The 57671-nt window shown below is 43.4% G+C and carries 52 protein-coding genes and 4 pseudogenes (1 of these 56 only partly in view); 37 read left to right on the top strand and 19 right to left on the bottom strand.

From position 1 onward, the window contains the following. The first annotated feature begins 49 nt into the window (after positions 1-49). The 12 genes and pseudogenes from cgtA to ssb form a co-directional block, all read left to right on the top strand. The gene (cgtA, locus tag FTU90_RS07385; RefSeq protein ID WP_005096448.1) at positions 50-1267 is read left to right on the top strand and encodes an Obg family GTPase CgtA; all 1218 of its coding nucleotides are present in this window, start codon (positions 50-52) and stop codon (positions 1265-1267) included. Between the two features lie 27 nt (positions 1268-1294). Next, complete coding sequence (gene proB, locus FTU90_RS07380; protein ID WP_005096449.1) at positions 1295-2428, top strand: glutamate 5-kinase; 1134 nt, start codon at positions 1295-1297, stop codon at positions 2426-2428. 192 nt (positions 2429-2620) lie between these two features. Further along, positions 2621-3811, top strand: a complete 1191-nt coding sequence (locus tag FTU90_RS07375) for a site-specific integrase (protein ID WP_180072145.1) — start codon at positions 2621-2623, stop codon at positions 3809-3811. Between the two features lie 143 nt (positions 3812-3954). Then, positions 3955-5025 carry a hypothetical protein gene (locus FTU90_RS07370; RefSeq protein ID WP_180072144.1) on the top strand — a complete coding sequence of 357 codons (1071 nt, stop codon included), beginning with the start codon at positions 3955-3957 and terminating at the stop codon, positions 5023-5025. Between the two features lie 102 nt (positions 5026-5127). After that, a complete protein-coding gene (locus FTU90_RS07365) occupies positions 5128-5421 on the top strand; it encodes an AlpA family transcriptional regulator (RefSeq protein ID WP_180072142.1) in 294 nt (97 codons plus the stop codon). Then, complete coding sequence (locus FTU90_RS07360; protein ID WP_180072140.1) at positions 5418-5789, top strand: hypothetical protein; 372 nt, start codon at positions 5418-5420, stop codon at positions 5787-5789. Before FTU90_RS07365 ends, FTU90_RS07360 begins: the two co-directional genes overlap by 4 nt. Positions 5790-5935: 146 nt before the next feature. After that, positions 5936-6154 carry a helix-turn-helix domain-containing protein gene (locus tag FTU90_RS07355; protein ID WP_180072138.1) on the top strand — a complete coding sequence of 73 codons (219 nt, stop codon included), beginning with the start codon at positions 5936-5938 and terminating at the stop codon, positions 6152-6154. Beyond that, the gene (locus FTU90_RS07350; protein ID WP_180072136.1) at positions 6151-6390 is read left to right on the top strand and encodes a hypothetical protein; all 240 of its coding nucleotides are present in this window, start codon (positions 6151-6153) and stop codon (positions 6388-6390) included. Before FTU90_RS07355 ends, FTU90_RS07350 begins: the two co-directional genes overlap by 4 nt. Next, a complete protein-coding gene (locus FTU90_RS07345) occupies positions 6387-6773 on the top strand; it encodes a hypothetical protein (RefSeq protein WP_257222389.1) in 387 nt (128 codons plus the stop codon). The genes FTU90_RS07350 and FTU90_RS07345 overlap by 4 nt, the downstream gene beginning before the upstream one ends. After that, a complete protein-coding gene (locus tag FTU90_RS07340) occupies positions 6766-7071 on the top strand; it encodes a hypothetical protein (protein ID WP_180072134.1) in 306 nt (101 codons plus the stop codon). The genes FTU90_RS07345 and FTU90_RS07340 overlap by 8 nt, the downstream gene beginning before the upstream one ends. Next, positions 7068-9737 (top strand): DUF3987 domain-containing protein, encoded by a 2670-nt coding sequence (locus FTU90_RS07335; protein ID WP_180072132.1) that lies wholly within the window; start codon positions 7068-7070, stop codon positions 9735-9737. Before FTU90_RS07340 ends, FTU90_RS07335 begins: the two co-directional genes overlap by 4 nt. Before the next feature lie 159 nt (positions 9738-9896). Then, a pseudogene (ssb, locus tag FTU90_RS07330) lies at positions 9897-10220 on the top strand (single-stranded DNA-binding protein); the annotation flags it as partial. Between the two features lie 130 nt (positions 10221-10350). Here the strand turns inward: ssb and FTU90_RS07325 are convergent. Beyond that, positions 10351-10788 (bottom strand): hypothetical protein, encoded by a 438-nt coding sequence (locus FTU90_RS07325; RefSeq protein WP_179990930.1) that lies wholly within the window; start codon positions 10786-10788, stop codon positions 10351-10353. A 453-nt stretch (positions 10789-11241) separates the two neighbouring features. On the opposite strand from FTU90_RS07325, the gene FTU90_RS07320 reads away from it, so the two are divergent. After that, complete coding sequence (locus tag FTU90_RS07320; protein ID WP_180072129.1) at positions 11242-11841, top strand: hypothetical protein; 600 nt, start codon at positions 11242-11244, stop codon at positions 11839-11841. 539 nt (positions 11842-12380) lie between these two features. Here the strand turns inward: FTU90_RS07320 and FTU90_RS07315 are convergent. Continuing rightward, positions 12381-12976, bottom strand: a pseudogene (locus FTU90_RS07315) (phosphatase PAP2 family protein). 164 nt (positions 12977-13140) lie between these two features. Further along, on the bottom strand, positions 13141-13845 hold the full coding sequence (locus FTU90_RS07310; RefSeq protein ID WP_005096452.1) for an SIMPL domain-containing protein: 705 nt from the start codon (positions 13843-13845) through the stop codon (positions 13141-13143). Positions 13846-14321: 476 nt separating this feature from the next. Here FTU90_RS07310 and FTU90_RS07305 point away from each other — a divergent pair, with 476 nt between their 5' ends. The 10 genes from FTU90_RS07305 (at position 14322) to FTU90_RS07260 (ending at position 25104) form a co-directional block, all read left to right on the top strand. Then, the gene (locus FTU90_RS07305; RefSeq protein WP_005096454.1) at positions 14322-15695 is read left to right on the top strand and encodes a diaminobutyrate--2-oxoglutarate transaminase; all 1374 of its coding nucleotides are present in this window, start codon (positions 14322-14324) and stop codon (positions 15693-15695) included. Positions 15696-15698: 3 nt separating this feature from the next. Further along, entirely contained in the window at positions 15699-17231 is a 1533-nt protein-coding gene (locus FTU90_RS07300; protein ID WP_180072127.1) for an aspartate aminotransferase family protein, read from the top strand. A 429-nt stretch (positions 17232-17660) separates the two neighbouring features. Then, positions 17661-18692, top strand: coding sequence for a substrate-binding domain-containing protein (locus tag FTU90_RS07295; protein WP_005171700.1), 1032 nt, complete (start codon positions 17661-17663; stop codon positions 18690-18692). Between the two features lie 104 nt (positions 18693-18796). Further along, the gene (gene pstC, locus FTU90_RS07290; protein ID WP_180072126.1) at positions 18797-20176 is read left to right on the top strand and encodes a phosphate ABC transporter permease subunit PstC; all 1380 of its coding nucleotides are present in this window, start codon (positions 18797-18799) and stop codon (positions 20174-20176) included. Beyond that, positions 20176-21567, top strand: coding sequence for a phosphate ABC transporter permease PstA (gene pstA / locus FTU90_RS07285; protein ID WP_005096458.1), 1392 nt, complete (start codon positions 20176-20178; stop codon positions 21565-21567). Before pstC ends, pstA begins: the two co-directional genes overlap by 1 nt. Before the next feature lie 13 nt (positions 21568-21580). Next, positions 21581-22495 (top strand): phosphate ABC transporter ATP-binding protein PstB, encoded by a 915-nt coding sequence (pstB, locus tag FTU90_RS07280; RefSeq protein ID WP_005171697.1) that lies wholly within the window; start codon positions 21581-21583, stop codon positions 22493-22495. 89 nt (positions 22496-22584) lie between these two features. Then, complete coding sequence (locus FTU90_RS07275; protein WP_074382999.1) at positions 22585-23184, top strand: hypothetical protein; 600 nt, start codon at positions 22585-22587, stop codon at positions 23182-23184. Positions 23185-23303: 119 nt separating this feature from the next. After that, positions 23304-24266 (top strand): protease SohB, encoded by a 963-nt coding sequence (sohB, locus tag FTU90_RS07270; RefSeq protein WP_180072125.1) that lies wholly within the window; start codon positions 23304-23306, stop codon positions 24264-24266. Positions 24267-24375: 109 nt separating this feature from the next. Further along, positions 24376-24807 (top strand): hypothetical protein, encoded by a 432-nt coding sequence (locus FTU90_RS07265; RefSeq protein ID WP_180072124.1) that lies wholly within the window; start codon positions 24376-24378, stop codon positions 24805-24807. A gap of 57 nt (positions 24808-24864) precedes the next feature. After that, on the top strand, positions 24865-25104 hold the full coding sequence (locus FTU90_RS07260) for a hypothetical protein (protein WP_180072123.1): 240 nt from the start codon (positions 24865-24867) through the stop codon (positions 25102-25104). 65 nt (positions 25105-25169) lie between these two features. Here the strand turns inward: FTU90_RS07260 and FTU90_RS07255 are convergent, their stop codons facing one another. The 11 genes and pseudogenes from FTU90_RS07255 to FTU90_RS07205 form a co-directional block, all read right to left on the bottom strand. Next, positions 25170-25817, bottom strand: coding sequence for a DUF2238 domain-containing protein (locus FTU90_RS07255; protein ID WP_180072122.1), 648 nt, complete (start codon positions 25815-25817; stop codon positions 25170-25172). An 89-nt stretch (positions 25818-25906) separates the two neighbouring features. Then, entirely contained in the window at positions 25907-27295 is a 1389-nt protein-coding gene (purB, locus tag FTU90_RS07250; protein ID WP_180072121.1) for an adenylosuccinate lyase, read from the bottom strand. A gap of 54 nt (positions 27296-27349) precedes the next feature. Beyond that, a complete protein-coding gene (gene hflD, locus FTU90_RS07245) occupies positions 27350-28081 on the bottom strand; it encodes a high frequency lysogenization protein HflD (RefSeq protein ID WP_005096468.1) in 732 nt (243 codons plus the stop codon). A 7-nt stretch (positions 28082-28088) separates the two neighbouring features. Further along, positions 28089-29228 (bottom strand): tRNA 2-thiouridine(34) synthase MnmA, encoded by a 1140-nt coding sequence (gene mnmA / locus FTU90_RS07240; protein WP_005096469.1) that lies wholly within the window; start codon positions 29226-29228, stop codon positions 28089-28091. A 4-nt stretch (positions 29229-29232) separates the two neighbouring features. Further along, positions 29233-29718, bottom strand: a complete 486-nt coding sequence (locus FTU90_RS07235; protein ID WP_180072119.1) for an NUDIX hydrolase — start codon at positions 29716-29718, stop codon at positions 29233-29235. Positions 29719-30025: 307 nt separating this feature from the next. Further along, positions 30026-30315, bottom strand: a pseudogene (locus tag FTU90_RS07230) (transposase); the annotation flags it as partial. 109 nt (positions 30316-30424) lie between these two features. Further along, positions 30425-30856 (bottom strand): annotated as a pseudogene (locus FTU90_RS07225) (transposase); the annotation flags it as partial. Positions 30857-31443: 587 nt separating this feature from the next. Beyond that, the gene (locus FTU90_RS07220) at positions 31444-31974 is read right to left on the bottom strand and encodes a gamma carbonic anhydrase family protein (RefSeq protein ID WP_180072117.1); all 531 of its coding nucleotides are present in this window, start codon (positions 31972-31974) and stop codon (positions 31444-31446) included. A 114-nt stretch (positions 31975-32088) separates the two neighbouring features. Next, positions 32089-33237, bottom strand: coding sequence for a D-alanyl-D-alanine carboxypeptidase PBP5/6 (gene dacC / locus FTU90_RS07215; RefSeq protein ID WP_005096478.1), 1149 nt, complete (start codon positions 33235-33237; stop codon positions 32089-32091). 128 nt (positions 33238-33365) lie between these two features. Further along, complete coding sequence (locus FTU90_RS07210) at positions 33366-33746, bottom strand: MCR_0457 family protein (RefSeq protein ID WP_005096480.1); 381 nt, start codon at positions 33744-33746, stop codon at positions 33366-33368. A 162-nt stretch (positions 33747-33908) separates the two neighbouring features. Next, entirely contained in the window at positions 33909-34280 is a 372-nt protein-coding gene (locus FTU90_RS07205) for an MCR_0457 family protein (protein WP_005096482.1), read from the bottom strand. Positions 34281-34391: 111 nt separating this feature from the next. On the opposite strand from FTU90_RS07205, the gene surE reads away from it, so the two are divergent. From surE to FTU90_RS07190, 3 genes are all read left to right on the top strand, one after another. After that, complete coding sequence (gene surE / locus FTU90_RS07200) at positions 34392-35180, top strand: 5'/3'-nucleotidase SurE (protein WP_005171674.1); 789 nt, start codon at positions 34392-34394, stop codon at positions 35178-35180. A 95-nt stretch (positions 35181-35275) separates the two neighbouring features. Continuing rightward, positions 35276-36106: a peptidoglycan DD-metalloendopeptidase family protein gene (locus tag FTU90_RS07195; RefSeq protein ID WP_005096485.1), complete on the top strand. Its 831-nt coding sequence runs from the start codon at positions 35276-35278 to the stop codon at positions 36104-36106. A gap of 91 nt (positions 36107-36197) precedes the next feature. Beyond that, on the top strand, positions 36198-37127 hold the full coding sequence (locus FTU90_RS07190; RefSeq protein WP_005096486.1) for a LysR family transcriptional regulator: 930 nt from the start codon (positions 36198-36200) through the stop codon (positions 37125-37127). A 57-nt stretch (positions 37128-37184) separates the two neighbouring features. On the opposite strand, the gene FTU90_RS07185 is transcribed toward FTU90_RS07190, so the two are convergent. Continuing rightward, positions 37185-38396 carry an aspartate aminotransferase family protein gene (locus tag FTU90_RS07185; RefSeq protein ID WP_005096487.1) on the bottom strand — a complete coding sequence of 404 codons (1212 nt, stop codon included), beginning with the start codon at positions 38394-38396 and terminating at the stop codon, positions 37185-37187. Between the two features lie 160 nt (positions 38397-38556). On the opposite strand from FTU90_RS07185, the gene grxD reads away from it, so the two are divergent. Further along, positions 38557-38898, top strand: coding sequence for a Grx4 family monothiol glutaredoxin (gene grxD, locus FTU90_RS07180; RefSeq protein WP_004279738.1), 342 nt, complete (start codon positions 38557-38559; stop codon positions 38896-38898). A 94-nt stretch (positions 38899-38992) separates the two neighbouring features. Here the strand turns inward: grxD and FTU90_RS07175 are convergent, their stop codons facing one another. Next, positions 38993-41620 (bottom strand): ATP-binding protein, encoded by a 2628-nt coding sequence (locus tag FTU90_RS07175; RefSeq protein WP_180072115.1) that lies wholly within the window; start codon positions 41618-41620, stop codon positions 38993-38995. Between the two features lie 198 nt (positions 41621-41818). On the opposite strand from FTU90_RS07175, the gene FTU90_RS07170 reads away from it, so the two are divergent. From FTU90_RS07170 to rpmE, 4 genes are all read left to right on the top strand, one after another. Then, the gene (locus FTU90_RS07170) at positions 41819-43984 is read left to right on the top strand and encodes an MFS transporter (protein WP_180072113.1); all 2166 of its coding nucleotides are present in this window, start codon (positions 41819-41821) and stop codon (positions 43982-43984) included. A gap of 1 nt (position 43985) precedes the next feature. Continuing rightward, a complete protein-coding gene (gene gloA / locus FTU90_RS07165; protein ID WP_005096493.1) occupies positions 43986-44387 on the top strand; it encodes a lactoylglutathione lyase in 402 nt (133 codons plus the stop codon). Positions 44388-44532: 145 nt separating this feature from the next. Continuing rightward, positions 44533-45513, top strand: coding sequence for a bile acid:sodium symporter family protein (locus tag FTU90_RS07160; RefSeq protein ID WP_005171651.1), 981 nt, complete (start codon positions 44533-44535; stop codon positions 45511-45513). 195 nt (positions 45514-45708) lie between these two features. After that, a complete protein-coding gene (gene rpmE, locus FTU90_RS07155; protein WP_005096496.1) occupies positions 45709-45933 on the top strand; it encodes a 50S ribosomal protein L31 in 225 nt (74 codons plus the stop codon). 84 nt (positions 45934-46017) lie between these two features. On the opposite strand, the gene FTU90_RS07150 is transcribed toward rpmE, so the two are convergent. From FTU90_RS07150 to epmB, 3 genes are read right to left on the bottom strand one after another with little or no spacing between them, the layout of a single operon-like run. Then, positions 46018-48183, bottom strand: coding sequence for an EAL domain-containing protein (locus FTU90_RS07150; protein WP_180072111.1), 2166 nt, complete (start codon positions 48181-48183; stop codon positions 46018-46020). Further along, positions 48165-49910 carry a GTPase gene (locus FTU90_RS07145; RefSeq protein WP_180000251.1) on the bottom strand — a complete coding sequence of 582 codons (1746 nt, stop codon included), beginning with the start codon at positions 49908-49910 and terminating at the stop codon, positions 48165-48167. Before FTU90_RS07145 ends, FTU90_RS07150 begins: the two co-directional genes overlap by 19 nt. Positions 49911-49919: 9 nt before the next feature. Further along, a complete protein-coding gene (epmB, locus tag FTU90_RS07140; RefSeq protein ID WP_180072109.1) occupies positions 49920-50942 on the bottom strand; it encodes an EF-P beta-lysylation protein EpmB in 1023 nt (340 codons plus the stop codon). 385 nt (positions 50943-51327) lie between these two features. Between epmB and efp the strand changes: the two genes are divergently transcribed. The 6 genes from efp to FTU90_RS07110 all read left to right on the top strand — a co-directional run. Next, positions 51328-51897, top strand: coding sequence for an elongation factor P (efp, locus tag FTU90_RS07135; RefSeq protein WP_180072108.1), 570 nt, complete (start codon positions 51328-51330; stop codon positions 51895-51897). Between the two features lie 171 nt (positions 51898-52068). Beyond that, on the top strand, positions 52069-54168 hold the full coding sequence (locus FTU90_RS07130) for a carbon starvation CstA family protein (RefSeq protein ID WP_005171642.1): 2100 nt from the start codon (positions 52069-52071) through the stop codon (positions 54166-54168). Positions 54169-54178: 10 nt separating this feature from the next. Continuing rightward, entirely contained in the window at positions 54179-54481 is a 303-nt protein-coding gene (locus FTU90_RS07125; RefSeq protein ID WP_005096505.1) for a YbdD/YjiX family protein, read from the top strand. Positions 54482-54912: 431 nt separating this feature from the next. Further along, on the top strand, positions 54913-55875 hold the full coding sequence (locus FTU90_RS07120) for a MoxR family ATPase (RefSeq protein WP_005096506.1): 963 nt from the start codon (positions 54913-54915) through the stop codon (positions 55873-55875). 12 nt (positions 55876-55887) lie between these two features. Then, entirely contained in the window at positions 55888-56793 is a 906-nt protein-coding gene (locus FTU90_RS07115; protein WP_180072107.1) for a DUF58 domain-containing protein, read from the top strand. Between the two features lie 13 nt (positions 56794-56806). Beyond that, positions 56807-57671 carry the 5' end (the start) of a DUF3488 and transglutaminase-like domain-containing protein gene (locus FTU90_RS07110; RefSeq protein ID WP_180072106.1) on the top strand. The gene runs 1127 nt beyond the window's last position, so only the first 865 of its 1992 coding nucleotides appear in the window; its start codon is at positions 56807-56809; the stop codon falls past the right edge of the window.

Genomic DNA, 57671 nt, shown 5'->3' with positions numbered 1-57671 from the left:
TAAAATATGGCAGAATATGGGGTTTTAAAGTTTTTAGAGGATTGGCAATATGCGCTTTGTTGATGAAGCAGTCATTACCGTAGAGGCTGGCGACGGTGGCAATGGCGTAGCCAGTTTTCGCCGTGAAAAATTCGTGCCATTTGGTGGTCCAGATGGTGGTGATGGTGGTCGTGGTGGCAGTATTTATATACAGGCTGACGACAACACCAGTACGCTAGTTGATTATCGTTATACACGTAAATTCCGTGCAGAACGAGCAAAAAATGGCCGTGGGGCGAACTGTGCTGGTCGTGGCGGTGAAGACACCGTATTAAAAGTTCCAGTCGGAACAACAATTGTAGATGTTGAGTCTGGCGACATTATTGGCGATTTGATCGAAGATGGTCAACGCGTGAAAGTGGCAGCAGGCGGTGACGGTGGTTTAGGAAATACGCACTTTAAATCATCGACCAACCGTTCACCACGTAAGTGTACGCATGGTCAAAAAGGCGAATTCCGTGAAATCCGTCTGGAGCTTAAAGTTCTGGCAGATGTGGGCTTGCTGGGTATGCCAAATGCGGGTAAATCAACCTTCATTCGTGCAGTATCGGCGGCAAAACCAAAAGTGGCAGATTATCCATTTACCACCATGGTGCCAAACCTGGGTGTGGTCGATGCCGATAGTCACCGTTCATTCGTGATGGCCGATATTCCGGGTCTGATTGAAGGCGCATCTGAAGGTGCAGGTCTGGGGATTCGCTTCCTGAAGCATCTGGCACGTACCCGTATCTTGTTACACATCGTTGATGTACAACCGATTGATGGCTCAGATCCGGCACATAATGCCAAAGCAATTATGAAAGAGTTAGAAAATTTCTCCCCAACACTTTCAAAACTGCCGATCGTATTGGTGCTGAATAAAGTCGACCAATTGGCTGAAGAAACACGTGAAGAATGGTGTACTCATATTCTTGAAGAATTGCAGTGGGAAGGCCCGGTTTTTGAAACTTCTGGCTTAACCGCTGAAGGTACCAAAGACGTGGTTTACTACCTGATGGATCAGATCGAAGAGCAGCGTGAACGCGAAGCTGAAGATCAAGAATATGCAGCAGAAATGAAAGCATTCCGTGATCAGCTTGAAGCTGAAACACGTGAACAAACCATCGCTGCAAAAGAAGCGTATCGTGAGATGCGTCGTCAGCAACGTCTTGCCGGTATTCTGGGCGACGATGAAGATGATGAAGATGGCGATGATGATAGTGATGTGGAAGTGTACTACGTACGCTAATCTCTGAGAGAAGAGTCTGAGGACAAGATGATAGAAGTGGTAGATGGGCAGCGTCAGCTCAAGGGTTGTAAACGAATCGTTGTTAAAATCGGATCATCTTTACTCACAGCAAACGGACAAGGTTTAGATTTAGATGCCATCTCGCACTGGGCGGGACAAATCGCAGATCTACACAATGCAGGACACGAGATTATTCTGGTGTCTTCCGGTGCTGTGGCTGAAGGTATGGTGCGAATGAAACTTGAGAATCGACCCACCGATCTACCCAGTCTTCAGGCTTGTGCTGCCATTGGTCAGATGGGCCTGATTCATACCTGGTCAAGCGTACTGGAGAAACACCAGATTCGAACGGCGCAGGTATTATTGACCCATGATGATCTGGCAGATCGTCGCCGCTATCTCAATTCATGTGATGCTTTGCAGAACCTGATTGACTGGCGCGTGATTCCGGTGATTAATGAAAATGATACCGTTTCTACCGATGAAATCCGCTTTGGTGATAACGACACGCTGGCTGCCATGGTGGCAGGTCAGGTGCATGCCGATCTTCTGATTATCTTAACCGATCAGGAAGGTATGTTTGACTCAGATCCACGCTCGAATCCAGATGCCAAACTGTTCCATACGGTACGTGCGATGGATGAGAGCCTGTTTGAGATGGCCGGTGGTGGTGGTAAATTTGGTCGCGGCGGCATGCTGACCAAAGTTCGTGCTGCACGACTGGCGGCAAAGTCCGGTTGTCCGACCTTAATTGCAAGCGGTGATAGTGATGCTGTGCTATCTCGTCTGATGTCTGGTGAATTGTTAGGAACCTTGTTTGTGACTGACAAAGATCGGATGACCGCGCATCAGCAATGGTTGGCAGCACACCTGCAAACGGCAGGTCGTTTGGTAATTGATGATGGTGCGGTAAAGGCCATTAAAGACAATCATCGTAGCTTGTTGCCTGTCGGCGTCAAAGCGGTTGAAGGACATTTTGAGCGCGGTGATGTGGTGGAATGTGTGGATACACAAGGTCACCGAATTGCAGTCGGTCGTGTTAACTTTAGTTCGCGTTCGGCAGATATTGTACGTGGTCTGGCTTCTGATAAAGTGCATCAGGTTCTAGGTGAAGCACGTTCACTCGAGATGATTCACCGCAATCATATGGCAATATACTAGCAAAAACTCACCATAACCAAACATAACGCTAAGGCTTGATTCTGTAAGGGATTGAGCCTTTTTCTTGTGTGATGCAATAACATGCAATAAACTGCGGTGAGAGGTTAAACGGAGGTTAAATGGGAGGTTAAAAAAATTAATCGCCATAAATTCTAAAGCCTCTTAATTGTATGAATTATTGAGGAAATAATAATGCTGTCTAAATTGCAAATTGATGCTATTAAGCCAACCTCCAAGCTACAGAAAATTAATGATAGTGAGATGCTGTACTTGTTTGTTTCCCCAACAGGTCGCAAAACTTGGAAAGTGCTATATACGCTCGATGGAAAGAAAAACACAATCACACTGGGCGAATATCCAACGGTGCTGAATGCTAAAGATGCACGTTTAAGACGTGATGAGATAAAAAAACAAATATCAGAGGGCATTAACCCGACTGAGCAAAAACGACAAGAAAAGATTAAAGATTTATCAGAGATGAGTTTTGCAGACTTGATAAGGCTTTACATGGAAAAGGTCACACCACACAAAAGAGGTGGACGTGTGGAAACCATTATCTTGAGTAACTATATAAAATCATTTCCCCGATTGATGAAAAAACCAGTAAACCAACTGGGGCAGCTAGACATGATTCAATTTAGGGATGAACGGCTAAAAAAGGTTAAGAGTGCAACAGTAGCTAGGGATTTAGGCTTATTGAGTGCTGTATTCAAGTATGCACGACAAGAACTAAGAATTATGACCAACTCCCCACTGGACGACATAGCCAAGCCGAAGCAGTCACCTAGTAGAAATAGACGTATCTCTCAGGATGAAATAGACCAAATTTTGCAGGCATTCAAATATGATGGATGTTCTCAACCAGTCACTAAAAAACAGCAGACCGCTTGGGCATTTCTATTTGCAATTGAAACGGCGATGCGAGCAGGCGAGATAACAGGCTTAAAGTGGGCAGACGTTTACGACAAGCATGTTGAGCTTGAACTCACAAAGAACGGCACAGCTAGAAAAGTCCCTTTATCTAAGCGAGCCATTGAGCTTCTAAGTTATATGCGAGGTATAGATGAAACTGATGTGTGTACCGTTAAAAGCAAGGTTGGGGATGGTGAAGTGGGCAGAGGTGCATTGTCAGCATATTTTAATCAAGTGGTGAAAGGTAAATTAAAAATTAATGACTTAACTTTCCATGACACCCGACATGAAGCTATTTCACGGATGGTTAAAAATGCAAAACTCTCAGTAGAGGTACTGGCAAAAATCACAGGTCATAAAACCATAAATATTTTAATTAATACCTATTACAACCCTGATATTGAAGAACTAGCCGACCACCTACACAAAGAGGATGACCCCGACATTATTCCATTTAAAAAGACAGTGTAAGCGACAAGCTAGGACGTTCAATAACTTTCTATTACATGATTATTTGATATATTCAGATTGCTAAGTCTAGGTTAGCTCCCGAAAGTCGGACACCCAATCCGATTGGCTTAGCAGCTTTTTTGAGGGATGCTGTGGGAGGCATAATGAACACAATCATTGCTGAATTACAATCCGAATCAAGAAATTATATTAATTCATTGGAAGCTATAGACTTAATCGCCAAGCACACAAACAATAATCACATGGATGTATGCCGATACTTGGTTAAAAAGGATTTTGCTTACTTTGTTGCAAGCTATTCTAGAAATGATTTATACGTTTATGAATCTGATACTGATTATCTAAGCACAGAAGAAGGCATTATTTTTGAAAAAACACATCAAATATTATGGGCTGTCATCAAGTTATTTGATTTAGAGTATGATAAAGAATCAACCTTAAATTCGTTTAACTATCCTCCTTTAAGGGAGTTTGACACCTTTTTTTGGAATGCAGACGACTTCTTTAATAAATCCATTGTAAAGAGCCTAAATATAACAATTGAAACTTGGGAAACGTATCGTCTACAACATCCAAAAGCTGATGGTTTTGATATAGCAAAATTTTTTAGACGTTTAGACGACTCACATATTAAAAGTTTACCTGAGTTGCCAAGTCATTTAAAAAAAATAATTTTCAATAAAAATAATATCTCAATTGAAGATTCGAGTTTGTTTTGCTATTCCATGAATGATGAGAAAAAATTTAAATTTTCAACTTTGGCAGATGAACACGCTATCAGCATGATATGGGATGCAATCGAAAGCGATGAATTGCAGTTAGATGAAGAAGAAAAAATACAAATAAGCGAACTTAAATTATTCCTTTATAAAAGGGAGTATGTAATCAGAGGGTTTAATGACGACCTAAGATATTTGCCTATTCAAAATCATGAAGTTAAAGACGAAGTCCAACAACTAAAAGACCAACTAGCCCAAGCACGGCAACGCATTCAAGAATTGGAAGCAAACCAAAGTATAGACAATCAACCGTTGCATCCTCGCACTCGAAATGGAGCATATAAGATTATTGCCGTGTTAGCTAATATGGCAGAGCTACCTGACGAACCTTTTACGGCTTTTAACATGATACAGGCACACGCTAATTCAATAGGCTTGGAAGTACCCGAGAAAGATACTACTGCTGGCTGGCTTAAAGATTCTAAAAATACTTAGATTCTAATTAGAACGAAAGTGATTCTAATTAGAACAAAACAATAAAAAACAAAAACATACTGCACCTAAGCAATAACGCTTTCCAACTTGCAAGGGTGCAACATGTCAGCACATGAAAAATACGCTCGTATTAAACAATTAGCGAGCGCACCATCTACCCCCGAAAAAATCTACACCATCAAGACAGGCGAGAACGCAGGCATGAAACGCAAAGTTAATGCCAAGCCTGAGCGCATCGGACTGCTACCAGTGACCGAAAAAACAATATGGACTTGGGTGCGTGATGGGAAATTTCCGAAGCCTTTAAAACTCTCAAGCAACGTCACTGTATGGCGCATGTCAGAGGTTGAGGCGTGGATTGAAGAACAAGCCGACCTTGCAACGATGGAGGCTTGAGCATGACTTATCCTGATTTTTCCAAAGCATTGAACCATTACAAAGCATTGAACCATTACAAAGCAATGGTGAAGCAGTACGGCGAAGAACATCCGATTGCAATACAGGCTTTTATGCTGGCGTTTGAACTCTCTCCACAGCAATTGAAAGATGAAGCGTACAAGATGGCCGAGCAGCACCTCCCGAAGCCAAGCGGATGCCTAGACAACGGCCAGCTAGTCTATAGCTCTAAAGACCTTGCAGATCACTACGACATTTCATTTAAGGAAGCAGAAACCAGCCTCTTAAACATGATGCAGCAGCGCAAAGAACACGGATTATCTACCGATGACGTTCTGAGCTTTGCCCTTGCGACCATGATCCGATGAGGGGGTGAAAAAGTGAAATATTTTCCAAAACAGCCAAAAACAGCACTGACAAAACTGACAAAACCTAAGAAATCGCATTTTTTTTCTGGAAAACAGCCAGAAACCACACTGACAAAACTGACAAAACCTAAAAGTGAGGGCCGAAAATGAATATTACTCAAGAGCAAAAGATTCTAAATCACCTCAAGCAAGGCCGAACAATCACGCCAATGGATGCGGTGAAGTATTACGACATTTATCGACTGAGCGCGGTTGTCCTAAAGTTACGCAGAGCTGGGCATCACATTATTCGGTATGACGAGCGCAACAGCTCAGGCAGAGGAACTCATGCACGGTATGAACTTATTAGTGAGGTGAAATCATGAAAGACTTTGTACTGGCTTCATATCGACCAATGAAAGACGCAGAAACCGAGGCGCATTTATTCGTGAATGATGATGCGATGGTATTTGTTGAACTTGATGCGGTGGACGGTGCAGAGCTGGAGATTTTAGCAACGCATGAAAAGTTGATGAAGAACCCCGATGCGGTGGACGTTGTGATTTTTCACTATGGCAGCTTAAAGACCTTGTTTGACAAGTTGGTAGAGGTGGTGAGATGAAAGAATTATTTTTAGACCTTGTTACTGGTGTATTGATGGGCATGTGCTTTGTCATATTTTGCTTTTTTATTGCAAGTTTAAGTAGTTCCGTTTACTCTAAAGACCTCTCAAAATCTAATAGCGTCACCCCACAGCGTCATTGTGGTTTTATTGTGCCTAAGTTTTGCCTAGCCTCTCAAGCTGTGCAAGAAACAAGCGCAAGCATCTCAGCCATGCAAACAAGGCTGTACTCCCTCTATGAGGGGATGACACGACAAAATAAGTCAGCAATGGCGAATATGTCGGGCGGTACTATTAGACCGAGAGTGAATCCCCTCACCATAATTTCTCAAGTTATGGCGAATCTCAAAAACTCAAAACTAATAGGAGGCAATCATGCCTAATCAAATCAATTCTACAAATACACCTAAAAAATACGATGCTGGCGACATGCACGACATTCAGTCGTTGGCTGCGTATGACATGAACTGGATGCAAAGCGCACTAAATCGAGTACGCCGTGACTTCATCAAGTTAAGTGCAGACTTACAGCAGCAAGGCATACATTCATGCCATTTCGATGAACTAAAAACCGCACTGGAGATGTACAGCTACCTAGCAGAGGAACGTCATAGCTTCCATGTGGAAATGTCAGAACAATATGAAAAAGAGTGGCAGAACACCAAAGGGGGTGCGAAATGAATGCAAAACCCCAACTAAATACACTTGCGCCAAGTATGAAAGAAGCGGAGCGCATGTTAGATATGCTGGATGCTGGCGGTGAATTTACCTTTCAAACCTTTGCTGATGCAGACAAAAACAAAAACCTTGTTCATATCTATCACGGCTCACTAGAGGCTCATTTTGACACCTTAGCGCGGCTGAATGGTCAAGGTGCAGGCGTATTCGTTACGGTCAATCAAACCGACTTACAAGGGCGTACAAGCGACAATGTAACGCGTGTGCGTGCGCTATGGGTGGATTTTGACACAGTAGACCATGCGCGATTAGATCGGCTGATGAATATGGATGGCATTCCACCCAACTTGATTATTGAGAGTTCCGCAGGCAAGCATCACGCTTACTGGATTATTGCCGAAAATGACGAGATTCCACTTAATCAATTTACTGAACTACAAAAGCGATTGATTCATCACTTTGCTGATGATGGTGCAGATAAAGCTATTCACGATTTACCGCGAGTTATGCGGCTAACTGGCTTCTATCACCGCAAGGGTGAGGCATTTATGACGCGTGTGGTGCATTCTGACGCGTGGTGTGATGCTGATGAATTAATTAGATGGGTGCAATCTCTACCCATGCCTGAGGTGGCAAAACCAAAGGCACAGGCAGAAAAACCACAAGCAAGACAAACACAACAAACACAACAAACACAACAAACACAACAAACACATTATAGCCTAGATTTTAAACAGGCTAAATTATTAGCGCGTGGTCGTTGGGAGGAGATTCTAAACCGTATTGGCTATCCAGTTACTACAACAGCACCTAAAGAGCATGGCGCATGTCCCGCGTGTGGCGGATCGGATCGGTTTAGATTCGACAACGAAAACGGCGATGGGTCGTTTATCTGCTCACAAGGCACAGGAGAGCCGATGGCAGGCGATGGATTCACACTACTGGAGCATAGTGGGAAATCAGCAGCAGAGGCATTGCAGGCAGTCAATCATGCGCTATCTGTAATGGGCTTGATTAGTGAGTATGACAGCAGCAAAACGGATCGTGAATGGAAAGAGCCAGTAAGCCAAAGGAGCGAATTACTACCAGTCCAGAAACTTACGCCAGAAATGCTACCGCTAGACATTGCTAAATACGTGTTTGATGAAGCAGAGCGCGCGGACAAGATGCCAGTGGATTTTGTTGCTGCATCGCTCTTGTCGTCACTTGGCTCGGTACTTGGGACAAAGGTAGCCATTAAGCCAAAACCTTTTGATGATTGGGTCGTGGTCGCGAACCTATGGAGTGCGATAGTCGGAACGCCAAGCATGAAAAAAACACCAGCTTACAATGCAGGGCTTCGACCAATTTCGAGGCTGATAGCAAAAGCCAAAGAAGAAGCTAGGCCCAAAGGCTCAGGCGTTATGACTGCAATCGTACCTCTAACTGATGAAGAAAAAGAAAAGGCAGAAAAGCAGCTTATTCAGGATCGGGCCGAGCAACTGGCAGCAGAGCAAGAACTCAAGGAGCTTAAAAAAGAGCTGGCAAAGGTAAAGGACGAAGTGGAGCGTAAAGCTATCATTTTGAAAATTGCCGAGCATCAAATTAAAGCCGAAGCCGAAGAAATCAGCAGTATGGCGAATGATGAAGAAGTCCCCGAAAAGCGATATAAAACAGACGATTCAAGTCCAGAGGCGTTATCTGACTTGGAGGCAAACAACCCTAATGGAATATTGGTATTCCGTGATGAGTTGGTCGGGCTACTGGCCTCACTGGATAAAGATGGCGGAACAGGTCGCGCATTTTATCTTGAGGGCTGGAACGGAACAAGCTCATATCAGTTAGATCGAATCATGAGGGGCGCGCAATATATCCCGAACCACTGCCTGACCATTATGGGAGGAATCCAGCCAGATAAACTAATCGCATATCTTGAGCCAGCAATTAAAGGCTTAGGCAATGATGGGCTTATGCAGCGTTTCCAATTGCTTGTATATCCAGATTCAGAAAAATGGAGCTACGTGGATCGCATACCAGACAAGGACGCTAGAAACGCCGTTTACTCGATGTTTGAAAGCATAGATAAACTAAATGAAAGCAGCCTTTGCAGTATGGGAGCTAAAGGCTCAGATGATTACAACAAGCGGCCATATTTTGTATTTTCGGATCAGGCTCAAGAGGTATTTATTGACTGGATGACCCGACTGCATGAAAAGAAGATACCAAATGAGGAGCATCCGATAATTCAAGAGCATTTATCCAAATATCCAAAACTCATGACAGGACTAGCTTTGCTATTTCATGTAATTGATGGGGTCAATTTTGGCAATGTTGGGCCAGTAAGCAAGCGAGCCACTGAAATGGCTATCGAATGGTGCAACTATCTGGAAACCCATGCGAGGCGCATTTATGGGCTTGTACTACATTCATCTGGTTTTAGAGCGAGCATCTTAGAGAAGAAGCTACAGCAACTAGATGAAAGCGATAAGTGGCGCGTGGAGGGATTCAGTGCGCGAGATATTCACCGCAAAAACTGGAAATCATTAACTGATATTCAGAACGTATACGATGCCCTTGATATTTTATGTGGCAACAATTGGTTGGTGATGGAAGAAATCGAGCCGACTGTTAAGGGTGGCAGACCATCAAAACGCTATTGGATTAATCCTAGAATCTACGAAATGTCATAAAAATCGCACTGGCAAGGCTGGCAGAAAATAGGTTTTGTCAGTTTTGTCACTTCAATTATTGGCATATTTTTAAAAATTAATTAATGAAAAATAGGTTTTGTCAGTTTTGTCACTTCACTTTTTAGGCTTTTTTAAAAAAATATATTGAGATTTAGACCAATGCCAAACGTAAACAAAGTAACTGTGATGGGTGTACTAGGCCGTGACCCTGAAACTAAACAATTTCCCAACGGTGGCAGCGTTACGACATTCAGCGTTGCAACATCCGAGTTTTGGAAAGACAAGACCACAGGCGAGCGCAAAAGTGCTACAGAATGGCACAGAATCACCACTAACAACCGTTTAGCCGAGATTGCGAGTAAGTACCTCAAGAAAGGTGGGAAGGTGTATATCGAAGGCTCACTACGCACAAGGAAGTGGAAAGACAATAAAGGAGCGGATCGGGAAGTAACCGAGATTCGAGCAGATGAACTGCAATTGCTTTAATCGAAGCTCCCTAAATATGGGGAGCTTTTTTTATGCCTTAGATTCGATTAGATCGGCAAAGTCTAATTAGACAAATTGCACTAGATCAGGTTTGAACTATTAGAAATAAAAGAGCACCCAGAGCATTTCACTTTAATAACTCACAGTTACTTTCGCGTATTAACGACTGGGCTTTTATCTTTCTCAATTCTTCGTCATATATAAAATCAAGTTTTGAATCTTTGAAAATTTTATCAAATGCTGCTTGGGCTACAGTGGCAAAAACCTGACCTGCAATAAAATCAGCATTTGGCCCGCTAGTCATGAGGTAGATTGATGGAACATGCTCATATGCTAACTTTTCATTAATACGATTTGTTCTCAAGTATGAGATAAAATCAATACTAGATTTATAGCCAAGCCCAAACATTTCTTGAGCTTCTTTTTCTTTGTTTAGGTAATTATAGAATGCATAACAATTGTATGATGCTATGCTCAGTTTTGCTTTATTGATAGCTTCGGCATCATTGGTTGAAGCAAAAACACTACTCCCAACAAAGAGCATAATTAATATTAATTTTTTCATAAAAATCCCCCATCGAAACGAGGATTTTATAGCACATATATTAATATGCCGCCTAGACTTCGGGTTTTGACAGGTTTAAAGCGTTTGGGCATTCGCACTTGAGCATCTTTGAATATTAGGTTTTATAAGGTTTTGTATTTTTAAAACTGAAGTTTTCTGAAGTAGGACGACGCAAAATTGCGTTGGCTAACCTGAGTTTTCCGTAGTAGTGATGAACTACGAAACTTTCGTACAGTCATACAGTGTGAGTATGGTCAAGATGACCACCCCTAAAAGCCTAGACCGATAGTGAAATTCCGCTATCGCTATACCATGATTCAAACCTAGACCTTGATTGCCAACCTAAATCATTAGTGAAATCTCTTATTGAGAAACACTGTAAAATGACTGAAACACAGAGTACATAAGGCATTGAGCCTGATTTAATACCTATCAGTTAAAGCGAGGTTATCAATGGAAAAAACACACGGTCAAATTGAAGATTGTTTGAGCCTGGACAGCCGAGTCATGGCTCGATACAAGGTATTTGATGGTGGAGGAAGTAACTCATGGGCATGGCGAAAAGGTGACTCTCAAGAAGTATTTTCATCTATAACATATCACTACGATAACGGCGGTTTAACATTAAGCTACACATGCAACGAGCAGCAGCACCGCTATTTAGTGGATGTTGTCACCACACCATGCAACTACGGTGGAAAGCGATATTGGTTTAATTGCCCAAAGTGTTCTAAGCGAGTTGCAAAGCTATACCTACGCAATTCAATGTTTTTCTGTAGAACTTGCCACAAACTGAACTACAGCACACAGCAGAGTTGCAAACTAGAAAGCACCCGAGTCGGCATGTATAAAATCAGGAATAAACTCAACTGGCAGTATGACACCGCATTTATGAAGTCGTGGCATAAGTTGAAGCCTAAAGGGATGCACTATTCAACCTATAACAGATTGGTACAGAGGCATGACGAGCTAGAGCGAAAGTCAGAGCAATATTGCATTGCAAACTTTCATGCCTTTATGAATAGACATGGTTTAAAACCATCATGGGATTAAACAGGACTTGCACAGTAGTCCAAGCCTTATCATTTATTAACAGCATGACAGCGCAATTTTGCATTTCGGAACAACTACGCGCGCGCACGCGAGGGAGGGAGTAAAACGTGGTTTTAAGGCTTAAAATCCCAATAGAACTACAATGCGATTATTTGGGCGGTTTACTGCTACAAATAGCCTGAACATTGGACTACCCCCCCACTGGGGGGATATGGTCAATCTTGCTCACATTTTAAAACTGACCAAGTGAGTACCTGAGCCACTAAATAGAGGAGCAGCTTAAATACTCTATTTCGCTTCAATCAAATGATGGGAGCGAAAAAATAATTTATTGCTCAAAATAGGGGGGTACAGAACTCATGCAGAGGTTAAATGAGAGGTTAAATATTTTGACCCTATAAAATAATATAATTAAAACAGTAGCTTATAAGTTTTATATATCGCTATCATATGGCGATTTACTAAGTCATTCAGATTTAAATTTCAATCATAAAAAATCCCGCTTTCGAGCGGGATTTTTTATGACATCTTAATGCGATTTATTTAATCCAGCCCATCCGGATTAATGGCGCAAACAGTGACTGATGAATAGTTAAAATAAACTGCATGAGTTTATCCTGATATTTCCACCACAATGGTAATCCAGCTAAATTTACTGTTATTGCAATCAGGAATGCACCCAGCATATCCATCGGAAAATGCACACCGACATAAACACGTGACCAAGCTACTAGCCAAGCTGTCCAGATTAGAATTCTTCCCAAATCACGTTGTGATGAAAAATAACAAGATAGGGAATCCCACTAAAAATACTCATATGATTGCTGGGAAAAGAACCTGTAGGTGCATGTTCGATCAGGGTGCGACCAATATCTATTACAAACGGACGTGGGGTATTCAGGATCGCGGACAATACCTCGCTGATCGACAAGGTAATTGCTGTAAAAATAAATGCCTTGATAATGCCAGTTTTTACTTCATAACTGCCACGGAACCAGGCAATAGCAAAAATCAGCAGAAAGAGATAAACCAGATCATGCGCAATCAGGGAGGCATATTGGATCATCCAGATCGAGGCGTGTTCAGGTACATTTAGGATATGAAACAGGTAAAGATTCAGTTGGTCAAGAGACATGAGCAGAGAGGATTGGTACAAATGTCCGTTACTCTAAACCGGTCAAACCTCAATTCCTACCTGAGTTTGTATGAATTTGTAGCCTTGATTATTAAAGAATATTCAAATGATAGAAAACCACCCAAAAGGGTGGTTCTTAAAAATCCGAATAATATGATGAAATCTTATTTAAACTGAATCGCACCATTGGCACTCACCGTCATTTGCGATTCACCCGCAGCAACTTCCTGCTCTGGAACAGCCATATCCGCCGATGCAGCTTTCATCATGGCCATACGCGGTACAGGTTGTGGTGAATAGTTATTGGTATTCAGATTTAAGTTTACCAGTTGATAACTCGGTTTGTTCCAGGCTTGAGTCAGTGCCTGTGCGCGTTGCTGGAAGTTTTTAGAGGCTTCAATCATCAGCTCATTTTCGACTTTTTTGCGCTTTTCGTCTGAAACTTTGAAGTTAATCGACTGGGTCTGGAAGTGCTGTTGTAATTCAGCAATCAGTTGAGACGCTGCTTTAAAATCTTTCGATTCCAGACGAATCTGGGCACGTCCACGCCATTCTTTCAATTTGCGGTTATCATTGTCATAAATAGGGTAAGTGCTTTGTGCGCCCGTCTCGATTTTCACAGTTGGATATTTGCGCGCTGTGGTAATGGCCTGATTCATTAGCTGGTTAATTTGTGTAGCCAATTCAGCTGGCTGTTTGTTGGATTTTTCAATATAAAGCACGGCATGCATTTCATCATTTGAGATTTCACGACTGGCCTCTGCTGAAAGATTCACAACATTGTAATTCAGCGATTCAGCCGGAGCTGCAAATGCGCCTGTGGCCAAGGTAGATGCAAGGATAAAACTGGTAAGTGCTAAGAGACGCATGAAATTGTCCTGTTTTTCTTAAAATTGGCCATCTAAGCCGTTGTTAAAATATTAAATCTCAATTGTGATCTTTTTACGAAATATTTGTGGTAAGAGTGTTAAATTTTCTTTCATTTTACACTCTTACTTGATTTATGTTTATCGTTAATAATTAAGTGCTTAATGGTGGATTTTAAGCTTTTTTGCCTGAATGTTAGCTGTGCTACAAAAAAGCATAAAAGAACCCGCTTTTCTTTCTGCTGTCACACTGTAAGATGATCATTCAGGTTATAGGTTGGTGTGATGTTTTTTTTCGATAAAGATTAGGACAAAATGCAACTGAAAGTTGTTTATTTTCCTGAAAAATTCGGTATCATCCGCCTCCTAGTTATTTAAATACAAACTGCTAGCTAGAACCTCTTTATAAAGCGCCGAGTCAAAGGACCAAACGTCACCAGACTTATTTCTTTCACCCATATCAGAGATGGTAATTCGATATGAGCGTTACTTCTGTAAACCCTGCCACCAATTCCACAAACGAATACTACTTGACTCGCCAAAGTCAGATGGAATCGAATGTGCGTAGTTATCCACGTAAATTACCGTTAGCGATAGCGAAAGCACAAGGTTGCTGGGTTACCGATGTTGAAGGTACTGAGTACCTTGATTGTTTAGCTGGGGCAGGGACGTTGGCATTGGGCCATAATCATCCTGCAGTCATTCAAAGTATCCAGGATACAATTGCAAGCGGCTTGCCATTGCATACACTGGATTTAACTACGCCTTTAAAAGATGCTTTTACTGAAGCACTTCTTTCTTATCTTCCAGGTGGTCAAGAAGAATACTGCTTGCAGTTCTGTGGCCCATCCGGTGCAGATGCAACAGAAGCAGCCATCAAACTTGCGAAAACCTTTACCGGTCGTAGCTCGGTGATCAGCTTCTCTGGTGGCTATCACGGTATGACGCATGGTGCATTGGCCATGACCGGTAACCTGTCTGCGAAAAACGCAGTTAACGGTTTGATGCCAGGCGTTCAATTCATGCCGTATCCGCATGAATACCGTTGCCCATTGGGTCTTGGTGGTGAAGCGGGTGTTGACGCTTTAACGTATTTCTTTGAAAACTTCATTGAAGATGTAGAAAGCGGCGTGACTAAACCGGCAGCTGTGATTCTTGAAGCAATTCAAGGGGAAGGCGGTGTGGTAACTGCACCTGTGAAATGGTTGAAGAAAATCCGTGAAGTGACTGAAAAGCACAACATCGTGTTGATTCTTGATGAAGTTCAAGCGGGCTTTGCACGTTCAGGTAAAATGTTTGCCTTTGAACATGCGGGCATCGAACCTGATGTGGTGGTGATGTCTAAAGCTGTTGGTGGTAGCTTGCCGCTCGCAGTACTCGGTATTAAACGTAAGTTTGATGCTTGGCAGCCAGCAGGTCATACCGGTACGTTCCGTGGTAACCAGTTGGCAATGGGTACAGGTCTTGCAACGATCAATACCATTAAAGAACAAAACCTGGCGCAAAATGCCCAAGAACGCGGTGATTTCCTGCAAGCTGAGATTAAAAAATTAGCTGCCGAATTCCCATGTATTGGTAACGTGCGCGGTCGCGGTTTGATGATTGGTGTTGAAATTGTGGACGAGCGCCAAAAGGCAGATCACATGGGTTCTTTACCTGCTGATGGTCAATTGGCAGCAGCGATCCAGACGGCGTGTTTCAACAATAAATTATTGCTTGAGAAAGGTGGTCGTAACGGTACGGTAATTCGTTTACTTTGCCCATTGATCATCACGCATGACGAATGTGTTGAAGTGATTGCTCGCTTTAAGAAAGCAGTTGCTGAAGCTCTTGTTGCAGTTCGAGGCGCATAATTCATGGTAGATTTTGCAGAACATCGTAAAGCTTTACTTTGTAATGATGCTGCATCCATCGCTGACTACCAGTCAGCCATGGATCAAGCGACCAAAGCGGTTGCAGCATGGTTGCAAAATGACAAAATGTACACGGGTGGCAGCATTAACGAGCTGCGCAGCGCGATTACGTTTAATCCTTCTAAACAGGGGTTGGGTGTAGAGAAATCTTTAGAGCGTATGGTTGAGTTATTCCTCAACAAGAGCTTAAAAGTACATCATCCGCATTCACTTGCGCATCTTCACTGCCCAACCATGGTGACCAGTCAGATTGCGGAAGTGCTGATTAACGCAACCAACCAGTCAATGGACTCATGGGATCAAAGCCCGGCCGGTTCACTGATGGAAGTTCAGTTAATCGACTGGTTACGTCAAAAAGTAGGTTATGGTGCAGGTCAGGCAGGCGTATTCACCTCTGGTGGTACACAGTCTAACCTGATGGGCGTACTGCTGGCACGTGATGCTTGCATCGCGAAAAACTGGAAAGACGAAAACGGTAAGCCGTGGTCGGTTCAGCGTGATGGTATTCCTGCGGATGCGATGCGTAATGTCAAAGTCATCTGTTCTGAAAATGCACATTTCTCTGTGCAAAAGAACATGGCGATGATGGGCATGGGTTTCCAGTCAGTGGTGACTGTTCCTGTGGACGAAAATGCGCGCATGGACATGGACGCACTGGAAAAAACCATGGCGCACCTTCAAAACGAAGGCAAAATCGTGGCATGTGTGGTGGCAACTGCGGGTACAACCGATGCAGGTGCAATCGATCCACTGAAGAAAGTCCGTGAAATCACCAACCAATATGGCGCGTGGATGCACATCGATGCAGCTTGGGGTGGTGCTTTAATTCTGTCTAACGATCATCGCGATATGTTAGATGGTATCGAGCTGTCTGATTCGATTACGCTCGATTTCCATAAGCATTATTTCCAGACCATTTCGTGTGGCGCGTTCTTGCTGAAAGACGAAGCAAACTATCGTTTCATGCATTATGAAGCGGAGTACTTGAACTCTGCCTATGATGAAGAACATGGTGTGCCGAACCTGGTATCGAAGTCACTACAAACCACGCGTCGTTTTGATGCCTTGAAATTGTGGATGACGGTGGAAGCATTAGGTGAAGAGCTTTATGGTTCGATGATCGATCATGGGGTTGGCTTAACGCGTGATGTAGCAGACTACATTAAAGCGACTGACGGTCTGGAGCTTTTGCTTGAACCTCAGTTTGCCTCGGTACTGTTCCGTGTGGTTCCAGCGGGCTATCCAGTTGAACTTTTAGATACACTGAACCAGAACGTGGCAGATGAGCTGTTTGCACGTGGTGAAGCGAATATTGGTGTGACGAAAGTCGCTCAGGTTCAATCCTTGAAAATGACGACTTTAAGCCCGGTTGCAACGCTGGATAACGTGAAGAACTTGCTGGCGCTGGTGCTGGCAGAAGCGGATCGTATCAAAGATTCAATCGCTGATGGTACTTATACGCCACCCATTGCATAAGTAATGGTGGTGTGAAAAAGGAGATCGAAATGATCTCCTTTTTTTATTTTTGAGTCATAGAATGATCAATTCTATAGGTAGATTCATCAGAAAAATACCGAGTATATGTACTTATTTTAAGCTGTTATAAAATCGTCATCTAATTATGTAACGCTAGGGAGCAGGATTTATCCTGAGTTCAGGTTTATAAAAATTGTTACATGTCATTGGTCTGAAATTTTTTATTGAAGTGAATGACAAAAAGAACTTAATCATTGAAATCCATAAAAATTTAATCAAGAAAAAACTGCTAGATTAAAAATCACTAAATCGTAATAAAGCTGTAACTTATCTGTCATATTCTAAAATCAAAATGCAGGTATCGAAAGAAGTACAAAACTGAATAAAAAGTGGTGTACTCCAAATTGTATAAATGAGAGAGATACTAGAATGCGCTTTACAAATATAGCTTTAGCATTGGCATTAACAGGGGCAGCTGCTGTAACGACTGCACATGCAGCTCGTGACACGATTCAAATTGCAGGTTCTTCAACTGTACTTCCATATGCCAGTATCGTGGCGGAAGAATTCGGTAATACTTTTCCACAGTTTAAAACACCAGTTGTCGGTTCTGGCGGTTCGTCAGGCGGTTTGAAGCAGTTCTGTAATGGCGTGGGTGATAACACCATTGATATCGCGAATTCTTCGCGTCAAATCAAATCTACCGAGCTGGCTGAATGTAAAAAGAACGGCGTTAACCAGGTATTAGAAATCAAAATCGGTTATGACGGTATCGTATTTGCTTCAAATGCCAATAAAGCGGCTTATAAGTTGCGTCCACAGCATGTCTTCGCTGCACTTGCTGCACAACTTCCATCAAATGGGAAAATGGTCGCCAATCCGTATACACGCTGGAACCAAATTGACAAAGCACTTCCGAATGAGCCGATCACGCTGGTGATTCCTGCTTCGAATCATGGCACGCGCGAAGTGTTCCAGGAGAAAATGGTGGATGCAGGTTGTGAATCGTATGCTGCAATTAAGTCTCTAGACAAAGATGCCAAGAAAAAAGCCTGTACCACATTCCGTAAAGATGGCCGTGTAGTTGAAATTGCAGGCGACTATACCGAAACACTGGCACGTTTGAAAACTTCTCCAAGTGCAGTCGGGGTGTTTGGTCTGGGCTTCTATGACCAGAACCGTGACCGCTTACGTGTTGCAACTGTGAACAATGTAGCACCTTCTGAAAAAACGATTTTGAATGGTGCTTATCCGGTATCACGTCCATTGTTCTTCTACGTGAAAGGCGAACACTTGAAATCGATCAAAGGCTTACCACAGTTCACTGAATACTTCCTGAACAAGAAGGTATCAGGTAAGGGCTCTAAGCTGGAAAAAGCAGGTCTGATTTCAATGTCTGATAAAGAACGCGCAGCAGTCCTTGCAAATTTCAAGGCTGGTAAAGCGGTCATTGTAAAATAATCGATGATTTTGAAATCGCTGGTGGTAGGGTCAACCTACCATCGGCTTTTTGCGATAAACAAGTTTTTTCAAACCATGAAAATTGAGAAAACAGTGGAGAATACATGAATCTGCTACTTATAGGTGTGTTATTGGCGATTATGGCCATAGCCTATCAAATCGGATTAAGTAAAAGCCGTAACTTAGCAGGTAAGGGAAGCAATTCTGCAAACTTACACTCGCGTCCCGGATATTATGGTGCACTGGTTGCACTGTGGTGTGGTATCCCTGCGTTTTTAATTTTGATTGTTTGGAATATGGTTGAGCCAAGTTTTCTGGAGCAAGTGGTACTCAACCATTTGCCGCAGGATATTTCGGCCAGTCTGGATCCGGCAAGTCTGGGCGTTGTTGTTGATCGCGTTCAGGCACTTGCCTCAGGTTTCGGTGTCAGTGATACACCTGCAGCCTATGAACTGGCCGCAGCAGAACAGTTAGCTAAATTTTCGACCATTGGGACTTTTGCCAAATTGGCAGTGGTGATTTCGGCTGCACTGGCAGGTCTGGTCTGGGCCAAAAAACGTATTAGCCAGGAATTCCGCGCACGTAACCAAGTCGAGAAAATGATTAATATCGGCTTGGCATTGTGTTCGGGTGTGGCAATTCTGACCACGCTCGGGATTGTCATGTCGATGTTTGGTGAAGCGATGCGCTTCTTCAGCTTCGTCAGTCCACTGGATTTCTTCTTTGGGACTGAATGGAACCCGGGGTTTAGCACCTCTGGCAGTGCTGAAGGCAGTTATGGTTTATTGCCTCTGCTATGGGGTACGCTCATGGTCAGCGGGATCGCACTTCTGGTGGCGGTTCCAGTAGGTCTGATGATTGCGATCTATCTGGCAGAATATGCTTCCCCGCGATTCCGCTCTTGGGTAAAACCTACGATTGAAGTGTTGGCGGGTATTCCTACGATTGTCTATGGTGTCTTTGCCTTGATGATCATCGGTCCATTTCTTAAAGCCATGGGTGCCATGGTCGGACTCGAAATTAATGCCACCAGTGCGCTGACCGCGGGTCTGGTGATGGGCATCATGATTATTCCATTCGTATCTTCTCTATCCGATGACATTATTACCCAGGTGCCACGTGCCTTACGTGATGGTTCTCTGGGGCTAGGTGCAACCAAATCTGAAACGATCCGTCAGGTGGTTTTACCTGCAGCTTTGCCGGGTATTATTGGTGCCTTCCTGTTGGCAGCATCCCGTGCAATTGGTGAAACCATGATCGTGGTACTTGCAGCGGGGAACAGTCCGCAGCTGCATGCCAATCCACTTGAAGCCGTATCTACGGTCACCATTACCATCGTCAATCAATTAACAGGTGATACCGACTTTGCCAGTCCGCAAGCACTGGTGGCCTTTGCCCTGGGACTGACCTTATTTGTGATTACCCTAGGTTTGAACATTGTTGCACTGATCATCGTGCGTAAATATCGTGAGCAATACGACTAATGAGTACTTCAAATACAACGCCTGTGGATCAGCGTGTTGATCCATCCGTCGCTGCCGAGCTGCGTGAAAAGCGTAAGAAGACCATTCAAAGCTCTTTGGGGCGACGTCATCGTAAAGAAAAAACATTCCGTCTATTTGGTTTCTCTGCGGTATTGGCCGGTCTGTTCTTTGTGGTATTGCTCTTCGGCAGTATTTTATCCAAAGGTTTGCCTGCCTTCTGGCAAAGCAGCATGAGTTTGCCGATTCATTTCGATCCGGCCATTGTAGAGATTGGTCCAAAACCCAAGCCAGCTGCGGGAGAGTCTCCGGCGCAGTTTGAAGAGCGTATGATTGCCTGGCAAATGGATGTCGGCATGGTGGACTGGGATGCACTGATCATCAACGGCATGATCGCCAGAGACAGCAAGCTGGAAAGTCAGCGTGATGAACTGGGTTATTTATATACCAGTTCTGAGGCTTATCGCTTACGTGACATGGTCATGAATGATCCAAGTCTGGTCGGTCAAAGCACAGAGGTTAAAATTCTGGCAGATGCCAATGTCGATGTCTGGCTGGCGGGTAATATTGATCGTTCGTTACCAGCAGAACAGCAACAACTCAGTCCTGAAGTACGCCAGGTGGCGGACGAGATGAAAGCCTCAGGTGTAATCGAAAACAGTTTCAATACTAATATTTTTACCAGCCCTGACTCGCGTAGTTCACCGGCAACGTCAGGTCTGGCAGGCGCTTTCATGGGCTCACTGTTCATGATGATGATCGTGATCTTTATCTCGATTCCAATTGGGGTGGCATCTGCGATCTATCTGGAAGAGTTTGCGCCGAAAAACTGGATTACCGATATTGTCGAAGTCAACATCAACAACCTGGCAGCAGTGCCATCGATTGTGTTTGGTTTGCTGGGTGCCGCGATCTTTATTGGCTGGATGCATTTACCGCTATCGGCCCCTCTGGTCGGTGGTCTGGTGCTGAGTCTGATGACTTTGCCAACTGTCATCATCACCACACGTGCATCGCTTAAAGCGGTTCCACCTTCGATTCGTCAGGCAGCGTTGGGCTTGGGTGCTTCACGACTGCAAACGGTTTTCCATCATGTCTTGCCATTGGCTTTGCCGGGTATTTTAACTGGTGCCATTATCGGGGTCGCGCAGGCATTAGGTGAAACCGCACCATTGTTATTAATCGGGATGAGTGCTTTTGTTGCCAGCGTTCCAGCCACACCATTTGATCAGTCTACAGCGTTACCTGTGCAGATTTTCTTATGGCAGGGCAATGAGTTACGTAACTTCTTTGAAGGGCGTACCGCAGCAGCAATTATTGTACTTCTGGCCATGATGATCAGCTTGAACAGTCTGGCCATCTGGTTACGTAAAAAGTTTGAAGTCCGTTGGTAATAGGGGCAGAATCATGAACACAACTGTTATTCAAAACTCCTTAAAAAAGGATCAATCCGTGAATCCACAACAGACACAATTCACTAATGATGAGGCTACACAAAAGCCAGCAACATCGTTTGTCTCCCAATTCGATACGCAAAGTAGCAGCAAAAAAGATGAAAAGTCGACAAATGTGAAACTGAGTACATCTGATGTGCATGTGTACTATGGTGAAGCGGAAGCGATTAAAGGCATTGACCTGAACATTTATGAAAATGAAGTGATTGCTTTTATTGGGCCATCAGGCTGTGGTAAGTCAACCTTTCTGCGTACCCTAAACCGCATGAATGACACCATTGACAGTTGTCGTGTGACCGGTAAAGTCATGCTGGACAATCAGGACATTTATGATCCAAACCTGGATGTGGTCTTGCTACGTGCTCAAGTCGGTATGGTATTTCAGAAGCCCAACCCATTTCCAAAGTCTATTTTTGACAACGTTTCTTACGGCCCGAAATTACATGGTCTTGCACGTGATAAATACGATCTTGAAGAAATTGTCGAAGGCAGTTTGCGTAAAGCCGGTTTGTGGGAAGAAGTAAAAGACCGTTTGAATCAGCCGGGAACAGGTTTGTCAGGTGGTCAGCAGCAACGTTTATGTATCGCGCGTACCATCGCAGTTTCGCCTGAAGTGATTCTGATGGATGAACCATGTTCTGCGCTGGATCCAATTGCAACAGCAAAAGTAGAAGAGCTGATTTCTGAGCTTTCAACTCAATATACCATTGCGATTGTAACCCACTCCATGCAACAGGCAGCGCGTGTATCTGACCGTACTGCGTATTTCCATCTGGGTGATTTAATTGAGGTGAATGCGACCGAGAAAGTCTTTACCCAACCAGACCATCAATTGACTGAAGCTTATATTACAGGGCGTTTTGGTTAATACGATTTTAAAAATAAATCTTTTAAAACAGAATCTTAGGGTTCTGTTTTTTGTTATGTTCTATAAGTTTTTTAAGATTTATAATGATAATGCAACAGACACCTGAATTTAAAGAAAAAGCTAAACTGACGCAAATCGCGATGAAAGATATGTTTCGAAGCCTATTCGGCACAGTATATACTCATCAATATTTTGGTTTAGTGATGGTGCTGTTTAGTATCATATTAGCCTTGATTGTCCCTTATGAAGGCTTGTTCATTACTTCACAAAGTCAGGGAATGACCAACTATCATCGTTGGCTCTATGACGTGTTTGTGATCGTGAATACTTTCTTGGGCTTTGTGATTTTTTATATGTTAAAGCATCAAAAATATAATATTGAAGTTAAACAAAAATGGCGTGTTTATATTACAGCACATGCTCAATTTAAATTTCATCGTTATCTAAAAGCACAAGAGAAGGGCAAGAAACCATTAATGCATACGCGTTTTGGTGAATACTTCTTTGTGCTTATTACGATCATTTTTTTTATTGCGGTATATTCATTGATGACCCCTTCGGGGACAAGTCATCGAGGTTTTATTATATTAACCTGGTGGCCAATGAATGCTTTGATTATAGCTGTAATCTATACACTTTTATTTATTTGGTATTTTCGTTTGTTCGCGATTCATGAAATTATGAATTAATATAAATTATTGATTCGTCGTGGACATGCTTGGCAACAAGATCAATAAATGCTGTTGAAAAAATCAGAATTGACCTAATCTAAGGATATAAGCCGAATTAAATAGAGAATAGATTTTTTATGTTATTTCATAGTCCGAAACTGCCCGCTGAAATCCGTGTCAGTCATTTAAATGCGCGTATCAATGAACAACGAAAAAAAATAGCGCAAACGACTGGCTCTAAACTGGAGCTTTTGCAGTTGTCACAACAGCTGTCAAAAGAAGCACGTGCACGCAAGAAAACCAATCAAAAAATCTATGTCTTGGACTTTAAAGGCGATATGGCCGCTTCTGCGGTCGAAAGTTTACGTGAAGAAATTACCCTGATTTTATCCACGGCTAAAGCGGGCCGTGACCGTGTTGTGGTGCGTTTAGAAAGCCCGGGTGGTATGGTGCATGGCTATGGTCTGGCCGCTGCTCAACTGGTACGTTTACGTGATGCCGGTTTTCACTTGACCATCTGTGTCGATAAAGTAGCGGCCAGTGGTGGTTATATGATGGCGTGTATCGCCAATGAAATTATTTCTGCACCATTCGCGATTGTTGGTTCAATTGGTGTAGTTGCTCAAGTACCCAATTTTAACCGTCTGCTGAAAGACAATAAAATCGACTTTGAACTCTATACCGCTGGACAGTACAAACGTACCGTGACTATGTTTGGTGAAAATACCGAAGAGGGCAAGGCCAAGTTTGAAGAAGAACTACAGCAAACCCATGCTTTATTCAAACATTTCGTTGAAAAGTATCGCCCGCAGCTGAATATTGAAAAAGTGGCCACTGGTGAGCATTGGTATGGTCGGGATGCGCTGGATATGAATCTGGTGGATAAACTGCAAACCTCAGATGAATATCTGCTCAACTTGTTGCCCCAGCATGATATCTATTCTATTCAGACCCGCAAGAAACCAACTTTGGGTGAAAAGCTGGGCCTGCAAGCCGCGCAAATTGCTGATTCACTGGTACCTACTGTCATGAATAAAGTTATGGAAAGCTTAAGCAAAGCCAATGCAAATCTTGTACAAATGCGTGATCCAAAACTTTAATTCAGTTGATCTTGAATGAATTTTAAAGCTCACTTCGGTGGGCTTTTTTATTTTTTGAAATCATATTGTTATGATATAAGTGGAGTACTCTGATTGAGTCTAGGCTCATATGCTCACGTTCGTTTTGTTGCTTGGGTTTTTTAGTATCGTATTTATTCCGATGTTATGTATGCTTTATTCTGAAGCAAAATTAACTCAGGATAATTCTAAGAAGGTTTTGTTTTGGCTGAGTTTTCTACCCGGCGTTTGTATCTTTCTGCTGTATAGCTTTCTAAAGCCCAATGATCCACCTGTTATTCCATCGAAGGAATGTGGTGTTGTGCAGTTTTATCAGATGCATAAAGTTCGAGGTGGTAACGAATTTGAACGTGTGAGTATTCGCTTTGATGGCGCTCAATATAGTCGGCATTTATTCTTCGATAAGCATCTGGATAAAATTCCTCAAGGCCAAAAGGCCTGCTTTGAATATCTAGATAAGTTCAAATATCCACATTTGTCAGAATCTAAGTTTGTTCAATGGATTGAACCGAATGAAATGTAAACCAGCACTGAAACTAATCAGATAAAATAAAGCATATTTTATTGTTAGAGCAGAAACATGGCTATAGCTGAAGCATTTATTGCAACGCAAAATTGTTATTTTAATTATGAATTTGAAGAACTCTATTTAGAGGATGATTTTCCTGAGGAGTTATCTGTGTCACTGCGTGGCATGATGTTCCGTCATGAGATTCAATATCCTGATGCAACCTATTTCATTTATTACAGTGAGATGTTGACGGGGAATGAACTGCAAAAAATGAAGGATGATTGGATGCGATATTGCCCACATTCATAATTGAAGATATGAATGTAATTAAATCCGTGATCCAAAACTTTAATTCAATTGATCTTGAATGAATTTCAAAGCTCACTTTGGTGAGCTTTTTTATTGGTCGATATCAACTGCAGACCGCCTGTTATCGCCGCGCCAATCGTAGCAAGCAAGACGTCTTTGTGCGCATCCCACATATCACCTTGCTGTCCATTATAGTTTTCCGCATCTTCTGCAGACAGACGAATAGCAATGAACCATTCAAGCCATTCATAAATCAGGCTGCTGGCCACCACAAACTGAATCACCAGCAGGAAAATGACCACGGGTTTTTGCTGCGGCAACCAGGCCTGAAACAGGCGATAGAAAATTGGATAAAGTAATAATCCGTAGGCCAAATGGACAAATCGGTCGAACATATTGCGTGACCAGTGCATCACTTCATTCAGATTAAAGCCAAAAATCTGCTCGATCCACTGGTTATAAGGCACATAAGAATACAGATAGTGCGCAGCAATCACATGAACAATCAGAAAAAGAATATATAAATTAAAACTTAAAAAATTCAGCCCGATTTTATACAGGCAGATGAGCAGCATGATGATCATGAAAACTGTGCCTGCCTGATGCAAGAGATAAGCTTCCAGTTCTAAAGGACGAATACTGGCAAGCAAAATCGCCAGAATTAAAATGCCCAGGCTCGCGTAATGTTTGGCGGAAAGTCGATGCTCAATCATGTCGTTATTATGAAATATCTTTTTTAGAATAAAATACATTATAAATAAAAAGGCGAAGCCTGAGCTTCGCCTTTTCGTCTTATTGCAAATTAGATTTTAGCAATCAGCTCAGCTACTTGTTTGGCTTGATCAGCAGCATTACCTGTATATGATGCAGGGGTCATTTCCGCTAAACGTGCACGATCAGCAGCAGGAACCGCTTCTAACTCGTTGCCGTTTACGAAATCAACCATCATCTCGCGAGTCATGGCTTGACCACGAGTCAGGGCTTTTAATTTTTCGTATGGTTTTTCAACGTTGTAACGACGCATTACTGTTTGAATTGGTTCAGCCAAGACTTCTTGCGCATTATCCAGGTCTTCATTGATACGTGCAGCGTTCAACTCAAGTTTGCCAATACCTTTAGAGCAAGCTTCAAAAGCAATTAAGCTTTGCGCAAAACCAACACCCATGTTACGAAGCACAGTAGAGTCAGTCAGGTCACGCTGCCAGCGAGAAATTGGCAGTTTTTCACCCAAGTGTGCAAGTACAGCATTGGCAAGACCCAAGTTACCTTCAGAGTTTTCGAAGTCAATCGGGTTTACTTTATGCGGCATGGTTGAAGAACCGACTTCGCCATCTTTTAGCTTTTGCTTGAAGAAACCAAGCGAGATATAACCCCAAACATCACGGTTAAAATCGATCAGAATAGTGTTGAAGCGACGCAGGGCATCAAACAGCTCCGCCATATAATCATGTGGCTCGATTTGTGTGGTGTACGGGTTGAAATCTAGACCCAAAGATTCTACAAATGCTTGTGAATGCGCCGGCCAGTTGATGTCTGGATAAGCAGAATAGTGCGCATTGTAGTTACCAACTGCACCATTAATTTTGCCTAGAAGTTCCACATTTTTGAACTGTTTGATTTGACGTGCAAGGCGGTAAGCCACGTTCGCCATTTCTTTACCCAACGTCGTTGGGCTTGCAGTTTGACCATGCGTACGAGACAACATTGGCTGGTCAGCATGCTTTTCAGAAAGTGCAACAATTGAATCAATGATTTGCTGCATAGATGCAACCAGTACATCACGACCGCTTTTCAGCATTAAAGCATGTGACAGGTTGTTAATATCTTCAGACGTACATGCAAAGTGAATGAATTCACCGGCATTTTTCAATTCGTCGATATTGGCAATTTTTTCTTTCAGGAAATATTCAACCGCTTTAACGTCGTGGTTGGTGGTGCGTTCAATTTCTTTGATACGATTGGCATCATCTTCAGAGAAATTGCTTACAATCGCATCAAGCGCTGCATTAGTTTCGCCTGAAAACGCCGGAACTTCAGTAATTTCCGGATGGTTCGCAAGCGCCTGTAACCAACGCACTTCAACAGTCACACGAGCATGGATTAAACCAAACTCAGAAAGAAAGGGACGTAGAGCATCACATTTGCTCGCGTAACGTCCATCTAGTGGAGAAAGTGCAGTTAAAGCGTTCATATCGATTCCTTAGATTTTGGAATTAAACGTAAAACGAAACACGTGCAGTATCAGTTAAACCACCTGAAACTGTAAACGCGCCAGATTCTGAATATCTTTTAGCAACTTGCGTTTGCCAAATACCATGCCCCAGGAGCTGCCACCGAGCTGACGCCACAGGTGCGCCATTTGTAAACCGGTAAAGAGGGAAGCACGGATGCGGTTGGTGTGTCCGGCATCTTTAAAGGCTTCGGCATTGCCACGAACCATGATGCGCGGATTGATTGATCCCGCAGTATCGACATAGGTTTGAGCCAGATTGGCAATGATGCTGGGGTGCAGGTAATTGTTATCGAAAAAGGAAAGCTGTCTGAGAATTTTCTGTTGGGACTGTTCAATAATTTCAACAAATTTGGGATTGCTATAGACCTTCTTTTCTAATTGAAGAAGTGCCATGGCATAGCTCATTGGAAGTTTGGTGCTGGAAAGTTTTGGAATTCTGGATTTTGGCGAAGTATTGAAGGGTTGAATAATGCTGCTTTCTAATGTTTTTAAGCCTAAGGAAATATCGGCCAGTTGATTAAAAAAGTCTAGGGTCTGGGCATTTTCGTTATTGCCGGGACGAATATTGAGACTGGCTTTAATCAACTGTTCAAAATAAAAGTTACCGTTTTCACCAATACTTTGCTGACCACTCAATGCGGTCATATGGGTCAGCTGGGTGGCCTGAAACACACCCGCTAACGCCAAAGCGCGATTTTGACGAGTATTCAACGTTGTGGCTGGTTGAAATGGTAACTCCGTCATGCCGAATTCATCCTTTTATAAAATCAGGTTTAGGTGCATTGGTATGATGAATCACACCACCGCCTAAACAAACTTCACCTGAATAAAACACCACACTTTGACCTGGGGTCACTGCACGTTGTGGTTCATCAAACTCCACACGTACACCATTGGGTGATTCTGAATCTTGGTACACCGTACAGGCTTGATCAGTCTGACGGTAACGGGTTTTGGCTGTGCAACGAAAACCTGTTTCAGGAATATCCTGCTCGCCGGCCACCCAGTCAATTGCTTCACTCCAAAGCATGGTGCTTTGCATCAGTGGGTGCTCATGGCCTTGACCCACCACCAGACGATTGCCTTCGATATCTTTATGTAATACGAACCAGGCACCTTCCGCGACGCCTTTCATTCCGCCAATACCGATGCCGCCGCGTTGACCGAGCGTATAGTACATTAAGCCGTGATGATCACCAACCTCTTTACCGTCTTCCAGCACGATTTTTCCGGGTTGTGCCGGTAAATATTGCTTCAAGAAGTCATTAAATCGGCGTTCGCCAATAAAGCAGATCCCGGTCGAGTCTTTTTTCTTTGCCGTAGCAAGATCTAATTCTTCAGCGATTTTGCGGACTTGCGGCTTTTCAATTTCACCGACAGGGAATAATGTCTTGTTAATTTCACGACCATGTACGGCATGCAGGAAATAGGTTTGATCCTTATTCTGATCAACACCACGTAAGAGTGGTGCGTATTCTTCACCGCGTGAATTGGTCATGGTTGCACCGCGACGACAGTAATGACCTGTGGCAATAAAGTCTGCACCCAAGTTCACCGCATGATCTAGAAAAGCGCGGAATTTAATTTCTTTATTACATAAAATGTCTGGGTTTGGCGTACGGCCAGCTGCATATTCCGCCAGGAAATGTTCGAATACGCGATCCCAATATTCCATGGCAAAGTTTGCGGTATGCAGTTTAATGCCGATTTTGTCGCAAACGGCCTGAGCATCGGCAAGGTCATCCATCGCCGTGCAATATTCTGTGCCGTCATCTTCTTCCCAGTTTTTCATGAAAAGACCTTCAACCTGATAACCTTGTTGAAGTAAAAGGGCAGCAGAAACAGATGAATCTACACCACCTGACATACCGACGATGACACGTTGTTGCATAGGATTAGGCATCCAAATTTGAAATTAAGGGAGAATTTTGGTGCTCGTAAATGAGCGATAAAGGATATTTTTGACCTGAAAGCGCATCTTGTACGGCTTTAATCACCAATGGACTACGTGCGCGAGCAGATTCAATCAGTTCATCGAGCGTCATCCAGACTGCGCCGACAATATCTGTATCTAAAATGGCATTTGAGTCATAGTCAATGGATTTGGCTAAAAAACAGAAACGAAAATATGTACGATCCGGAAACATCGGCGGGGTATAGGTATACATCCCTAAAAGATGAGTTACTTCAACCGTATGTCCGGTCTCTTCCATGGTTTCACGAATTGCGGCTTCGATAATGGTTTCACCGCATTCCACATGACCTGCTGGCTGATTAAATACGGTGTGTGTCACAGCTTCTGTATGTTCTTCGACAAACAGGAATTTTCCGTCTTTTTCGACGACGGTTGCGACAGTGACGTGAGCAGTCCAAGCGGTCATAAAGCAGCACCATGGAAAATGATGCACTATTGTATAAAATTTTGGGGTGTGTGGCTATGATGAGAGGGGGTTTCTTTGATTGTTTAAATGATTGTGATTAGAGGTTTTAAGATGAATGGGATTCTACCATGTAGGAATCAGTGCTATTAATGTGTTTTGATCTTCGCTTATCAGAAAGTGGATGAGTTTAAAAAGTGTACTAGAAAGGAAGTGGGGGGCAGGGAATTATCAATTAAAAGCTCAAATTTAACCTGAAAGATCCAATAAAAAAATGTATAACTGTCAGCTCAGGTTTGAGCTAATACAGATCATTCACTGTTTCAATCAATTCTCTTTTACAAGGCAATTGTTTTTCTTCTTCAGTATGAACGGGTTTGTTTTTCATATTCCTGCGTGATGGGGGCAATATTTTTAGTCTTCTGGCTGCTAAAGCTTCAGCTTTGCTCAAATAGCCTTATCTCCGAGTAAAACTCCTTTTAATTCTTGAGTTAAAGATTCCAGTACAGCAACATCGTGAACATTTCCCGATCTAAGTTTGGGATTAATAATTTCACCTAAATTGTTGATAATCAGATGTAATTTAAAACCATAAAACCATAAAACCATAAAACCATAAAACCATAAAACCATAAAACCATAAAACCATAAAACCATAAAACCATAAAACCATAAAACCATAAAACCATAAAACCATAAAACCATAAAACCACCCGGTACTACTTTTCCCACGACCCGCTAAGCCTTTAAATACACGATGTCTTTGAATTCGAAGATTATGGCAAACAACCAATTTAGTGGAATCAATAATGCTGATCCTTGTATCTTTTCTTTTAACTTGATGGAAGAAACTATTCAAAGCTTGTAAACAACGAGGCATGCTTTCAATAAAGCGGTTGTAGCTAAGAAGTTGAGAAAAAGCGGATTTCCAGAATGGAACGATCATTTGGCAATAAAAATATTTGAAGAATCTAAACCCGGATTGATGAAATAAAATGACAATCGTCATTGCTTCAGACAAGCTTAAGGCTGACTTTTTCAACCTAGATTTTTGATCAGAAATTAAAAATTTCTCTAAAGACTCATTAAATTTTTTGCAAAAATCGTCCAATATACAAAATAATTCGGTAATATGGGCCATTGAAAAGCTTTTTTTTACAATTTTTTCTTTAAAACCAACATGTTATAAATTTAGGGCTTTTTTTCTACTCTTTTTTTATATCAAAATCAGGTTAGATAAACTTTTTACAGACAGGTTTGGGTAACCTAGCAGTATGAGAATAAAAATAACAAATAGAACACACTTTTCAAGAATTATAATAAAAAATACTAATTAATTAACTTTTATTGTATAATTTTTGTGATGTTGAGGTAATTTGTTTTCTCCTGATTTACATTGGGATTTGTGGCTACCTAATAAGCGGCTTTGAATATATTCATTCGAGACTTTTATGCTGTTAAATTTCTATCGCTTTTTAATTTGTTTACTTATACTTATAGGTGTTGGGCTTGTAGGTTTGGGGGTTAGTGTTCATGATAATTTTTTCTTGGGAGTGGCTTGTTTATTTTTTATAGCAGCAGCCCTTACTTTTCTTGAGTACAAGAATAAAAATATTGATCCATTTAGAAAGTTTTAAACAGACTATTTGATCAATTCTGTTCTGTTTAAGTCGATACATTGAATAAAAGCATCGGCTTAAACAGAAACTCTGTATCTGACTTTATATTTTATTTGTAATTCCCCGAAACCTTCACATAATTTTGTGCCGAATACGGTAAAAATTCTTTTTCTTTATCCGTGAGTGGACGTACTTTCTTTACCGGGCTACCTACATACAAATAACCGCTTTCTAGAACCTTATTGGGTGGAACAAGCGAACCCGCGCCAATCATTACATCATCTTCAACAATCACATCATCCAGAATAATCGTACCAATACCGACCAAAACACGATTGCCAATGGTACAACCATGTAGTTTGACATGATGGCCAATGGTGACATCTTCACCAATAATTAAAGGCGAACCTTCAGGCTTATCGGCTTTCTTATGGCTGACATGCAACATCGAGTGATCTTGTACATTTGAGTTTTTACCAATCCGAATATGATTCACATCACCCCGAATTACGGCAAAAGGCCATACCGAAACATTTTCAGCCAAAACCACATCGCCGACCACAATTCCCATCGGATCGACATAACAGGAAGCATCAATCTGTGGGGTCATATCTAAATAAGAACGAATATTTTGGCTCATAACGATCTGTCCGATAAATGATGATGAAGGATCATGTGCATAGTATAAAATAAAAAGCACCCATCTGAATGAGTGCTTTGGTCTTAGTCCAAGACTGAAATGGTCTATTTAGACTTAGAACAAGTTGCTAAAGAACTGTTTGATATGGTCGAGCATACGCGCGAAGAAACCCGCTTCTTCCACTGCATTCAAAGCCACAAGAGGTTTTTCTGAAATGACTTTACCATCCAGAGTCGCAACATATTTACCGACAACTTGCCCCGGTTGTAATGGTGCAGTCAGTTTCGGTTGAACCACCAGCTGGGTTTTAATCGCATTGGCCTGACCTTTAGGCATGGTCACATTAAAGTTTTCAGCAAGTCCGATTTGAACTTCATCTTCCTTACCAAACCAGACTTTGGCTTTAGCAAGTACCTGTTTAGCTGGTTGAACATTTTTGGTTTCGAAGTTCGCATAACCCCAAGCCAGCAATTCACGTGTCTGCGTTGCACGTTCCTGCATGGTAGGTGCACCAAAAATAACTGAAATCAAGCGAGTAGGGCCACGTTTAGACGACGTGGTCAAGCAATACCCTGCTTCATTGGTATGACCTGTTTTTAAGCCATCTACACTTGGGTCGGTATACAGCAGGGCATTACGGTTACCTTGCTTGATGCCATTAAAGGTAAATTCTTTTTCAGCATAAATCGGATAATACTTGGAACTGTCTTTAATGATGTGCTGTGCCAGCGTTGCCATATCTTTGGCAGTCGAATAATGACCTTCAGCAGGCATACCGGTTGAATTGATAAAGCTGGTATTGGTCATGCCAATACGTTTGGCTTCCTGATTCATCATATGTGCAAAGGTACCCTCGTTCCCTGCAATATGTTCAGCCATGGCCTTAGATGCATCATTACCCGATTGAATAATAATTCCGCGCAGCATTTCAAGTGCAGTGGCCGTACCGTTTAAAGGCACATACATACATGATTCCGCGCTACTACCGCGACACCATGCTGACTCATTCATGCGAACCTGTTCATCTTCAGTGAGTTCACCGCTCAATAGTTTTTGTTCGATGATGTAGCTGGTCATCATCTTGGTCATTGAAGCAGGGGCTAATTTTTCATTTTCATTTTTTGAAGCGAGAAGTTGCCCTGTCTCATAGTCCATTAGCACGTAGGATTTATTATTCAATTCTGGTGGTGCAGATAGGACAGTTGCTGCAAAGCTAAAACTAGGAACTAATAATAATGCAGCAAGGGCAGTTTTTTGGGTCATTTCTAGTGGGTTCCTATATCTTGATGTAAGCACGAAGAGCCTAGCATTTTAGGATAAAGCTAGGCGGACTTCTATGGGAAACCCGGTCTTATTTCAAAAGTATTGTAAGTAATCGGCAGAAAAGCAGGTTAATTGTTATAGGTGGTTAATTCATTACAAATCACCTGATTTTTTTTCTTGCCAGCTTTCTTGGCATCAGATTGTGCTTCAGCCAGAATACTGCGGAAATCGTTCTGTTGAACCATCTGGTTTAAGCTTGCAACCGGATTGCGCTGACCTGGCATATATTCAGTTACCAGCTTGGTATAGCCCTGATTGAACTGTGACTTGTCCTTAACCATGCTCGGGCAGATTTCTGAAAGAACATAAATCGCAGCCAGTTCCTGCTTGGTCACTTGCTGGGTTGGTGTGACATTGATATTTTCATTGGCTGCAAATGCAGAGGTGCCTAAAAGAGTCGCGGCAGAAGCTGCACAAAGTGTCATGGCTTGAAGTAATGGATATTTCATTAAAAAACTCAAAAAATAGATTTAGAACAATAATTTGCCTAGCTTAAACTTATTTTTGAAATTGAAAAGTGGGAAAATGTAGCGAAGCTGTAGAATTATGAAGAAATCTGTAAGAGAAAATAAGACGATGTTTACACCGTCTTATTTGAAGATTTATCTAGCTTAGCCCTGGTAATCCAGAATCTCTTCGCATACGGTTTTTTGTTCGTCAGTACTGGTTTGTTTGGCACCCTGACGGGCTTCTTCCAGTAAAGATTTATATTCGCTATCTGCCTGTAGTTTTTGATAGCTCATGCCTTTATCTGAGTAGTCTGCAAGATAAGACTGGATGAGAGTCTGAATAATGCTGTCTAATTTTGCATTTTGGCCAATCATAGCCGGGCAAACCTCAGCCATGACTTGTGCCGATGCGATGTCTTCTTTCACAATGGTATTGTTTTCGTCAACAGTCAGCTCGCTCGCCATAACTGAAGGAGAAACAGATACTGCCAGGCTTAAAGCGAAAGCACTAAATAAAGAGAATTTTTTAATCATCTTGAGCCACATATTTTAAAGATGGATGTCGAGCAGTAAATATATATAATTCCAGCACTAATACAATTAAATGTCCTAACCAGTCATTTTTTAGCGCGACGAGATTTTTCAGTGAATATTTTAGTTTCAAATGATGATGGTGTGTTTGCACCGGGTATTCAGGCATTGGCACAGGCTCTAAAACCTTTGGGGAGGATTGTTATTGTAGCGCCAGAAAGTGAGCGCAGTGGTTACTCCAGTGCTTTGACTCTGGACCGACCTTTACGCCTGATTCAGATTTCTCCCGATGTCTGGGCTGTCAATGGTACTCCGGCAGATTGTGTTTATCTGGCTATGAACGGCCTGTTTGACTTTGAATTTGATCTGGTGGTCAGCGGTATTAATAGTGGTGCCAATCTGGGGGATGATGTCTTGTATTCCGGTACAGTCGGGGCAGCCTTTGAAGGTCGCTTAAGTAAACATCCTGCTATTGCGGTGTCATTGAGTGGGCCGAATGTACGCAGCTATCAACACCCTCAGGATTATCAGCTGGCTGCCAACTGGGTACATGATTTTATTGCACGCGGTTTGCCGGTTCTTCCTGAGCGTCATATTTTTAATATCAATATTCCGGATATGGCTGAATTACAGGGTGAAAAAGTGACTTATCAAGGCCGCCGCCGTCAGTCGAAGCCCATCACCAGTCATGTTGACCCACGTGGTCGTCAGGTGTACTGGATTGGACTGTCTGGAGAAGCAGTAGCAGAACCCAAGCAAGGGTTGAGCGAGATTGACTCGGACTTCTTTGCTGTGGCCAATGGCTATGTCAGCATTACTCCGATTCAGATGGATGCCACCAACTATGAGGTTTTGCGGAATCTTCAAACACAATTGGCAGAAAATGCGTTCTCAGTGTTATAACTTTGTGAAAAACTCGCGATTGCAAGTATATTGCAGTAAAACTTTGCTAATCTTAACGGGATTTTGCAACCGTATAGATCTTAGAGAGGAAGATAATGTTCTTGGTGTTACCGAAATGTGTTGTTGCTTCGCCTGCAGCCCTGATTAAAACCCTAGTTTTATCAACCGTTGTTATTTCTACAGGAGTAATCACCGGTTGTGCAACCAAACCTCAAGTAAATAATGCGACGCGTTATGCGACAGCTCCTGATTTCTATACGGTACGTTCAGGAGATACATTGAGTGGGATCGCAGCACGTTATGGACTGAACTATATCAGTGTTGCCGAGATGAATGATATTGCTGCACCTTACCGGATTTATGTGGGACAGTCGATCCGCCTGAAAAATAATACCGTACGTCGCAGTACCAGCACGCAGGCAGTGACTCAGGCAGCCCCTATCCAGCGTCAAACGATTGCAGTACCAACACCGGCACCAGTTACACCAGCGACCACCGTGCAGACTACACCGCGTGTGAGCACGCCGGCGCCAATGACACCCGTCTCTACTGCCGCGGGTTTAGGTTGGGTAAAACCGTCTAATGGCCCAGTTTTGCAGCAGTATAATCTGGCATCTAATATCAAGGGCACACGCTATAGCGGCAATGTCGGTGATCCGGTGTTTGCAGCAGCAGACGGGCAGGTTGTTTATGCTGCAGATGGCCTGAAAGAATATGGCAATCTGGTGTTGGTGAAGCATATTAATGGCTATATTACGGCTTATGCCCATAACAGCAAACTGGATGTAAAAAGCGGACAGAATGTAAAAGCGGGGCAAAAAATTGCAGAAATGGGTTCAACTGGTACAACGCGAACCATGCTTGAATTTCAGGTGCGCTTAGACGGCAAACCGATTAATCCAACTACAGTTTTACCAAACAATTAAATAAATAATGCAAAACGTGAATTTCGCCGTATAATACAATAAGTTGCTTTTATCAAATGATGAGGCATCTCATAAGTTTAGAGGGAAATTTATGTTAGATCAACTTCGAGCAATGGGTGTTTTTGCTTGTGTTGTAGAAAAAAACTCGTTTAGCGGTGCTGCCCGTGAATTAGGGATTACGACCAGCGCCGTGAGTCAACAAATTCGCTCATTAGAACATGATATGGAAGTGGTACTTTTAAATCGTTCAACGAGAAAGTTAAGTTTGACGGAAGCGGGACAAGCTTTTTTCTACAGTTGCCAGGAAATGCTATCTGCTGCAGAGCGCGGTAAAGTCCGAATCAATGAATTACGCGATGATCTTGTGGGTGAACTGCGCATTGTCGCTTTGCCAGAATTGTGCGCGAATCATGTGATTCCTGCACTTTCTCACTGGATGTCCGCACATCGTGGCCTGGCAGTACATCTGGAAACCAATAATCATGAGGTTGATTTGTTCGATGGGCGTATCGATATCGCCTTAAGATTTGAACAGAAAAATGATGAGCACAATCTTCAGGTGGTGCCATTGATGCAGATTGAGCAAATTCTGGTGGCGACACCGAGTTATATTAATCAGAGCACCATTATTTCACGTCCTGATGATCTTAAAAATCATGATGTGCTGCCTTTGACCCATATCAAAAATCATCAGTATTTCCAGTTTCAAAATGTCAATACTGCAGAAAAAGCCGATTTTGAACTGAAATCCCGTTTCAGTACCAATAATGGTCTGGTGGCAAAATCGATGTGCTTGCAGGGCAATGGGATTGCCAAGATTTTATATCTCGATGCGAAAAAAGACTTACTGAATGGCACTTTGGTTGAAGTTTTGCCTGAATGGCGACTTCCACCGATTACACTATATGCAGTCATGCCGAAACGTGAGCAACAACCGACAAAAATTCTTCGTTGCCTAGATACATTGAAACAATATTTTGACCAGATTTCTGGTGGGCGTATTTTACAAGCCGCATCATAAGATACAGAATATAAAAAAGCCGCTTTCAAGCGGCTTTTTTGTTTTTAAGCGCAGGGTTTAGGCCAAAAAAGCGTTGATCATTTTCACTAAACGCTCAATCAGCTGATCAGCCTGTTCCTGAGTAATGTTCAGGGTAGGCAACAGGCGAACCACATTACCGGCAGTCACATTGATGATGGTTTTGTATTCATCACGTGCAATTGCGACCAGCTCAGTACATTCTTTCGGTAATTCAATTCCGATCATCAGACCGAAACCACGCACGCTCACATTTTGATCGGCCAGTTTGTTGCGTAGTTGATCCACGATATAAGCGCCTTTTTCCGCAGCATTGGCGACGATATTTTCTTTTTGCATAATATCGAGAATGGTGTAGACCACACGTGAACCCAAAGCTGTACCACTATAAGTCGAACCATGATTACCGGCAGTTAATACACCTACACCACGACCTTGAGTCATGACGGCACCAATCGGGAAACCATTACCCAAGCCTTTGGCTGTGGTCAGTACATCAGGAATAATGCTGGTGTGCTGATAAGCAAAATATTTGCCCGTACGGCCATTCCCGGTTTGCACTTCATCTAGCATCATCAACCAGTTGTGCTGGTTACAGATTTGACGAATCTCTTCGAGATAGCTGAAACCTTGAGGTGCGGTATTTACACCACCTTCACCCTGAATGGGCTCAACTAAAATGGCTACGATATCCGGATGATGAAGCGCTGCCTCTTCAATCGCTTCGAGATCACCAAAAGGTACACGAATAAAACCTTCGACCAGCGGGCCAAAGCCTTCCTGAACTTTTTTATTGCCTGTTGCAGAAAGGGTGGCCATGGTACGGCCATGGAAAGAACGATCCGCCACAATAATTTTGGGTGAAGAAATGCCTTGCATATGACCGAATTTACGTGCAATTTTGATTGCACCTTCATTTGATTCTGCGCCACTGTTGGAGAAGAATACTTCTTCCATACCCGCGACTTCGGCCAGTTTTTGTGCTGCCGCAGTTTGCCAAGGCACTTCAAACAGGTTGCTGGTATGAATCAAGGTCGCAGCCTGATCAGCAATTGCTTCGGCAATGACTGGATGCGCATGACCCAGACCACATACTGCAATTCCGGTTAATGCATCTAAATACTCTGTACCATCTTCGGTATAAAGATATGCACCTCGTCCTCGGACAAAGCTGATCGGTTGACGGCCAAATACAGGCATCAAGTGAGAAGGTTGATCAGTTTGTACCGGTGCGAGGGTAATATTATTCATGACTAACTCTTAACTGTTAGGTGGAAAGAAAAACTTATATAAGCAAAAACCCGCTCAGATTTAAAGGGTAATTGTAAATAAAATTGGAATTATTGCTTTAGACATACTGTTTTGTCTGGATTTGGGTATAATGCCAGACAGATGAGTTGAGGATTTATCAATGACTGAACAAGCACGCGATACCGAAGCGTTAATTCGTGACCAAATTGCTAAACATGCAGTACTTCTTTATATGAAAGGCACACCGCAATTTCCACAATGTGGTTTTTCTGCACGTGCAGTAGAAGCACTCAGTCAGATTGGTCGTCCGTTTGCTTATGTAAACATTCTGGAAAATCAGGACATTCGTGCGATGTTACCACAAATCGCCAACTGGCCGACATTTCCACAGCTTTGGATCAATGGTGAATTGATCGGTGGGAGCGATATCATGCTCGACATGTTCCAAAAAGGCGAATTAAAGCCTTTGGTTGAACAGTACAGTCCGGCGGCTGATGCTTAATTAAATTAAGATTTAAATCAAGCCAGATGTTAAAAAAGCGCTTCATTGAGAAGCGCTTTTTTATTGCTATTTTAAAGATAGAGCAACGACCGGATTAATCTTCTGTTGCTGCATTTGGCTTTTGAGCTATTGCATGACCTGCTTCAAGTTCAGTGTGTGGCTCAACAATTTGCTTCTTGTCTTTTTTCTTCTTCTTTTTTTTCTTTTTCTTCGGTAATTCGACCAGCTCACCACCATCTTCAATCGCTTGCCAGTAATCCAGCTGTGCCATCACCGCGGCATAGATTGAATTTTTGCTATAGCGACCTTTTTTATCCAAGGTGCCGACCGGACGCGCCATCAGGATTTCCAGCGCCTGATCAATGGTATCAATCGCATGAATATGGAACTGACCTTCTTCGACAGCAATGGTGACATCTTTACGCAGCATCAGATGCTGCATATTCTGACGTGGAATAATCACGCCTTGTTTGCCGGTCAGACCTTGCAGCTTGCAGGCATCAAAGAAACCTTCAATTTTGGCATTGACACCGCCCACTGGCTGTACTTGTCCCAACTGGTTCATAGAGCCGGTAATGGCCCAGGATTGATCAATCGGTAACTGGCTAATCGCAGAGAGCAGGGCAGACAGTTCTGCGACTGTGGCACTGTCACCATCGACCTGACCATAGCTTTGTTCAAAGGCCAGCGCAGCAGAGAAGTGCAGGGTCTGTTCACGACCAAAATGTGCTTTCAGGAAAGACGACATCAATAACACGCCTTTGGCATGCAAGGAGCCACCGAGTTCCACACTGCGCTCAATGTCGAGAATGTCACCACCCCCTTGATACACCGAAGCAGTCAGGCGTGAAGGAAGGCCAAATTCGACATCGGCATAATGAATTACCGACAAAGCATTAATCTGTCCCAGACGATGGCCACGGGTTTCGATTAGCTGTGTACCACGGGTCAGATCCTGCCAGTATAACTCACGCAAATAGCCTAAGCGATATTTACGATGATCGAGTGCAGTATTGATATGTTTTTCCGAGACCATCTTGTCACCGGCCTGAAAGGCATGATGATGCGCTTCACGAATCAGGTCACCCAAGGTCAGGGCATGTAATGATAGTGAGCTTTGGTCTTCGGCCTGACGGCTGGAATCTGTGAGCAGTGCAGCCAAAGCAGAACGGTCAAAAGGCAATAATTTATCCGATTGCACATAGTCGGCAATCAGCTGCATATAGGCCTGCTCGTTGTCGTCATTACGTTGTAATGTATCGGTAAAATCAGCACGGATTTTAAAGATGCTGCCTAGCTCCGGTTCAAGCTCTAGAATTTCATAATAAATTTCAGGCTCGGCCAGCAAGATCACTTTAATGTTCAATGGAATCGATGCCGGTTCAATTGAAATACTGCCGGTTAGCGTGATCATATGCTCAAGTGAAGACAGTTTTAAATGCCCGGATTTAAGCGCACGCTTCAAACCTTGCCATGCATAAGGCTGTTCCAGTAATTGTTCCGCTTCCAGCATCAGAAAGCCGCCATTGGCTTTATGCAACGTTCCGTGACGAATCAGGGTGAAGTCCGTGGTGATCGTGCCATTTTGGGTTAGCTGTTCCACATGACCAAGTAAATTGTAATGTGTTGGAAAATCTTCAAAGATGACTGGCGCACCGCTATTCGGCTTGTGGGTAATAATCACGTTGGCCTGATAACGTGCCGGTACGCGGCTGAATAGTGCCGGGGTGAAATCATCCTCTTCCTGTTCCAGCACGATTTCGACATTATTGATAATATCTTCGGCATAATATTTTAGATAATGTTCCAAGCCTTGCACATGTTTGAACTTGGATAAAATCTGTTCTACACGTGGCACCACCACCTGTTTGGCAATATCACGATTCAGAATCTGAACACGGTCGCGTGCATCATCTTCCAGATCACCCAGATGCAAACCCAGACGCTCCAGTTTTTTGTCCATATAGCGCATATTGGTCGCCAATTCGGCCCGATCCTGATTGTTCAGTGCATTCAGATCTTCCTGAGTCATTTCCTGTAATTTGTCATCAATCAGATGTACGGGAACAAAGCAGTGTTCATCGTGTCGCGAGATCAGTTTCAGATCGAGTTCTGCACCTTCTTTGGTGAGTTCGATCAGCGCCTGTTGCTGTTCATCGCCAGTTTCCTGACGAATCATTTCAATGCGGTTGTGATAGGTTTCCGCGGTAAAACGGCGCTCAAGCTGCTTGAGGATCGTTTGCCAGCTTTGATTCAACATGGCTTGGAATTTTGGGCCCTGACCCGAGGGCAGTTCTAGTGCAATCGGCTGACGCTGGTTCTGAAAGTTATTGACGTAGACCCAATCATTGGGTGTTTCCATAGTTTTGGCGTGCTGTTGCAGCAAACGCTTCACCATGGTGCGTTTACCGAGACCTGCGGTACCGACAGCAAAAATGTTATAGCCGGAATAAGGCAGGGCAATCCCGGCCTCAACTGAGGCGCGTGCGCGATCTTGGCCCAAAAAGTTATTCAGGGGCTTGATCCGTTTGGTTGACGCAGGAATTTTTTCTAAGTTTGGAATGTGCGTCAGCTGGGTGGATGTTAACCGGGTATGGTCCAGAGTATTTTTAATTTCGCTTTGTTCAAATGCAGAGATAAGTAAATCTGAGCGGATTTTTTGTGGAGTTGTGCTGGTGTTGCTGGCAATAGAAGAATTAATTTGATCGAGTCTCTGGGTCACTGTTGAAAATCCAAAACGAAATATTACGTTGATGAGAGTTAAGGTATACAGATTTACTTGAAAAATTCAAGCCAACATGTCGCTTTTGCCAGAAAATAAAAAACCGGAAATGTGATAAATATATAAATCTTGTTGAAAGATACGCTATTACAGGATTGAATAGCAGCAATTGGTTTTTCTGCGGAAAATAATAAAGCAATGACAACACAAACGACGGGTTGGAAATCCGCATTTACAGCATTTTTAGATCGACGTGCATTGATCATGCTGTTCTTGGGATTTTCGGCTGGTGTGCCGATTCTTCTGATTTTTTCCAGTCTGTCTTTATGGTTAGGTGAGGCCGGAATCAGCAAAAGTGCAGTCACTTTTTTTAGCTGGGCCGCATTGGGCTATTCGTTTAAATTCGTCTGGGCACCGCTCATTGATGAACTGCCAGTCCCATTTCTGACCAAGGCTCTGGGGCATCGTCGTGCCTGGTTGCTGATTGCGCAGATTCTGATTGTCTGTGCCATTTCAATTATGGCCTTTTCTGATCCGGCTTTGGGTGCAACACATTTACAGCAAATGGCGCTCGGTGCAGTCCTGCTTGGTTTCTCCGCAGCAACACAGGATATTGTGATTGATGCCTACCGGATTGAACTGGCGGAAACCCAGATGCAGACCGTATTGGCCGCCACCTATAATGCCGGTTACCGGATCGGGATGATCGTGGCCGGTGCTGGTGCCTTGTTTCTGGCAGCCTATTTGGGAACTGCGAAAGGCAACTATATCTATGATGCCTGGAAATGGACTTATCTGGCCATGGCCGGGGTAATGCTGGTCGGGATTGTCACCACGCTTTGCATTCGGGAACCGCAGGTTGACCGTGTGCCTAAACATTATCTGCGCAGTGATTATTTCCGTTTAGTCGCAGTGTTTTTTGTCGCAGTGATCAGCTTTGTACTGAGCTATATCTATTCCGGCAATCTGGTCGTCAGTATTACCGAACAGTTCACCATTCAAGATACTTTTACCTTGTTCTGCTTTGAAGCCTTACGCTTTATTGGTTCCGGTGCGATTGCCTTTGCCATTGGCGCAAGCTTGGTGAAAATGGGTGCAGTCAACAAGCAGATGGCCTATGAAACCTGGGTTAATCCGGTTGCAGACTTCTTTAGGCGCTATGGCTTAAAACTGGCATTGGTGCTGTTGTTATTGATTGGTTTTTATCGGGTTTCCGATATCATTGCCGGGGTCATTTCCAACGTCTTTTATCAAGACCTGAATTTCAGTAAAGAGCAGATTGCCGAAGCGGTCAAAGTCTATGGGGTGATTTTCTCTTTAATTGGTGGTTTTCTCGGTGGTTTACTGGCCCAGAAAATGAACATCATGAAACTGATGTTTGTCGGTGCCGTGCTGGCCTGTTCCACCAACCTGATTTTTATTGGACTGGTCAAATCTGGTGAAAAACTGGCAGCTGTCGAAGTTAGGGTCGCTAATCAGGTTTATCAGGCCGATACCGATGAAGTCGGTTACTGGAAGCTGAATGTACCCAGTGATGTTTTAGCGCAGAGTAAGCAACTGCAAGTGACAGCCAGCTATCTAAATTCAGATCATGCTACTCAGCCTGTACAGGTCAGCATGCCGTATTTGACTGCACAACAGGGCAGCACCCAGTTACAGATCCTGCCGATCACCAGTGACAATACCCTCAATGTCGCTGAACAGGGCAAGACCATTGTGGTACGTGGTCAATATGTCGGTGCAGCGCTGCAACCGAATCAAAAGATTGTTTTACAAATCAATGATCAGAATCTTGAGGCAAAATTAGAAAGTGAAGGCGTATTTACTGCCGCGATTCCTGCGCAGCAACTGATTCAGTCACCCGCACATATTGTCAGTGCAGTCTTGATGCAAGATGGCCAGGCGCTTCAGCAAACCACACATGTTTATCAGGTCAATGATCAGCTCATCCCTGGCCAGAATCTGGATGTTGATATTCAGCCTTTGGCGGTGATAGATGGCAGTAGTTCCGACATGATCGAAGTCAGTGGTAAGGTCATCAAACCTTATAGCGACAAGTGGCTTTATTTTGCCATTATTGTCGATAATCTGGCTGCCGGACTTGCGGGTGCTGCGTTTATTGCATTCTTGTCGAGCCTGACCAGTGTGTCATTTACCGCAGTTCAATATGCGATTTTTAGCTCACTCATGACCCTGACTCCCAAGATTTTAGGTGGATATTCGGGTACTATAGTGACCAATATTGGTTATCCGAAATTCTTCCTCATGACCACGTTAATTGGGATTCCGATCCTGATTCTGGTGGTTTGGGTCGCAAAACTGCTCGGTGAACACCAACAACAATCTGTACAGAAGGATGATTAATATGCGCATGCTGCATACCATGTTACGTGTAGGCAATTTAGAACAATCGCTCAAGTTCTATACTGAAGTACTTGGCATGACTTTGCTTCGTAAACGTGATTACGAAGAGGGCCGTTTTACCCTGGCTTTTGTCGGTTATGGCGATGAAGAAAATCACACCGTACTTGAATTGACGCATAACTGGGATACAGACAGCTATGAGCTGGGCAATGCCTATGGTCATATCGCGATTGCAGTCGATGATGCTTATAAGGCATGTGAAGAGATCAAGGCACGTGGTGGTAATGTCGTGCGTGAAGCTGGTCCAATGAAAGGCGGTGTGACTGTCATTGCATTTGTAGAAGACCCAGATGGCTATAAAATCGAGCTGATCCAGCAAGATCAGGATGCACGTAATAACTAAGTGGGATGTAGCGTGATAGATGAAATGTATTCACGTATAGATGAAAATATTACATCAACCTGAGTGCATAGCATGGGCCCGGCATCTGTTAAGATAGCCGGGCATTTTTTTATCGAACAATAAAACTTTAAGGGAAGAACAGCAGATGCTTAAATTGTTGGCATTGGACCGCTTTACGATATTGCTATTTGTCATGGTGCTGTTGGCCAGTGTAGTGCCTGTCTCCGGACAGGCCGCTGAAGTTTTTGGCTGGATCACGACAGGCGCGATTGCCATTCTATTTTTCCTACACGGTGCCAAGCTGTCCCGCGAAGCGGTGGTGGAGGGGATCATGCACTGGAAATTACATACTTTGGTCTTTGCACTGACTTTTGCCTTGTTTCCTATTCTAGGTTTGCTGGCCAAGCCGATTTTATTGCCAATGCTCGGGCAGGAGCTGTACTGGGGCTTCCTGTTTATGTGCTTCCTGCCATCCACCGTTCAGTCTTCGATTGCTTTTACTTCCGTCGCACATGGGAATGTGGCCGGTGCTGTCTGTAGTGCATCTTTTTCTAATATTATCGGCATGTTTATCACCCCGGTATTGGTCGCATTTTTCATTTTAGGTCAATCTGAGCACGGGTTTGACCCAACCGCTTCGATTATCCAGATTACGCTGTTGTTATTGGTACCTTTTATCTTGGGGCAAATTTTACGTCCCTGGATTTATCCAAAAATGATGAAAATGCCAAAAATCGTCAAGGTCTTTGATCAAGGCTCAATTTTACTGGTGGTTTATGGTGCTTTTAGTAGCGCCGTAGTAGCGGGACTTTGGAATGAAGTCAGTCTCAGTACATTATTGCTGTTATTGCTAGCCTGTTCGGTGCTTTTGACCCTGGTGATGCTGTTGTCGCTGTATATCCCACGCTGGCTGGGTTTTAGTCGCGCTGACCAGAAAACGGTATTTTTCTGCGGTTCTAAAAAAACCCTGGCCAGTGGCGTGCCGATGGCACAAATTCTATTTATTGGCCAGCCACTGGGCATGATTGTCTTGCCGATCATGATTTTTCATCAGATTCAATTGATGGTTTGCGGGATTATTGCCAATGTGTGGGCCAAAGAGGCTGAGTCAGAAGCAGAAGAATAATTCGCATATTAAATTCATTTCACGTATAATAATGCCCACTTGTTGTGCTTAGCTCTGACGGTATCCGTCTCGGTGGGCCAAAAGAATGGTCTGTTGTGGTGTTGATCTGCATGAACTTTGTTCCTGCTTCCTCATTTGAGAGTGATCAATAGCGATGACAGCTAAACCTTCTTGAATCTAATGGAGTAATCGACCATGCGCGCCGATATTCACCCAAAATATGAAACTTTAGTTGCGACTTGTTCATGTGGTAACGTAATCGAAACTCGTTCAGCTGCTGGTAAAGAAACACTTTACCTAGACGTATGTTCAGCTTGCCACCCATTCTACACTGGTAAGCAAAAGAACGTTGACACTGGCGGTCGTATCGACAAGTTCAAACAACGTTTTGCTGGTATGTCACGTTCTGTTAAACGTTAATACCCAAAATGAAAAAACGGGCCTCAAGCCCGTTTTTTTGTGCCTGCCATTTGGAAAATAACCGCATGGCAGGCATATAACTATTTAATGCTCTTGTACATCAATCAGGTGATCGAGTTTTTTCTGGAAATAATCCCCTTGAATAAAGCGGGCATCAACATTCCAGGCATTGGCGAACAGGGTCATATCATTTAATTCGCGGACCAGAATATTCAGCGGTTTGATATCATTATAGCTGGTGATTTTTTCCTGCAGCTGCTCGACTCCAGTCTCGTTATTCAGCATCTGGGTCAAGCTGGAATGCAAGCTGACACCATCTATTTCCAGCTCACGCAGCAAATTCGGACCATACATCGATTGACCAAAATCACGCAGCGCAATCAGCGCGCCATGTTCATGCAGAACACGTAGATATTTCTGCGCATCCTGTTGATTCAGCAGAATATCTTCTTCTGAGAATTGCAGGATCAGCGGATGTCGGACTTTGCTGCGAATAATCGTAATCAGCTTGGAAATAAATTCCGGGAAGCTACGGTCTTTAAAGAGTACCGCACGGTTCAAATTCACGATTAAGGTCGCATCCGGATACTGGGTAATAAAGTTGTGCAACTGTTTACTGGCTTCAACCAGAATCCAGCGATCCAGTTTAATCGACAGCTCATCATCTTCATGCAGTTCAAGGAGTGTAGAAATATCCTGCCATTTATTCTCATAAATGAAGCCGCTGGTCACTTCATAAGTATAAAGGCGGGTATCTTCTTTATCATACAACTGCTGATATTTTAAATGGATTTCACCACGATCCAGACATTCACTCAAAGCTTTCAGGATATGAGGTGTCGCCGCAGGAATAGAGCTGACTGCTGGACTGATCACCGCAACTGTTGGGCTTTCGATTGGTGTTTCAGCCACACTAAAATCGATCTGCGGCATTTCTAGAGATGGCTGGTTGCTCAGTGAAGCAGGAATATCCAGTACAAATTCAGGTGCTACTTCTGCTTGAGGTAAAGACGTAGAGAAGGCTCGTGCAATCAGTTCATTGCAGTGCGCTTCATCATTTAAACCCTGTTCCAGAACCACATAACCCATGCGTAAATTGAGCGGGAACGAATTTTGTCCCACTGTCACTAATTGTGGCTTGCTGAGTGCATTTAATCCGATCAGTTTGGATTCAAGAATTGCTTTGGAATCTGCCTGGAACAGACCGACAAGGACGTCATATTCCAGCTTGAATAATGGAACATGGGTTTGTTCTTTGAGGAATTCTTTAACAGCTTTGAAATATCCACTAAACGTCGTCCACTCAGACTGTAGAACTTCTGGTTCATAGGAACTTAAAGAGAAAGTTACTATGGCATTTACAGGTGCGGACTGTTTGGTTATTTCACGTTTAAGGAGCTGGAAAGTACTCGGTTTTCCGGCCGGCTTCTCGGTATTGCCTGCTTGAGCCTGAGTATCAATAGTAATTTGTAGTGCATCTTCTTCAGCGCTGGATGGCAAGAATTCCAGTTTTAATGGGTTAGATGTGGCGACACGCGGATTAAGAGAGTGGATTTCAACCCGGCCTAAATCGACCTGGCCTTGAGAAATCTTTTTGAAACGTGTTTTAAAGTCGTTTAGATCAGAAGGTTGTAATAGATCTAGCAGCGGCAGGCCAATAATCTCGTCTTCACTTTGTAAGCCAAACAGTTTCAGATAGTCTGCATTGGCCTGAATATGAATCCCTTCTTGAATGGTTGCGATGGCACGGTTACTATCTTCGACTAAGGATTGTGTCTGACTTTGTGCTGCTTCCAGTTCATTGAGCAAATGTTGCTGGGTCTGCGATACACGGCTAAATGACAATGCCCGAACCAGTCCCACATAAAAGCGTTCCAGGTAGTCAAAATTGAGAATGTCATAAATTCCTTTATGAATATACTGGGCATAGTGTTCAGCCTGATAGTCATCCGGTTTAAGCAAAATCATCGGCAGATGAGACTGCTGGGAAAGACGCACCAGACTTAAGGCCTGTTCATATTTCAGATCATAAGCACGGCCAAAGATAATCAGATCCCAGTTAAAATTTAACTGTTTTTCAAAAGATTGCAAATCATCAAGCAGGACAGCATCGACCTGATAGTCATTGCTGGTCAGAAGATCACGGATTTGGTTATATCTAATTTGATTATCATCAATAATCAGTAAACGTGTTTCGGTACGTTTTAACTTTTTAGACAATAATGGATTTCTCACTTCAATGCTTCCCATAAATCATGATTTCTGCTTTCATTCATGTGCTGACCGATAAAGTTTTCTATCATTTCTTCTTCTTGATCATTCAATAATTCATAATCAAAACGGATAAAACTCTGCGTAATCAGTTGTGCTTTGGTCAGATAGATTTTTAATTCTTTCTGACCGAGGCGTAAATGAATGGTTTGTTTTTCCCTAAACATCTGTGAACCAGAGACAATCACACTGGTCGTGACCTGATCCAGTTGCGTCATTTTTACCAGCAGTGCAGGCTGATAATTGACATGATGGCGTTCGGTACGGCTATAAGCCGCGCAAGGGAATAATTCCTGAGCCAGAACTTCCAGACCAATTTCCAGACTCTTGTCGGTCGATTGCTTGATCCAGCGAATCACACCACCACGCCACTGACGCTGTGATTTTTCCTGAACCAGAATAAATTCACCGGTTTTCAGATTGGCAGGGGTAATACCAGTCCATTTAATCCGGTAACCATTGACACTAATATCCAGAACTTCAGCACTATGAATCTGTTTGGTTTCGCGATCGAGGGCCTTGATGCTGCTAAAACCACTTGGAATGGCATTTTCCATTGAGCTGACAAAACTGCTTTCACTCTGGAAATTATAATTGGCCTCAAGTTCCAGGGTCTCGTTAAAGTTTTTACCTTTGGATAGATAAAAATGTGCCACCGTCAAGCCAAAGCAGATATTGATCTGGGCTGAATATTCATAACGTTCGTGACGGCGTTCGATATTATTCGAGAGCAGATTATAGATATGAAAATGTAGTGCAGGGGTCAGGAACAGTTTTTCATTACGCGACAGATACTGGGCATTTTTGCTTTGAGTATGGGTCAAATGTTCCATCAGATTCTGGGTGGAAATATAGAAGCTTGGCTGAAAATTTTCACCCTGATGCGAATTAAAGATCGGGGGGTGATCTTTGCTGGCATCCACCACATAGCGGGACAGTGTGGTTTCTTTCGGTAGAATCTGCACCAGTTTGGCCCAGTCAAAACTGCATAGGTACAGCCCCTGAATTTCTGCAGGGCGAATCTGATGGGTATTAAAAATATCCAGTAAAATTAGTTGAGCATAAGCATGTGCAATATTCTGGATCTCGTGCTGGGTGCCTAAAACCTGATTGATATTGCTTTGGTAGAAATTATTTTCGATTGCACATTCAAGCAGTTGATGTGCAGCCAACCATTGCCCCATATCCGGTGTGCTGTATAACATATGCTGTTGATATAACAGCAGGCTGAGCTGTTGCAAAGCATAATAAATCGACACCATACGCGCGGTTTGAATGCTTTTCTTTTTACCCAGAGAAAACAGGGAAAATTTTTGATGGGTCAGTTGATGATTACAGCGTTTGACGATATCAATATAAATTTTGGCAAAATGGCTACGCAGCAGCATGGCCAGTTCAATGATTTGATCGTTACGATCCGAAGTAATCAGCCCCTGATTGACAAAATGCTTTTCCAGACTGGTCAGAACATTTTCAAGGGTCGGATGCAAGACCTGAATCAGGTCAAAGCGCAGGGTTTCTGTGCATTTCAGCTCAGAAATTTCTAATAAGGCATTAAACAGGGATTTGGATGAATTTCCCAGTTGCAAAATTGAAATACCGGAAACCCACTCTTGCAAAGCTTTGGCAGTCGTCGGGCAAAAGCTCAGCTGATCCCGTGTGAGTTCCGTCGGTGTCTGAAAAATGTCGGACGTATGCTTGCTCATCTTTATTATTTAACTCAAAAATGTTGAAACCCCAAAAAGCGGTGTCTTATTGTTCTCGCCCGCTATTTCTCGAACCAGTTTAGGAACCAAATACCCCGGAAGGTTCGCTAAAACTTCAGTATAAATCTCATAAATGTCATCAGGTGGTAAATCAAAATGATGTGCACCTTTTACTTTATCAAGTACATGTAAATAATACGGCATCACCCCGGCATCAAACAAGCGATAGCTTAAATCTGTCAAAACCTGAGCAGAATCATTCACACCTTTTAATAAAACTGTCTGATTCAGCACAGTAATCTGTTGTTGAACCAACTGGTTCAAACGCTTGCAGGTGAAGTCATCCAGCTCCGATGCATGGTTGGAGTGTACCACCAGAATAATACGTAGCCTACTGTTTTTTAACATGCTAAGTAGCTCTTCGTCCACCCGGTTAGGGATCACAATGGGAACTCGTGAATGTATTCTTAAAAATTTGAGCTGTGGTAGAGATTCTAGCCGCTCGATCCAGAGTTGCAATTTCCGGTTGGATAAGGTCAGTGGATCACCACCGCTCAGAATCACTTCATTAATATCAGGCTGGCTTTCCAGATATTGCTTGATATTGATCCAGTCTTCATTTTTAGGCAGGTTGTCCTGATAAGGAAAATGCCGGCGGAAACAGTAACGACAATGCACGGCACAGGCACCGGTCAGCGTCAGCAAGAAACGCGATTTATATTTATGTAATACGCCGGGCTGCTGATTGGCCTGCTCTTCGCCCAAGGGATCGGTAACAAATCCCGGATGATCTTCCAGCTCCAGATGATGCGGCAGGACTTGTAACAGTAGCGGGTCTAAAGGATTGCCTGGCTGCATTTTGCCGACAAAAGCACGTGGCACGCGTAATTTGAACTGTTCACTAGCCAAAATGGCACCTGAGAGCAGCTGCGCCGGTGCGAGTTGCAGCAGTTCAAGCAGTTCGTGCGGATCGGTAATCAGGTCGCTAAGCTGTGATTGCCAGTTTTGTTCTTGATATAAATAATTCGTCATGCTGGAAGATTAACAGTAGAAGTGGGAGGGCAAGGCCAGAGGGTTGCAGTTTAACAGTTTGTCGAGAACCAGAATAATCTGCTGTGCGATAAAGTTTGTCGTCATGACTATATGTATGTCAAAAATGATGACAGCCGGATGGCATTTTAGCGTCCAGCAAGACATGAATAAACAAAGGATTTTCATGCCTGATGCTAACTTAGGCAGTGTGAAGGGCTGAAAGCGGAATTTTTCATTGCGGCGAGCGCCATTGCTCATTTAGAATACGTAACATTAAATGAATGTGCATGTGGCAACTTAATGTTCGTGTCAGACTTGCTAAATGACATTGCAACAGCCCTTAGCATCGATAGATTAAAGTTAGTAAGTTTGGAGTGCGCCAGTCATGGCCTATTATTCTACGAATGATTTCAAATCAGGCCTTAAGGTTATGCTTGATGGTAACCCATGTTCAATCATGGAAAACGAATACGTAAAACCAGGTAAAGGCCAAGCCTTCAACCGCGTAAAATTACGTAACCTTAAATCAGGTAAAGTTCTGGAAAAAACATTCAAATCAGGCGAGAACCTAGAAGCGGCTGATATCGTTGAAGTAGAAATGGAATACTTGTACAACGATGGCGAAATGTGGAACTTTATGGATCCTGTATCGTTTGAACAGATCGCAGCTGATAAAACAGCGATGAGCGAGGCTGCAAAATGGTTAAAAGACGATTCAAATGAAAAATGTACCATTATGCTGTTCAATGGCGTGCCGTTAAACGTGACTCCACCGAACTTCGTGGTACTTAAAATCGTTGAAACTGATCCAGGCGTTCGTGGTGATACTTCTGGCGGTGGCGGTAAGCCGGCGAAACTTGAAACAGGTGCTGTGGTACGTGTTCCATTATTCGTACAGCAAGAAGAAAGCGTTCGTGTAGATACCCGTACTGGTGATTATTTAGAACGTGCATAATGGTTTTAAAATAGACTATTATCGAGAGGGATGATCTAGATCATCCCTTTTTTTATGCCAAAGTCTTAGAGGAAAGTGAAAAGAACAGGCGTAAAGTCGCAAGGGAAAACAGCAGTACTTCGAACAACAACAACCGCGCTGATTTGTATGCATCACAATATGAGGGATTGAATGGAAACTTTACAAAAGAAGTCCACGCTGACTTCGAAAATAATTTGGCTTTTGGTAGCCATAGTGGGTGCAGTCTCCTTTGGAGTGCTGGCCCTGAGTCGGGGTGAGCATGTCAATGCAGTCTGGCTGGTACTGGCAGCTGCCTGTGTCTATAGCATTGCTTACCGTTTCTATAGCCTGTTTATTGCCACCAAAGTATTTGAGCTGAATGAACGCCGTTTAACCCCTGCGCATCGTCTGGCCGATGGTCTGGACTATGTGCCAACCAATAAAAGTGTTTTGTTTGGCCATCACTTTGCTGCAATTGCCGGTGCAGGCCCGCTGGTCGGTCCGATCCTGGCCGCGCAAATGGGTTATTTGCCCGGAACCATCTGGCTCTTGGTCGGTGTAGTACTGGCCGGTGCGGTACAGGATTTTCTGGTGCTGTTTATTTCGACCCGTCGTGACGGTCGTTCACTCGGTGAAATGGCCAAGCAGGAACTCGGCACCTTTGCCGGTATTATCGTCATGCTGGGTGCTTTAGGCGTGATGATCATCATCCTGGCGGTGTTGGCACTGGTGGTCGTCAAAGCCTTAACCAATAGTCCGTGGGGCGTGTTCAGTATTGCTGCCACGATTCCGATTGCGATCTTTATGGGCGTGTATATGCGTTTTATCCGTCCGGGTAAAATTGCAGAAGTGTCGATTATTGGTTTTGTATTGATGATGCTCGGGATCATCTACGGTGAAAACATCGCGCAACATCCGTACTGGGGGCCGTTCTTCACACTATCGGGAACTGAGCTGACCTGGGCATTGATTATCTATGGATTTATTGCATCAGTATTGCCGGTGTGGCTGTTGCTTGCGCCACGTGATTATCTATCCACTTTCTTGAAAATTGGTGTAATTGCCGGTCTGGCGATTGGTATTCTGTTTGCCATGCCTGAAATGAAACTGCCAGCGGTGACCAAGTTTATTGATGGTACTGGCCCGGTATTTGCAGGCTCCATGTTCCCATTCCTGTTTATTACCATTGCCTGTGGTGCGATTTCCGGTTTCCACGCCTTGGTCTCTTCGGGAACGACACCGAAACTGGTCAATAACGAACGCGATATCCGTGTGATCGGTTATGGCGGTATGTTGATGGAATCTTTTGTGGCGATCATGGCTTTGATCTGTGCCGCAGTTCTGGATCCGGGAATTTATTTTGCGATTAACTCGCCAGCCGCCTTACTCGGGACTACCGCAGAAAGTGCGGCAGAAGCAGTGCGTACCCTTGGTTTTGTGGTAACTCCTGAAGCCTTGACTTTATTGGCTCAAGAAGTCGGTGAAAACTCGATTCTGTCACGTACAGGTGGTGCACCGACTTTTGCGATTGGTATGGCGCATATCATCACGGAAATTTTTAATAGCCGTGAAATGATGGCGTTCTGGTATCACTTTGCGATTCTGTTTGAAGCTCTATTCATTCTGACAGCGGTAGATGCCGGTACGCGTGCCTGTCGCTTTATGGTGCAGGATACAGTCGGCATCGTGATTCCTGCGGTGAAAAACTCGCATAATTTCTTTGGTAACTTGCTGGGTACTGCGGTTGCAGTCGCAGGTTGGGGCTTCTTCGTCTATCAGGGCGTGGTCGATCCACTCGGCGGCATTAACAGCTTATGGCCGCTATTTGGTATTGGTAACCAGATTCTGGCTGCGATGGCGCTCATTCTCGGTACAGTCATTCTGTTCAAAATGAAAAAACAGAAATATGTCTGGGTCACCATTATCCCGACCGTTTTCCTGTTCATTACTTCCATGACTGCCGGCTGGCAGAAGATTTTCCACGAAAATCCGAAGATTGGTTTCCTGGCACAAGCTGATCGTTTCAATACGGCCATCGCCAATAATGAAATCCTGGCGCCGGCTAAAAGTATTGCAGAAATGCAGACTGTGGCCATGTCGAATCAGATTAATGCCGCACTTTGTGCCTTTTTTATGATCGTTGCTTTTGTGATGCTGTTCGCCGCGATTCGCGTGATTCGTCGTGCTTTAGCAGATCCGAATCCTTCTGTGCATGAAGCGGAAGCCATCTATCGCGATCCTGAAGACATTCAGCCAGCGAAAGGTCATTAAGGAGAGTCTTATGAATCTGAAATTTGCCAAAAGCGGAAAAACCATGATTTATAAAATCATCAAAATGACCGTGATGTCACAAAAGGATTTGATTCTGAATCCGAAAAACTGGTCACGTATTGCGACCTTGTGGCAACGCTTGCAGCAAAGTTTCCGCCTGATGGTTGGGGTGCCAGATTACCAGACCTATGTGGAGCATATGCGCAAGCATCATCCAGACCTGGAAGCGATGGACCCGAAAACATTTTATCGTCACTGTGTGGATTCGCGTTATCCATCGGCAGGCGGCGGGATGAAAAAGTGTCCGTGTTAATCATTGAGTAAAACAAGCGCCTTTCGGGGCGCTTTTTTATGCCTAAATATCGGTCTTAAAAATGGCCGAGCGAATGACCTCTCATTTCATTCACTCAGTTGTTTCAGAATATTCTTGATTCAAATCCAGGATAAAAATAAATCTGCATACCTTTTAAGTATGGTGTTTTAACTATCATAAATAAAATGTATACGAGGTATTAATACTCGCACTCGAAGAAAAAATGATTTCTTCTTGAACCGGTTTTTTTGCCTGTTTTCTATGTTGCCATTTTCTCCGTACTTGATAAAACCCACCTATTTTTATTTGAATTTTCGCCATTTTGTCGCGGGTATTCTCATTCAGTTACACAGATAGAGAATTGATCTTTTGGGGAAATTAAAATTTCAGTGTATGTTAATCCTAGACCGTGTTTTATTAGGAAAATTAGTGTGATCTGGGGCATGAAACAAAAGGAAAATAACGATACTGCACATCTCAATACTGTGCTTGAACAAAAGATTGCAAGTTATGCGCCCAAGATCCAGCATTTTTTTGAAGAGGTCAATGCCATCGTACTGGACAAGCAGGCCCAGACCAAGTTGGCGCTGTGCTGTCTGATTGCAGGTGGTCATGTTCTATTTGAGGATTTACCGGGTCTGGGGAAAACCACATTGGCGAGTAGTCTGGCACATCTGGCAGGGTTGAAGTTCCAGCGGATTCAATTTACCAACGATATGCTGGCCAGCGATGTCATCGGCATTAATATGTTTAACCAGAAAGAACATCAGTTCGAGTTTAAACAAGGCCCGATTTTCACCCAGATTTTACTGGCAGATGAAATTAACCGTTGTAGCCCCAAAACCCAGAGTGCCTTACTTGAAGCCATGGAAGAGGGTTATGCCACCATTGATGGCGTACGCTATGCCTTGCCAAAACCATTCTGGGTGATTGCCACGCAAAACCCGCTGTTTCAAAGCGGCACTTATGCCTTGCCGGAATCGCAGCTGGATCGTTTTCTGATGCGTTTGTCTTTGGGTTATCCATCGCGTCATGCCGAGAAGCTGTTATTACAGCAGGAATCCCGTTTTGCCCTAATTGCCAGTCTGGCGCATATTTTTACTGAAGATGAAATTCTGGATCTGCAAAGTCTGGCGCATCAGGTCTTTATGAGTGAAGCGATTCAGGAATATCTGCTCGATCTGGCGGAAGAAACCCGCAAGAACCGTCATGGCCTGTCCACCCGTGGTTTATTGGCACTCAAGCGTGCAGCACAAGCACATGCGCTGATTCAGCAACGTGCCTTTGTCACAGCGGATGACGTACAGGCCGTATTTGTGGCGGTGACTTCACATCGTCTGGGTTTGAGTGAAGCTGAAACTTTGAATGTCATGCAACAGGTTGCGGTCAGCTAAAGGAGTTCTCTCTTGGATAAAACCTGGCAAAAATGGCTGGCCAAACGCTTTCAATTTTCTCAGCAGAAACAGCTCTCGCAGAAAGACGTCTTGGTATTTATTTATCAGCAGGGCTATCTGTATCTGGTGTTGATCTTGATCACCTTTGTGGCAGGGGTAAATTATGCCAACAACCTGATTTTAGGTTTCTGCTTTTTAATCAGTGCTGTGCTGTGTATCAGTTTTTATCTGACATTTAAGCAGCTGCATGGCTTAAAAATTGAATTAATCGCGGATGAAGTGGGGCAGGTCGGACACAGTCTGAATCTGCAAATGTATTTTCAGCAGCAGCAAGTTCGACCACATTATTTGTATATTAAAGCTGGAAATCAGCTACACAAAGTTTATCTGAATGCACAGAAGCAGCAGTTTATCCTGCCATTTTATGCAGAGCAACGCGGTAAATTTGATTATCCCGTCATTCAAATATATTCGGTTTATCCTTTTGGATTGGTTCGGGCCTGGACTTATCTTTATCATCAGCATACTGCCTGGGTTGCGCCCAAAGCGGAAGTTTTTAGTGCAGAAAATAAATACCATCTGAACCGCTTTGAACCAGATATGGATGAATTTCGCGAGCTGCGAAATTACCAGACTGGCGATTCCTTGCAGTCGGTATCCTGGAAGCAGTTTGCCCGAGGACAGGGCTTATATGTCAAGGTTTTTGAGCAGTATCAGGATGAACACAGTATCGAGATTCATTATGAACATATGCCGACGCAATCACATGAAGAAAAACTTGAATTTATGATGGGACTGATCGAGCAATGCGAGCAACAACAATGTGCTTATGCACTGCATTTGCCCCAAGCCGAATTGCCACAGGGTGCAGGTGAAGCGCAACTGCGTAAAGCCAAACAGTTATTGGCACAGGCCTAAGGCAGATAAAGCAATGATCAATGCAAAAATCCGTACTTCGATTGTACTGACCTTGAGCCTGATTCTCATCGCCCAAATGGCATTTATTCCTGTTTTACTCAGCATTATTTTTGCCATCAGTATTCTGTGTATCTGGATTTATCTGAAACGTCAGCAGCCATTTCCTAAAATTGGCACCTTCTTGCTCACAGTTTTGGCACTGGGCAGTATTTATTTAAGTTATCAGAGCTTTATTGGTGTTGAAGCTGGAGTGGCAGTTTTATCGACATTTTTATTTGCCAAATCACTGGAAAGTAAAAACAGGCGTGACTTAATTATTTTGTTTAATTTTGCCCTGTTTGTCGCTGCCAGTTCATTTTTATACAGTCAGTCATTTGGCATGGCGATCGTGATTGTGCTGTGTTTAATCAGCTGTCTGATTGGCCTGTACCGGATTCAGACCAGCGAGTTTGAGCAGGAGCAGACCACCCAGCGTGCAGCATTACAACAGGATGCCAAGCATGTAGCGAAGTTTATCCTGTACGCCATTCCATTTTTCCTGCTGCTGTTTATTTTCTTCCCGCGTTTGCCACCACTTTGGCATATTCCCATCCCAGAAAATAAAGGTGTGACCGGTATTAGCGACAGCATGTCGCCCGGTGATATTGCTGAATTATCGCAGTCTAGTGCATTGGCTTTCCGGATTATCGGTGATGTCAGTAAACTCCCACCGCGTTCAGAGCTGTATTGGCGCGCCTTGGTACTGGATGAATATGATGGTCAACGCTGGACCAGCAGTTTCGTCAATCAGCAACCTTTAATGCGACAGCCCATGGATAGCTCGCCAGTGCCGGTTGGATGGAACTATCAATATCTGGCTGCGGATCCTTCGGTGTTCT

The organism is Acinetobacter sp. YH12200, from assembly GCF_013418175.1.
GTDB lineage: Bacteria > Pseudomonadota > Gammaproteobacteria > Pseudomonadales > Moraxellaceae > Acinetobacter > Acinetobacter pseudolwoffii.
Note: the sequence above shows the minus strand (reverse complement) of the source record. Positions and strands in the feature narration are given on the sequence as shown.

Coding starts and splice junctions, on each gene's coding strand:
- cgtA (WP_005096448.1), top strand. CDS start 50: ATGCGCTTTGTTGATGAAGCAGTCATTACCGTAGAGGCTGGCGACGGT.
- proB (WP_005096449.1), top strand. CDS start 1,295: ATGATAGAAGTGGTAGATGGGCAGCGTCAGCTCAAGGGTTGTAAACGA.
- FTU90_RS07375 (WP_180072145.1), top strand. CDS start 2,621: ATGCTGTCTAAATTGCAAATTGATGCTATTAAGCCAACCTCCAAGCTA.
- FTU90_RS07370 (WP_180072144.1), top strand. CDS start 3,955: ATGAACACAATCATTGCTGAATTACAATCCGAATCAAGAAATTATATT.
- FTU90_RS07365 (WP_180072142.1), top strand. CDS start 5,128: ATGTCAGCACATGAAAAATACGCTCGTATTAAACAATTAGCGAGCGCA.
- FTU90_RS07355 (WP_180072138.1), top strand. CDS start 5,936: ATGAATATTACTCAAGAGCAAAAGATTCTAAATCACCTCAAGCAAGGC.
- FTU90_RS07350 (WP_180072136.1), top strand. CDS start 6,151: ATGAAAGACTTTGTACTGGCTTCATATCGACCAATGAAAGACGCAGAA.
- FTU90_RS07345 (WP_257222389.1), top strand. CDS start 6,387: ATGAAAGAATTATTTTTAGACCTTGTTACTGGTGTATTGATGGGCATG.
- FTU90_RS07340 (WP_180072134.1), top strand. CDS start 6,766: ATGCCTAATCAAATCAATTCTACAAATACACCTAAAAAATACGATGCT.
- FTU90_RS07335 (WP_180072132.1), top strand. CDS start 7,068: ATGAATGCAAAACCCCAACTAAATACACTTGCGCCAAGTATGAAAGAA.
- FTU90_RS07325 (WP_179990930.1), bottom strand. CDS start 10,788: ATGAAAAAATTAATATTAATTATGCTCTTTGTTGGGAGTAGTGTTTTT.
- FTU90_RS07320 (WP_180072129.1), top strand. CDS start 11,242: ATGGAAAAAACACACGGTCAAATTGAAGATTGTTTGAGCCTGGACAGC.
- FTU90_RS07310 (WP_005096452.1), bottom strand. CDS start 13,845: ATGCGTCTCTTAGCACTTACCAGTTTTATCCTTGCATCTACCTTGGCC.
- FTU90_RS07305 (WP_005096454.1), top strand. CDS start 14,322: ATGAGCGTTACTTCTGTAAACCCTGCCACCAATTCCACAAACGAATAC.
- FTU90_RS07300 (WP_180072127.1), top strand. CDS start 15,699: ATGGTAGATTTTGCAGAACATCGTAAAGCTTTACTTTGTAATGATGCT.
- FTU90_RS07295 (WP_005171700.1), top strand. CDS start 17,661: ATGCGCTTTACAAATATAGCTTTAGCATTGGCATTAACAGGGGCAGCT.
- pstC (WP_180072126.1), top strand. CDS start 18,797: ATGAATCTGCTACTTATAGGTGTGTTATTGGCGATTATGGCCATAGCC.
- pstA (WP_005096458.1), top strand. CDS start 20,176: ATGAGTACTTCAAATACAACGCCTGTGGATCAGCGTGTTGATCCATCC.
- pstB (WP_005171697.1), top strand. CDS start 21,581: ATGAACACAACTGTTATTCAAAACTCCTTAAAAAAGGATCAATCCGTG.
- FTU90_RS07275 (WP_074382999.1), top strand. CDS start 22,585: ATGCAACAGACACCTGAATTTAAAGAAAAAGCTAAACTGACGCAAATC.
- sohB (WP_180072125.1), top strand. CDS start 23,304: ATGTTATTTCATAGTCCGAAACTGCCCGCTGAAATCCGTGTCAGTCAT.
- FTU90_RS07265 (WP_180072124.1), top strand. CDS start 24,376: ATGCTCACGTTCGTTTTGTTGCTTGGGTTTTTTAGTATCGTATTTATT.
- FTU90_RS07260 (WP_180072123.1), top strand. CDS start 24,865: ATGGCTATAGCTGAAGCATTTATTGCAACGCAAAATTGTTATTTTAAT.
- FTU90_RS07255 (WP_180072122.1), bottom strand. CDS start 25,817: ATGATTGAGCATCGACTTTCCGCCAAACATTACGCGAGCCTGGGCATT.
- purB (WP_180072121.1), bottom strand. CDS start 27,295: ATGAACGCTTTAACTGCACTTTCTCCACTAGATGGACGTTACGCGAGC.
- hflD (WP_005096468.1), bottom strand. CDS start 28,081: ATGACGGAGTTACCATTTCAACCAGCCACAACGTTGAATACTCGTCAA.
- mnmA (WP_005096469.1), bottom strand. CDS start 29,228: ATGCAACAACGTGTCATCGTCGGTATGTCAGGTGGTGTAGATTCATCT.
- FTU90_RS07235 (WP_180072119.1), bottom strand. CDS start 29,718: ATGACCGCTTGGACTGCTCACGTCACTGTCGCAACCGTCGTCGAAAAA.
- FTU90_RS07220 (WP_180072117.1), bottom strand. CDS start 31,974: ATGAGCCAAAATATTCGTTCTTATTTAGATATGACCCCACAGATTGAT.
- dacC (WP_005096478.1), bottom strand. CDS start 33,237: ATGACCCAAAAAACTGCCCTTGCTGCATTATTATTAGTTCCTAGTTTT.
- FTU90_RS07210 (WP_005096480.1), bottom strand. CDS start 33,746: ATGAAATATCCATTACTTCAAGCCATGACACTTTGTGCAGCTTCTGCC.
- FTU90_RS07205 (WP_005096482.1), bottom strand. CDS start 34,280: ATGATTAAAAAATTCTCTTTATTTAGTGCTTTCGCTTTAAGCCTGGCA.
- FTU90_RS07195 (WP_005096485.1), top strand. CDS start 35,276: ATGTTCTTGGTGTTACCGAAATGTGTTGTTGCTTCGCCTGCAGCCCTG.
- FTU90_RS07190 (WP_005096486.1), top strand. CDS start 36,198: ATGTTAGATCAACTTCGAGCAATGGGTGTTTTTGCTTGTGTTGTAGAA.
- FTU90_RS07185 (WP_005096487.1), bottom strand. CDS start 38,396: ATGAATAATATTACCCTCGCACCGGTACAAACTGATCAACCTTCTCAC.
- grxD (WP_004279738.1), top strand. CDS start 38,557: ATGACTGAACAAGCACGCGATACCGAAGCGTTAATTCGTGACCAAATT.
- FTU90_RS07170 (WP_180072113.1), top strand. CDS start 41,819: ATGACAACACAAACGACGGGTTGGAAATCCGCATTTACAGCATTTTTA.
- gloA (WP_005096493.1), top strand. CDS start 43,986: ATGCGCATGCTGCATACCATGTTACGTGTAGGCAATTTAGAACAATCG.
- FTU90_RS07160 (WP_005171651.1), top strand. CDS start 44,533: ATGCTTAAATTGTTGGCATTGGACCGCTTTACGATATTGCTATTTGTC.
- rpmE (WP_005096496.1), top strand. CDS start 45,709: ATGCGCGCCGATATTCACCCAAAATATGAAACTTTAGTTGCGACTTGT.
- FTU90_RS07150 (WP_180072111.1), bottom strand. CDS start 48,183: ATGGGAAGCATTGAAGTGAGAAATCCATTATTGTCTAAAAAGTTAAAA.
- FTU90_RS07145 (WP_180000251.1), bottom strand. CDS start 49,910: ATGAGCAAGCATACGTCCGACATTTTTCAGACACCGACGGAACTCACA.
- epmB (WP_180072109.1), bottom strand. CDS start 50,942: ATGACGAATTATTTATATCAAGAACAAAACTGGCAATCACAGCTTAGC.
- efp (WP_180072108.1), top strand. CDS start 51,328: ATGGCCTATTATTCTACGAATGATTTCAAATCAGGCCTTAAGGTTATG.
- FTU90_RS07130 (WP_005171642.1), top strand. CDS start 52,069: ATGGAAACTTTACAAAAGAAGTCCACGCTGACTTCGAAAATAATTTGG.
- FTU90_RS07125 (WP_005096505.1), top strand. CDS start 54,179: ATGAATCTGAAATTTGCCAAAAGCGGAAAAACCATGATTTATAAAATC.